This is a genomic window from Serratia sp. (in: enterobacteria) (assembly GCF_051654945.1).
Classification (GTDB): Bacteria; Pseudomonadota; Gammaproteobacteria; order Enterobacterales; family Enterobacteriaceae; genus Chania.
Genome location: NZ_JBOFZA010000024.1, coordinates 1 through 57671, shown reverse-complemented (window position 1 = coordinate 57671; position 57671 = coordinate 1). Strand labels below are relative to the sequence as shown.

The 57671-nt window shown below is 54.9% G+C and carries 49 protein-coding genes (1 of these 49 running past the window's edge); 33 read left to right on the top strand and 16 right to left on the bottom strand.

Annotation, left to right across the window (positions count from 1 at the left end; all coding sequences use genetic code 11):
• Together ACRDCA_RS01735 and pbpC are read left to right on the top strand one after the other, a co-directional pair.
• On the top strand, nucleotides 1-2454 hold the final stretch of the coding sequence (locus tag ACRDCA_RS01735) for an MG2 domain-containing protein (RefSeq protein WP_438688040.1). 3540 nt of this gene lie to the left of the window's left edge; only the last 2454 of its 5994 coding nucleotides appear in the window; its start codon lies off the left edge, out of view; its stop codon occupies nucleotides 2452-2454.
• 55 nt (nucleotides 2455-2509) lie between these two features.
• Nucleotides 2510-4873, top strand: a complete 2364-nt coding sequence (gene pbpC, locus ACRDCA_RS01730; protein WP_438688039.1) for a penicillin-binding protein 1C — start codon at nucleotides 2510-2512, stop codon at nucleotides 4871-4873.
• Between the two features lie 184 nt (nucleotides 4874-5057).
• Here pbpC and ACRDCA_RS01725 read toward each other — a convergent pair whose 3' ends face one another.
• Together ACRDCA_RS01725 and ACRDCA_RS01720 are read right to left on the bottom strand one after the other, a co-directional pair.
• Entirely contained in the window at nucleotides 5058-6344 is a 1287-nt protein-coding gene (locus tag ACRDCA_RS01725) for an alpha/beta fold hydrolase (protein ID WP_438688038.1), read from the bottom strand.
• A gap of 279 nt (nucleotides 6345-6623) precedes the next feature.
• A complete protein-coding gene (locus ACRDCA_RS01720; protein WP_438688037.1) occupies nucleotides 6624-7703 on the bottom strand; it encodes a linear amide C-N hydrolase in 1080 nt (359 codons plus the stop codon).
• A 209-nt stretch (nucleotides 7704-7912) separates the two neighbouring features.
• Here ACRDCA_RS01720 and truC point away from each other — a divergent pair, with 209 nt between their 5' ends.
• Both truC and ACRDCA_RS01710 read left to right on the top strand, forming a co-directional pair.
• The gene (gene truC, locus ACRDCA_RS01715; RefSeq protein ID WP_438688036.1) at nucleotides 7913-8671 is read left to right on the top strand and encodes a tRNA pseudouridine(65) synthase TruC; all 759 of its coding nucleotides are present in this window, start codon (nucleotides 7913-7915) and stop codon (nucleotides 8669-8671) included.
• Nucleotides 8672-8703: 32 nt separating this feature from the next.
• Nucleotides 8704-9153, top strand: coding sequence for a flavodoxin (locus tag ACRDCA_RS01710; protein WP_438688035.1), 450 nt, complete (start codon nucleotides 8704-8706; stop codon nucleotides 9151-9153).
• Nucleotides 9154-9193: 40 nt separating this feature from the next.
• Here the strand turns inward: ACRDCA_RS01710 and ACRDCA_RS01705 are convergent, their stop codons facing one another.
• From ACRDCA_RS01705 to map, 5 genes are all read right to left on the bottom strand, one after another.
• Nucleotides 9194-9922, bottom strand: a complete 729-nt coding sequence (locus tag ACRDCA_RS01705) for a 6-phosphogluconolactonase (RefSeq protein WP_438688034.1) — start codon at nucleotides 9920-9922, stop codon at nucleotides 9194-9196.
• A 361-nt stretch (nucleotides 9923-10283) separates the two neighbouring features.
• The gene (locus ACRDCA_RS01700; protein WP_021179904.1) at nucleotides 10284-10673 is read right to left on the bottom strand and encodes a DUF3461 family protein; all 390 of its coding nucleotides are present in this window, start codon (nucleotides 10671-10673) and stop codon (nucleotides 10284-10286) included.
• A gap of 313 nt (nucleotides 10674-10986) precedes the next feature.
• Nucleotides 10987-11811, bottom strand: a complete 825-nt coding sequence (dapD, locus tag ACRDCA_RS01695) for a 2,3,4,5-tetrahydropyridine-2,6-dicarboxylate N-succinyltransferase (protein WP_422526682.1) — start codon at nucleotides 11809-11811, stop codon at nucleotides 10987-10989.
• A gap of 42 nt (nucleotides 11812-11853) precedes the next feature.
• The gene (gene glnD, locus ACRDCA_RS01690) at nucleotides 11854-14532 is read right to left on the bottom strand and encodes a bifunctional uridylyltransferase/uridylyl-removing protein GlnD (RefSeq protein ID WP_438688033.1); all 2679 of its coding nucleotides are present in this window, start codon (nucleotides 14530-14532) and stop codon (nucleotides 11854-11856) included.
• Nucleotides 14533-14592: 60 nt separating this feature from the next.
• Complete coding sequence (gene map, locus ACRDCA_RS01685) at nucleotides 14593-15387, bottom strand: type I methionyl aminopeptidase (RefSeq protein WP_438688032.1); 795 nt, start codon at nucleotides 15385-15387, stop codon at nucleotides 14593-14595.
• A gap of 361 nt (nucleotides 15388-15748) precedes the next feature.
• Between map and rpsB the strand changes: the two genes are divergently transcribed.
• The 25 genes from rpsB (at nucleotide 15749) to ACRDCA_RS01560 (ending at nucleotide 47370) form a co-directional block, all read left to right on the top strand.
• Nucleotides 15749-16474, top strand: coding sequence for a 30S ribosomal protein S2 (rpsB, locus tag ACRDCA_RS01680; protein WP_021179908.1), 726 nt, complete (start codon nucleotides 15749-15751; stop codon nucleotides 16472-16474).
• Between the two features lie 117 nt (nucleotides 16475-16591).
• Complete coding sequence (tsf, locus tag ACRDCA_RS01675; protein WP_438688031.1) at nucleotides 16592-17443, top strand: translation elongation factor Ts; 852 nt, start codon at nucleotides 16592-16594, stop codon at nucleotides 17441-17443.
• Between the two features lie 132 nt (nucleotides 17444-17575).
• Complete coding sequence (gene pyrH, locus ACRDCA_RS01670; protein WP_021179910.1) at nucleotides 17576-18301, top strand: UMP kinase; 726 nt, start codon at nucleotides 17576-17578, stop codon at nucleotides 18299-18301.
• A gap of 126 nt (nucleotides 18302-18427) precedes the next feature.
• Nucleotides 18428-18985, top strand: a complete 558-nt coding sequence (gene frr, locus ACRDCA_RS01665) for a ribosome recycling factor (protein WP_025120880.1) — start codon at nucleotides 18428-18430, stop codon at nucleotides 18983-18985.
• 156 nt (nucleotides 18986-19141) lie between these two features.
• Complete coding sequence (gene ispC / locus ACRDCA_RS01660) at nucleotides 19142-20338, top strand: 1-deoxy-D-xylulose-5-phosphate reductoisomerase (protein WP_438688030.1); 1197 nt, start codon at nucleotides 19142-19144, stop codon at nucleotides 20336-20338.
• A gap of 370 nt (nucleotides 20339-20708) precedes the next feature.
• Complete coding sequence (ispU, locus tag ACRDCA_RS01655; RefSeq protein ID WP_438688029.1) at nucleotides 20709-21467, top strand: (2E,6E)-farnesyl-diphosphate-specific ditrans,polycis-undecaprenyl-diphosphate synthase; 759 nt, start codon at nucleotides 20709-20711, stop codon at nucleotides 21465-21467.
• Nucleotides 21468-21476: 9 nt separating this feature from the next.
• Nucleotides 21477-22325, top strand: a complete 849-nt coding sequence (cdsA, locus tag ACRDCA_RS01650; protein WP_438688028.1) for a phosphatidate cytidylyltransferase — start codon at nucleotides 21477-21479, stop codon at nucleotides 22323-22325.
• A gap of 32 nt (nucleotides 22326-22357) precedes the next feature.
• Nucleotides 22358-23713 carry a sigma E protease regulator RseP gene (rseP, locus tag ACRDCA_RS01645; protein ID WP_438688027.1) on the top strand — a complete coding sequence of 452 codons (1356 nt, stop codon included), beginning with the start codon at nucleotides 22358-22360 and terminating at the stop codon, nucleotides 23711-23713.
• Nucleotides 23714-23748: 35 nt separating this feature from the next.
• Nucleotides 23749-26172, top strand: a complete 2424-nt coding sequence (bamA, locus tag ACRDCA_RS01640) for an outer membrane protein assembly factor BamA (RefSeq protein WP_438688026.1) — start codon at nucleotides 23749-23751, stop codon at nucleotides 26170-26172.
• Between the two features lie 163 nt (nucleotides 26173-26335).
• Nucleotides 26336-26833 carry a molecular chaperone Skp gene (gene skp, locus ACRDCA_RS01635; protein WP_021179917.1) on the top strand — a complete coding sequence of 166 codons (498 nt, stop codon included), beginning with the start codon at nucleotides 26336-26338 and terminating at the stop codon, nucleotides 26831-26833.
• A gap of 4 nt (nucleotides 26834-26837) precedes the next feature.
• A complete protein-coding gene (gene lpxD, locus ACRDCA_RS01630) occupies nucleotides 26838-27860 on the top strand; it encodes a UDP-3-O-(3-hydroxymyristoyl)glucosamine N-acyltransferase (RefSeq protein WP_438688025.1) in 1023 nt (340 codons plus the stop codon).
• Nucleotides 27861-28021: 161 nt separating this feature from the next.
• The gene (gene fabZ, locus ACRDCA_RS01625) at nucleotides 28022-28477 is read left to right on the top strand and encodes a 3-hydroxyacyl-ACP dehydratase FabZ (RefSeq protein WP_021179919.1); all 456 of its coding nucleotides are present in this window, start codon (nucleotides 28022-28024) and stop codon (nucleotides 28475-28477) included.
• A gap of 3 nt (nucleotides 28478-28480) precedes the next feature.
• Complete coding sequence (gene lpxA, locus ACRDCA_RS01620) at nucleotides 28481-29269, top strand: acyl-ACP--UDP-N-acetylglucosamine O-acyltransferase (protein WP_438688024.1); 789 nt, start codon at nucleotides 28481-28483, stop codon at nucleotides 29267-29269.
• Between the two features lie 3 nt (nucleotides 29270-29272).
• Nucleotides 29273-30421, top strand: coding sequence for a lipid-A-disaccharide synthase (gene lpxB / locus ACRDCA_RS01615; RefSeq protein WP_438688023.1), 1149 nt, complete (start codon nucleotides 29273-29275; stop codon nucleotides 30419-30421).
• The gene (gene rnhB, locus ACRDCA_RS01610) at nucleotides 30418-31011 is read left to right on the top strand and encodes a ribonuclease HII (protein ID WP_438688022.1); all 594 of its coding nucleotides are present in this window, start codon (nucleotides 30418-30420) and stop codon (nucleotides 31009-31011) included. The genes lpxB and rnhB overlap by 4 nt, the downstream gene beginning before the upstream one ends.
• 160 nt (nucleotides 31012-31171) lie before the next feature.
• Nucleotides 31172-34660: a DNA polymerase III subunit alpha gene (gene dnaE / locus ACRDCA_RS01605; protein WP_438688021.1), complete on the top strand. Its 3489-nt coding sequence runs from the start codon at nucleotides 31172-31174 to the stop codon at nucleotides 34658-34660.
• Between the two features lie 12 nt (nucleotides 34661-34672).
• Nucleotides 34673-35632, top strand: coding sequence for an acetyl-CoA carboxylase carboxyl transferase subunit alpha (accA, locus tag ACRDCA_RS01600; protein ID WP_248947109.1), 960 nt, complete (start codon nucleotides 34673-34675; stop codon nucleotides 35630-35632).
• 146 nt (nucleotides 35633-35778) lie between these two features.
• Nucleotides 35779-37917 carry a lysine decarboxylase LdcC gene (locus tag ACRDCA_RS01595; protein ID WP_438688020.1) on the top strand — a complete coding sequence of 713 codons (2139 nt, stop codon included), beginning with the start codon at nucleotides 35779-35781 and terminating at the stop codon, nucleotides 37915-37917.
• A gap of 193 nt (nucleotides 37918-38110) precedes the next feature.
• Nucleotides 38111-38500, top strand: coding sequence for a VOC family protein (locus ACRDCA_RS01590; RefSeq protein WP_438688019.1), 390 nt, complete (start codon nucleotides 38111-38113; stop codon nucleotides 38498-38500).
• An 89-nt stretch (nucleotides 38501-38589) separates the two neighbouring features.
• Nucleotides 38590-40140, top strand: coding sequence for a lysine decarboxylation/transport transcriptional activator CadC (gene cadC, locus ACRDCA_RS01585; RefSeq protein WP_438688018.1), 1551 nt, complete (start codon nucleotides 38590-38592; stop codon nucleotides 40138-40140).
• Nucleotides 40141-40558: 418 nt separating this feature from the next.
• Nucleotides 40559-41905, top strand: a complete 1347-nt coding sequence (gene cadB, locus ACRDCA_RS01580) for a cadaverine/lysine antiporter (RefSeq protein ID WP_438688017.1) — start codon at nucleotides 40559-40561, stop codon at nucleotides 41903-41905.
• Between the two features lie 96 nt (nucleotides 41906-42001).
• Nucleotides 42002-44140 (top strand): lysine decarboxylase CadA, encoded by a 2139-nt coding sequence (gene cadA, locus ACRDCA_RS01575; RefSeq protein WP_438688016.1) that lies wholly within the window; start codon nucleotides 42002-42004, stop codon nucleotides 44138-44140.
• A gap of 59 nt (nucleotides 44141-44199) precedes the next feature.
• The gene (dtpD, locus tag ACRDCA_RS01570; protein ID WP_438688015.1) at nucleotides 44200-45660 is read left to right on the top strand and encodes a dipeptide permease DtpD; all 1461 of its coding nucleotides are present in this window, start codon (nucleotides 44200-44202) and stop codon (nucleotides 45658-45660) included.
• A gap of 56 nt (nucleotides 45661-45716) precedes the next feature.
• A complete protein-coding gene (gene tilS, locus ACRDCA_RS01565; RefSeq protein ID WP_438688014.1) occupies nucleotides 45717-47045 on the top strand; it encodes a tRNA lysidine(34) synthetase TilS in 1329 nt (442 codons plus the stop codon).
• Nucleotides 47046-47055: 10 nt separating this feature from the next.
• A complete protein-coding gene (locus ACRDCA_RS01560; RefSeq protein ID WP_438688013.1) occupies nucleotides 47056-47370 on the top strand; it encodes a c-type cytochrome in 315 nt (104 codons plus the stop codon).
• A gap of 51 nt (nucleotides 47371-47421) precedes the next feature.
• Here the strand turns inward: ACRDCA_RS01560 and rof are convergent, their stop codons facing one another.
• Nucleotides 47422-47679: a Rho-binding antiterminator gene (rof, locus tag ACRDCA_RS01555; RefSeq protein WP_232785364.1), complete on the bottom strand. Its 258-nt coding sequence runs from the start codon at nucleotides 47677-47679 to the stop codon at nucleotides 47422-47424.
• On the bottom strand, nucleotides 47672-47872 hold the full coding sequence (locus ACRDCA_RS01550; RefSeq protein ID WP_071998240.1) for a YaeP family protein: 201 nt from the start codon (nucleotides 47870-47872) through the stop codon (nucleotides 47672-47674). The genes rof and ACRDCA_RS01550 overlap by 8 nt, the downstream gene beginning before the upstream one ends.
• A gap of 214 nt (nucleotides 47873-48086) precedes the next feature.
• Here ACRDCA_RS01550 and ACRDCA_RS01545 point away from each other — a divergent pair, with 214 nt between their 5' ends.
• From ACRDCA_RS01545 to nlpE, 3 genes are read left to right on the top strand one after another with little or no spacing between them, the layout of a single operon-like run.
• Entirely contained in the window at nucleotides 48087-48635 is a 549-nt protein-coding gene (locus ACRDCA_RS01545; RefSeq protein ID WP_025120901.1) for a YaeQ family protein, read from the top strand.
• Nucleotides 48636-48638: 3 nt separating this feature from the next.
• On the top strand, nucleotides 48639-49052 hold the full coding sequence (gene arfB / locus ACRDCA_RS01540) for an alternative ribosome rescue aminoacyl-tRNA hydrolase ArfB (RefSeq protein ID WP_438688012.1): 414 nt from the start codon (nucleotides 48639-48641) through the stop codon (nucleotides 49050-49052).
• Nucleotides 49053-49092: 40 nt separating this feature from the next.
• Complete coding sequence (nlpE, locus tag ACRDCA_RS01535) at nucleotides 49093-49779, top strand: envelope stress response activation lipoprotein NlpE (protein ID WP_438688011.1); 687 nt, start codon at nucleotides 49093-49095, stop codon at nucleotides 49777-49779.
• Nucleotides 49780-49973: 194 nt separating this feature from the next.
• On the opposite strand, the gene ACRDCA_RS01530 is transcribed toward nlpE, so the two are convergent.
• From ACRDCA_RS01530 to metN, 7 genes are all read right to left on the bottom strand, one after another.
• Nucleotides 49974-50834, bottom strand: coding sequence for a YaeF family permuted papain-like enzyme (locus ACRDCA_RS01530; RefSeq protein ID WP_438688010.1), 861 nt, complete (start codon nucleotides 50832-50834; stop codon nucleotides 49974-49976).
• Between the two features lie 65 nt (nucleotides 50835-50899).
• Nucleotides 50900-52618 carry a proline--tRNA ligase gene (gene proS / locus ACRDCA_RS01525; RefSeq protein ID WP_438688009.1) on the bottom strand — a complete coding sequence of 573 codons (1719 nt, stop codon included), beginning with the start codon at nucleotides 52616-52618 and terminating at the stop codon, nucleotides 50900-50902.
• Between the two features lie 120 nt (nucleotides 52619-52738).
• The gene (gene tsaA, locus ACRDCA_RS01520) at nucleotides 52739-53446 is read right to left on the bottom strand and encodes a tRNA (N6-threonylcarbamoyladenosine(37)-N6)-methyltransferase TrmO (RefSeq protein ID WP_438688008.1); all 708 of its coding nucleotides are present in this window, start codon (nucleotides 53444-53446) and stop codon (nucleotides 52739-52741) included.
• Nucleotides 53443-53847, bottom strand: a complete 405-nt coding sequence (gene rcsF / locus ACRDCA_RS01515; protein ID WP_438688007.1) for an Rcs stress response system protein RcsF — start codon at nucleotides 53845-53847, stop codon at nucleotides 53443-53445. The genes tsaA and rcsF overlap by 4 nt, the downstream gene beginning before the upstream one ends.
• A gap of 117 nt (nucleotides 53848-53964) precedes the next feature.
• The gene (locus tag ACRDCA_RS01510) at nucleotides 53965-54780 is read right to left on the bottom strand and encodes a MetQ/NlpA family lipoprotein (protein ID WP_438688006.1); all 816 of its coding nucleotides are present in this window, start codon (nucleotides 54778-54780) and stop codon (nucleotides 53965-53967) included.
• Between the two features lie 98 nt (nucleotides 54781-54878).
• Nucleotides 54879-55532 (bottom strand): methionine ABC transporter permease MetI, encoded by a 654-nt coding sequence (locus tag ACRDCA_RS01505; RefSeq protein WP_021179942.1) that lies wholly within the window; start codon nucleotides 55530-55532, stop codon nucleotides 54879-54881.
• On the bottom strand, nucleotides 55525-56556 hold the full coding sequence (metN, locus tag ACRDCA_RS01500) for a methionine ABC transporter ATP-binding protein MetN (RefSeq protein WP_438688005.1): 1032 nt from the start codon (nucleotides 56554-56556) through the stop codon (nucleotides 55525-55527). The genes ACRDCA_RS01505 and metN overlap by 8 nt, the downstream gene beginning before the upstream one ends.
• 186 nt (nucleotides 56557-56742) lie before the next feature.
• Between metN and gmhB the strand changes: the two genes are divergently transcribed.
• The gene (gene gmhB / locus ACRDCA_RS01495; protein WP_438688004.1) at nucleotides 56743-57306 is read left to right on the top strand and encodes a D-glycero-beta-D-manno-heptose 1,7-bisphosphate 7-phosphatase; all 564 of its coding nucleotides are present in this window, start codon (nucleotides 56743-56745) and stop codon (nucleotides 57304-57306) included.
• Nucleotides 57307-57671 lie beyond the last annotated feature (365 nt).

Below are 57671 nucleotides of genomic sequence, written 5' to 3'. Positions count from 1 at the left end.
GGTGTCATGCCGTTTAAAATCAGCACCAAGGCCCGCCAAAACGGTCTGGAAATCGTGACCCCCGAAGTGATCAAGCCGGGTGAAAACCTGACGATGACGGTGAAAACCGATGGTCCACAGCAGGTGGCGCTGTTTGCCGTTGACGAGGGGATTTTGCAGGTTGCGCGTTATCGCCTGAAAGATCCGTTGGAGTACTTCTTCCGTAAGCGTGAGCTGAGCGTGGAGAGCTCGCAGATCCTCGATCTGATCCTGCCGGAATTCAGCAAGCTGATGGCGCTGTCTGCGGCACCGGGCGGGGATGCGGGTGAAGGGCTGGATCTCAACCTGAATCCATTTAAACGCAAGCGTGACAAGCCAGTCGCCTATTGGTCTGGCATTACCGAAGTGAACGGCGAGAAGCAGTTCACCTATCCGGTACCGGATTACTTCAACGGCAAGATCCGCGTGATGGCGATTTCGGTTACGCCAAGCAAAATCGGTAAGGCCCAAACTTCCGCCACGGTGCGAGACAATTTCATCATGACGCCGAACGTGCCTGCCATGGTCGCGCCGGGAGATGAGTTTGATGTCAGCGTCGGGGTGAGCAATAACCTCGAAGGGTTGAACGGCAAGCCTGTGGCAATCGCCGTGCAATTGACGCCGCCGCCGCAGCTGGAAGTGGTGGGCAAGGCTGAACAAAGTCTGTCACTGGCCGAGAAGCGTGAAGGCGTGATCAACTTCCGCCTGCGTGCCAAGGCGGCACTGGGTGACGCTCCGCTGGTGTTTGAAGCGCGCTACGGTGATAACACCAGCCGTCGTACTATCAGCACCTCGGTACGCCCGGCCATGCCTTACCGCACGCAGTCAGTGATGGGGCGGATGAGCGGTAGCAGCCAGAATGTTGATAACCTGCGGCAGATGTTTGATGCCTATGCGCAGCGTAGCGCGGCGGTATCTCATTCACCGTTGGTGCTGACCAGCGGTCTGGCACAGTATCTGGCGGATTATCCGTATTACTGTTCCGAGCAGATCGTCAGCCGTTCTATTCCGCTGATCATGCAAAGCCAGCATCCGGAAATGAAGAGCAGCCTGAGCCAGGCCGAAGTCAGTAAACAGCTGAAAGACCTGCTTGGCGTACTGCGATCGCGTCAGAACGATAGCGGTGCCATTGGTGCCTGGCGTTCCTCGCCGGAAACCGATCCTTTCGTCACGCCATATGTGGTGCAATATCTGCTGGCGGCCAAAGCGGCGGGTTATGCCTTGCCGGTAGGGATGCTGGAAGAGGCTAACGGTGCGCTGCGTGAGCTGGCAGCCAGCCGTTATGACGATATGTATCATCTGCGCCTGCGTACCTGGGCGGTCTACCTGCTGACCTTGCAGGGTGAAATTACCACCAACTCGCTGGCCTCGGTGCAGGATACGTTGCAGAAACTGTATCCAGACAGCTGGAAAACCGATCTGAGTGCCTTGTATCTGGCATCGTCTTACCGTCTGCTGAAGATGGACGATGAGGCCAATGCCCTGCTGCAACCGAGCTGGAAGCAACTGAGCAAAGCCTATGACAAGACCTGGTGGACGCAGAATTACTTCGATCCGCTGGTGCAGGATGCGACCCGCTTGTACCTGATCACGCGCCACTTCCCGGAGAAAGTTTCCTCCATTCCTCCACAGGTGTTGGAGAACATGGTCAAGGCGCTGAAAGAAGAGCGCTATACCACGTACTCTTCGGCGATGAGCATCCTGGCGCTGGAAAGCTATTCGGCACAGGTGGCGGCGCAGGCTAATACCACCGGCTCGCTGACGATTGCGCAGCTTGGCAAGCAGGGTAACGCCGAACCGCAGGTGATTTCAGAGATGATGGGGCTGTTTGCCAAAGGCCAGTTTACCGCCGATGCCAAAGCCATCCGCTTTACCAACAGCGCCGATGCTCCGGCCTGGTATGTGGTCACTCAGGCGGGTTACGATCTGGCTGCGCCACAGAAAGCGATTGCTCGTGGTTTGGAAGTGACCCGTGATTACACGGATGAAAAAGGCAAGCCGGTCACTCAGGTGACGCTGGGGCAGAAGATCAACGTCCATCTGAAAATCCGCGCCAATTCAAAAGAAGGGCAGAGTAATCTGGCGATAGTAGACCTGTTACCTGGCGGATTTGAAGTGGTGCAGCAAACGCCACCAGAACCAGAATCGACAGGCGAAGACGGTGAAGCCAGCGAGACTGATGGGGGTTGGCAGTCACCGCTAGCCGCTTCGGGATCCACCTGGGCACCTGATTACAGCGATATCCGCGAAGACCGGGTGATTATCTATGGTAGCGCCAGTACCGATGTGCAGGAGTTCGTCTACCAGATTAAAGCGACCAATACCGGTAGCTTTGTGATCCCACCGGCTTACGGCGAAGCCATGTACGATCGTGAAGTGCAGGCCATGTCGGCCAGCAGCGGTAAACTGGTGGTGGTACCGGCGGAAAGTAAATAAGCCATCTCGATGCCCCGCGGCGCTGCGCTGCGGGGTTCGTGGTTACTGAGACACAATGAAAATCCTTCCTGCATCTGCTGTGGCAAAGCGCTGGCTGCAAAATATCTTGATGGCGGTATTTCTGCTGGCGCTGGGCCTGGTGGGGGCGCGGCTGTGGCCGCATCCTCCTCTTTCGCAGGGCGTACCTTTCTCCACGGTTTACTATGATCGCCACGGGGCGCTGATGCGCCTCACGTTGGCCAATGACGACCGCTATCGCCTGTGGACACCATTGGAAAAGATTTCGCCGCTGGCGGTGCAGGGTATTTTGTTGCATGAAGATCGCTGGTTCTATTACAACCCCGGTTTTAACCCCGTCAGCCTGCTGCGTGGTTTTTGGCGCAGCTACGTAGCCAGTGGCAAAATGCAGGGCGGTTCGACCATCACCATGCAACTGGCACGGATGCATTGGCATCTGAACACCCGCACGCCGGGCGGTAAGCTGATGCAGGTGCTGCGGGCCGTTCAGTTGGAGCTCAGTTACTCCAAGCACGACATTCTGGAAGCCTATCTCAATTACGCCCCTTATGGCCGCAATATTGAAAGCATCGGTGCCGCCAGCCTGATCTATTTTGCCAAGGCACCACAGGATCTGACCTTGCCAGAGGCGCTGACGCTCTCGGTATTACCGCAGTCCCCAAGTTACCGTATTGACCCTAAAACCGGCGTGTTGGGACAAGCCCTGACGCAGGCCCGCAACCGCCTGTTCCAGCGTTGGCAAGGCGTGCATGCCACCGACAGCAGCCAGCGGGCCTTGTTCCAGCTACCTTTGGCTCTGCGCCAGCCGGAGCGGATGCCGTACATTGCTCCACACTTTATTGAACAGTTGCGCCAACAGACCCAACAGCTGGTGCAGTTGGATACCCGTGTGGATACCGAATTGGACGCCGGGCTACAGCGATTGGTCGAAAGGCAGGTTAACGCGTTTATCGTCCGCAACCAGAGCCGGGGGATCCATAATGCGGCGGTGCTACTGGTGGATAGCCGTGATATGGGGATACGGGCGCTGGTCGGCTCTGCCGACTATTACAACCGCGAGATCCAGGGGCAGGTAAACGGAACCAATGCCAAGCGTTCTCCTGGCTCGACCCTCAAGCCCTTTATTTATGCCTTGGGGATGGAGCAGGGCGTACTGCATCCAATGACCATCTTGAAGGATGTGCCTTCGTCATTTGGTGCCTATGCGCCAGAGAACTTTGACCGACGTTTCCTGGGGCCGGTCACGGCGACGGATGCGCTGAATTTCAGCCGTAATATTCCGGCAGTGTACGTGGCTTCCCAGCTACGACAGCCCACGTTTTATCAGTTTTTAAGCCTGTCCGGCATCGCCAACATGGCCAGTGAAAATCATTATGGCTTGTCGCTGGTGTTGGGCGGCGGTGAGATTACCGCCCAGGAGCTGGCGAAGCTGTACGCGCTGTTGGCCAACCGGGGCGTATTGCGCCCATTGCGGATGCAGAAGAGTGATGCCTATCCGCCACCGATCCGTCTGCTCAGTGCGCAAGCCAGTTACACGACGCTGGATATGCTGCGCCAGCATCGTCGGCCTGGTGACACTCTGGCGCAGCGCTCGTCAGCGTTGCCGGTCTATTGGAAAACCGGCACGTCCTGGGGATTCCGTGATGCCTGGAGCGTGGGGATCTTCGGGCCTTACGTGCTGGTGGTGTGGGAAGGCAATTTCGACAGCAGAGGCAATAACGTATTTGTGGGGGCCGAAGCGGCTGCCCCGTTATTTTTCAATATTATCGACAGCATTAACGCCAGCTATCCGGCCTTGCAGGAGCCGAAGCACCCGTTCCCGAAACAGTTGAGGCGGGTGGATATCTGCCTGGCTAGCGGCAATCTGCCGACCCAATGGTGCCAGCAGAAAGGCAAAACCTGGTTTATCCCCGGCAAGTCACCGATCAAGGTCGATACGGTTTATCGTCCGGTAGTGCTGGATATTCACAGCGGTGAGGTGGCCTGCCCGCCGTATGACGCAACGCAAACCCGTACCGAGGTGTTTGAGTTTTGGCCTTCCGATCTGGCCAACGTGTTTGCGCAGGCTGGATTGCCCAAGCGGGCTCCTCCGGTAAACCGTTGCAAGGATAATGCGGTAGTGGTGAGTGGTAGCCCGCCGCGCATCACCTCGCCACTGAAAAATACCACCTACACCTTGCGGCAATCGCAGCAGGGGCGTGACAAAATCGCCTTCAATGCGGTAACGGATGCGGACAGTAAAACGGTGTATTGGTTTGTTGATGATATTTATCTTGGCAGCAGCGCCAGTAAAACCGCCATCGACTGGCGGCCGATCAATAATGGCCAGTATCGCATCAGGGCCGTGGACGATCATGGCCGTGCCGATAGTCGCCTGATCACCATTGAGCTGGTGAACTAGGCCCCTCACCCTAGCCCTCTCCCACAGGGAGAGGGGACCGATCGAGTGTGTTTGAAATGGCAGTGATCACCTTGGATTAGGAGGCCATTGGGTTCGTTAAGATGATCTCTTTACATCCAAAAGAGCAGGGGCTGTCAGCTCCCTCGCCCTGTGGGAGAGGGTTGGGGTGAGGGAGAAATAGCGCTTATCTAGGGTAAATCCCCGCTTCCTGCGCCATGGTTTGCAGATGGCCAAACACATTACCGACACGCAGGCCGTTATGCTCATACTCGTTGGTGATCCACGGCGTCAGATTACCGACCTGCTGCGCCGTCGCCAGTGAGAGCTGCAAATCAACATACATATCGCTGAAATAAATGGCGGCAAATACCGGCACCTGGTTGTCGAGCAGGCGATCGCTGTTATACAGCGGTGACCATACCCGGCGCTCGGCCAGCAGTTTCACCGGCTCATTGAAGGGGCGTAGGGCGGCGATATCGGTGAACATCCAGGGGTAAATCATCTCCCCGGTCAGGTAAAGCGGGCGGCGATCTCCGGCGAAAGCCTCAAAGCTGCCCCTTTGCCGCTCGGCAGCCCAGTTGGTGGCCTTATCCTGCGCGTAAATGCTTTCATGCAGCGCGGCAAACAGCGGATTCTCCGCGTAGCTGGTCAGCGTCATCACCTGTGACAGGAAGGTGTCGCTGAATTCGCCATCCGGGTTAAAGGCTTCATCAAACAGCCACAGCAGCCGCTCGTAGCCCTCACTCATGCCAAGATCGATCCCCAGGCTTTGCAGGCGGCGTACGGTCAGCCGATCGCCATCGGGCAGCAATACCTCTTCCTGCTCCAGTTTGTCGGCGATCTGGCCGATCAGCGGCTCCAGATGTGGGTAGCGCTGATAGAAGATGCGGTTTTTGGCGACTACCTGTGGATAGGTATGAGCATAGACCTCATCGGCATCGGGTTGCAGGCTGGACAGGCCGCCTGTCATAAAGCAGCAGTGCAGACCCTCTGGTGCCTGGGACAGATAGGTCAGCGTGATAAAGCCGCCGTAGCTTTGCCCCAGCGTGCTCCACGGGCGATCGCCAAAGCAGTTTTTACGCAGATATTCGGCATCGCTGACGATCGAGTCGGCGCGGAAGCAGGCCAGGTAGTCTGCCGCCTGGTGAGCGGTTAACCCGGCCAGACTTTTACCTTCAATGCGGGTGCTGCGCCCGGTGCCACGCTGATCGAGCAGGATCACCCGGTAACTTTTCAGGGCTTCGGCGATCCAGCTGCTACGCGCCGTAGGGCGTGGGCTTTTCCCTCCTGGGCCTCCTTGCAAAAACAGCAGGCAGGGCAGTTGTTCATCGCGGCGTAACGGGTCAACCAATTCACGGGCAAAGATTTCTATCGTGCGGGTATCCTGGTCATCGAACCAATTCAGCGGGACTTGAACCACATGTTCACGCACCCAGATGGCTGGCAACAAATATTCTCGTTCAACACTCATGTTTTTCTCTTCCTTTACAAGTGCGCTCTTTTTTCTAGCGGTTATTTTAATGTCAAAGAGGCTTTTATCGGGATCGTTTAAAGCGGCGCCGTTTTAGCGACAAGCAACCATGATCCTGAGTTTAGAGCGAGCATCAGCGTAACAGGAGAAAGGGACTTGGCAAATGCGTTGACGGCTAAAATTTAAGCCATGCAGATAAGAATATTTTTGGATAAGTAGGGTGAGCTGGTGAAAACAAAGCGCTGGTGGCAGGGAGCCACCAGCTTGCATCGATCGGGGTCAGCCGTTATCTGCTATGTCTGCGGCAAGGAACTGAAAGGGAGGGCTGATTTTAAACTCTGCGGAAACCTCGCCGTTAAAATCTGCCATTTCATCTTTACCCAAGGTCAGTTTTTTTACCGGTGCGCCAGCAGCAAAGTCCACCTGTTTCAGGTCAACCCAAAAAGTACTGCTGCCCAGTGCCGATTCAAAATAGTACAGCTTGTTTTTTTGATCGGCCAATGTACGCCAACGGGTGGACGAAATATTGGGTTCTTCAGGGGTGGTGATACCAAAGGGTACCGAAACGTTGCGCATAACGCTCAGCACGCTAGAGGCTGCCAGCCTGGCCTGATGATATTTCGGGATCGCGTTGATATAAAACTGGGCACGTACAAAACGGTCGGCAGCACGATTGGTGCCAGGCAGCATGACGTTACCCCCAATCCCTTGCCAGTACTTATTGATGGCCAATTGCTGATCGAAGGAAGGGGAATTGGTCAACACCTGATAATCGCGGCTGTGGTGAATCATCAACTTACCGTCAATGTATTCGAACATGGCGCTGTCCCCACTAGCATCGGACAGCGACAGATGCAGGGCGGCCATACGTTGCTGGCCAGGTACGTCACCGGTCACGACGATAAAGGGCTCACTTTCCAGCGCGTTAACCGCTTCTTGCACCGTAGCGAAATTATCCAGCACATACTGCGCCCATGCCGCCAACGATAAGGTTGGTTTCTGACCGCCGAATGCCGGGTATTGGGATTCAACCAACCATAACATGTTGGCTACCAGGCCTTTTTCGTTCATGCCATCGGTAGTGGCAATACCATAGGCGGAGGTCACGACGCTGCCGTATTTAGCTGTCCATTTTATCGAGTTGCTGCCAGCATTACCGTTACGCTGCATCCCTTGTGGGAAAAGCCACAGGTCAGAATGCAGATCTTCTTTCCAGTCCATCGTGCGGCCCGTGATCACCAGATTGTCTTCGCCGTGGTAGACCGCGCGGGTGCAGGCCATCGCCAACTGCGGTGAAAACACAGTGCCGAACATGGACAGTAAAAGAGGAACTATCGGGGTCGTTATCTTCCAATTCATTTTTATCTCACCTTGCTACTTTTTGTACAGTGTAGGCACTGCTGGCCTGTGGGGCAAAAGCGAGAGTGCCAAACAGGATTTTCGTTTCGTTATTATTTATGTTTGACGATAGAATCAATCAATTACCTATTTCCCAGGCCCTGGCAGGCAACAGTCTGCAGGGCGAATGAGATAAAATGCATAATTAATCAATGGAAAAAAATCACTCTATGAAGGTGCTGTATCAGGACGAACATCTGATCGCCATTAACAAGCCCTCTGGTTGGCTGGTGCATCGCAGTTGGCTGGATCGTCACGAGACCAGGTTTGTGATGCAAACCGTGCGTGACCAGATCGGCCAGCACGTATTTACCGTGCACCGCCTGGATCGACCAACTTCTGGCGTATTGCTGATGGCCCTGTCGAGCGAGGTGGCTCGTTTACTGTCGCAACAGTTCGAACTGCATCAGGTGCAGAAAACGTATCACGCGGTGGTGCGTGGCTATGTTTTAGAGGGCGGCACCGTTGATTATGCGCTGACGGAAGAGCTGGATAAGCTGGCGGACAAGCATGCCAATCCGGATAAAGCACCCAAACCGGCGGTGAGCCATTACCAGCCGCTGGCTACGGTAGAAATGCCGGTGGCGATTGGCCGTTATGACAGCTCACGTTATAGCCTGGTTGAGCTAAAGCCAGAAACCGGGCGTAAGCATCAGTTACGCCGCCATATGGTGCATCTGCGCCATCCGATTATTGGTGATACCGCGCATGGCGATCTGAAGCAAAATCGTGGGATGGCCGAACATTTTGGCTGTTCACGCTTGATGCTGCACGCCAGCCATCTACAGTTGAACCATCCCGTAAGCGGCGAGCCTCTGCGTATTTCTGCGCCTTGGGAAGCGGATTGGCAGGGCGTTATCTCACAATTTGGCTGGCAAGACGTATTGCCGGAACTTGAGTTTGTGCCAACTAACGGTCAGGATAGCTGATCATTTTTAAAGGTAATAAGGGAGCAGTCACGATGGCTCAGGTCGGCATTTTCGTAGGAACGGTCTACGGTAATTCTTTGTTGGTGGCGGAAGAAGCGGAAAATATCCTGCAAGAACAGGGTCATGAGGTCAAACTGTTTGAGGAGGGGACGCTGGCAGAGTGGCAGTTTTATCGCCAGCATTACGCGCTGGTTGTCACTTCCACCACCGGGCAAGGGGATTTGCCAGACAGCATTGCGCCGCTGTTCCAGGCGATCCGCGACCAGGTAGGCTATCAGCCGGAACTGCGCTATGGCCTGATTGCACTGGGCGATAGCAGCTATGACAACTTCTGCGGAGCCGGGCGCAGCTTTGATGCCTTGCTGCAAGAGCAGGGGGCGACACGCATCGGCGAAGTGTTAGAGATCGATGCGATTGAACAGCCCGAGCCTGAAGTGGTTTCCTGCCCGTGGGTAGAGCAGTGGGGCGCACTGCTGAAATAGTCTTTTGGTGCCCGAAGGCTATTTCAGGCACCCTTTTGCCTCAATCAACCGCCGTTAACCGGGATGCTGCCGCGAAGTCAGCCAGCAGGGTACATGCCGGGTGAAAACGCAGCAGGGAAGCCGGGACGTTTTCGGTTAGCGGCCCTTCCAGCGCCTGTTGCAGTATTCCGGCTTTGCTTTCCCCGCCGACTATCAGCAGAATATTTTTGGCCTGCATGATGCTCTTCAGCCCCAAAGAGAAGTACGCGTCGGGGATGAGTTCCGCACCGCCCACTTCATTGGCCAATACCGCCATCAACTCGGGGTTGGCTCGATCGACGGCGATCCGGCGTGCCTCGCTGTCAAATGCGCTACCCGGCAGGTTGGCGGCAAGATGCCCGTCACTGCCCAGCCCCAGGATCAGCAAATCAATCCCACCCTCTGCGGCGATCTGACGATCGGCCTGGCGATAGCTGTTGCCGTTCAGTGGATGAATACGTTCAGCGGGGACGCCTGCCGGTTGGAACAGGTGGCGTTGCAGATGGCGATAAATGGCCCCGGTCTCATTTTCATGAGGATGGAAAGGCACCTCATCCTGAGTGTAGTAATGCACATGTTGGTAGCTTGGGTTATCGCGCAACTGTGGGGTTAGCAACTGATATAAAGCTAACGGCGTTGAACCACCGGTGGGGGCAAAGTTGAAGCGCGTTTGCTGCTGCATGGCCTGCAAGACAAGCGTTGCGGCCTGCTGATTAAGCTGTGCCATATCGGGGAATAACTCTATCTTCATCAAAAGCTTCCTGAAGGTGATGTGGTGAACGCAAAGCAAAAAAAAACCTAATCCCTTAAGCACTCAAGGCCAAAGCCATCAAGCGTTAAAGAATTAGGTTTTGCCTGCCAGAGCAGTAACAATCCTAACGATTACCCGTTTACCCTATCACACGGAAAATCGGCAAAATGTGACCCCACTCACCGACAGGGAGAGGGGACCGAGCGTGCCACAATTTACCCCTGTACCTGCCTGCGACTCCGGACTCGCTCCCTCTCCCAATCTCTGTGTTTATGAGATCCCTGGACTCTACAGCGGGAGAGGGCAGGGGTGAGGGGGACCGAACGTCCTAAACTGACAAATATTAGGCCAATAGTGGCGGTTATTTACCGCGCGTCAGCTTCTCCAGATCGGATTCGATCTCGGCAATCTTGTTGGTGACCACGTTTTGCAGATGCTGCAGGTCATCAAGGATCTTGCGCTTCAAATCCACTTCCACCTGATCGCGCTGGCAGAGTTGATCCAGTTCGTCGATCACGTAGCGCAGGTTCGGGTTGATCTCATGGATCTCTTTGTAACCCTGGCCAGCATTGTCTGCCACGACGGTTTTGCGCTGGCGCGGATACTTGAATTTCACGCTCTTGGCAAAGAATTCGCCCTTGTCTTTACGGAAGTAAATCTTGAGGATGTCGTTATTGGCCTCCTGACGCAGGCTATAGCGATCGATATCTTCCGGTTGATTGATTCCCAAGCTTTTCAGGTTATCGTACATAATAAGCGCCACCTTTTAATCAACTAAGCCCGTCGTCTTTCAAGCTGCAGCGTTGTTACCTGCGCTTGGCCACCCCAGTCACTTACAATAGTAAGCTCCTGGAGATGGTCAAGCTTGTCGCCTAGCTGCAACTTGAAATCCATAGGGCTATATATTCCCCTGAGCGCGCAATTTGCAGCGTTGTACGCTGTAAACTGAAACGCATCAGGAATATTCCACTGCCAGAGAGTATGGCGAAAACGCCCGTCAGAGACTGTGACGGCCCGCGTATTGAAGGCAAAAAAATGGCGGGTGCAATACCCGCCGTTTAAGCTTAGTCGATGGTGCGCAATAACTCATTAATCCCGACTTTTCCGCGGGTTTTGGCGTCCACTTTTTTGACGATCACTGCGCAATACAGGCTGTAGGAACCGTCTTTGGAAGGCAGGTTGCCGGAAACCACCACGGAACCCGCAGGAACGCGGCCATAGTGCACTTCTCCGGTTTCACGATCGTAGATACGGGTGCTTTGGCCCAGATATACGCCCATGGAGATCACCGAGCCTTCTTCCACGATCACGCCTTCAACCACTTCGGAACGTGCGCCGATAAAGCAGTTGTCTTCGATGATGGTTGGGTTGGCCTGCAACGGTTCCAGCACGCCGCCGATGCCTACGCCGCCGGACAGGTGAACGTTTTTACCGATCTGCGCACAAGAGCCTACGGTGGCCCAGGTGTCGACCATGGTGCCTTCGTCTACATAGGCACCGATGTTGACGTAAGAAGGCATCAGCACGGTGTTACGTGCGATAAAGGCACCCTGGCGCACGGAAGCCGGTGGCACCACGCGGAAGCCTTCCTTCTGGAAGCGTGCTTCATCGTAGTCGGCGAATTTCATTGGTACTTTGTCGTAATAGCGGGTTTCTGCACCGTCCATTACCTTGTTGTCGTTGATACGGAAAGACAGCAGGACGGCCTTTTTCAGCCACTGATGGGTAACCCATTGTCCTTCGATCTTCTCGGCAACGCGCAGGGCGCCGCTGTCCAGCAGGGCGATCACCTGGTTTACCGCTTCACGCGTTACGGTGTCTACGTTGGCCGGAGTAATATCTGCACGGCGTTCGAAGGCGCTTTCAATAACGTTCTGTAGTTGCTGCATGCTGTTCTCTGTCCTGATTTTATTTACGAAAGGTTACTTTTATCACATTTTATCGGTTGGATTGAGTGCCTCTGTCAACCGTTGTTCTAATTTTCTGCGCGTTTCCGGCTCCAGAGCCCGGCGATCGGCGTCGGCCAAAATAAACAAATCCTCGACCCGTTCGCCGATGGTGGTGATGCGTGCGCCGTGTAGCGACAACCCCAAATCGGCGAAAACTTCGGCCACCCGGGCCAGCAGGCCGGGCTGATCGAGGGCAATCAGTTCCAGATAGCTGCGGCGATCGGTATGGGTTGGCAGGAAGTTGACCTCGGTCGGCACGCTGAAATGGCGCAGCTTGGACGACGGACGACGTACCCGTGGCGGTTGATAATCTCGTTGGGTTATCGCCTGTTCCAGCGCATGACGGATCGTCTCATGCCGATCTTGGGCCAGCGGGCTGCCATCCGGCTCCAGGACGATAAAGGTGTCCATCGCCATGCCGTCACGGTTGGTGAAGATCTGGGCGTCATGCACGCTGAGATTGCGCCGATCCATTTCACCGGCGACGGCGGCGAACAGGTAAGGGCGATCCGGGCTCCAGATAAAGATCTCGGTGCCGCCGCGCGTGGCCTGGTGGCTGACCAGTACCAGCGGCTTGGTCGAATCGTGGGCCAGCAGATGACGGGCATGCCAGGCCAGTTGATTCGGCGAGTGGCGCAGGAAATAGTCGGCGCGGCAGCGGCTCCAGATATGGTGCAGCGCCTCTTCATCGATATTATCCATGCGTAACAGCGCCAACGCCTGCAGGCGATGATGGCGTACCCGCTCGCGCAGATCAGGGCTGTTCTGCATGCCACGGCGCAGCTGCTTTTCGGTGGCGAAGTACAGCTCACGCAACAGGCTCTGTTTCCAGCTGTTCCACAAGGTTTCGTTAGTGGCACAGATATCGGCGACTGTCAGGCAAACCAGGTAGCGCAACCGGGTTTCGCTCTGTACTTCACTACTGAATTGCTGAATAACCGTCGGGTCCTGAATATCACGCCGCTGCGCGGTGACCGACATCAGCAGATGGCAGCGTACCAGCCAGGCAACCAGTTGAGCCTCACGCGAGTTCAGGCCATGCAATGCGGCAAACTCCAGCGCGTCTTGTGCGCCAAGGATGGAGTGATCGCCGCCACGCCCTTTGGCGATATCGTGGAACAGCGCCGCCAGCAGCAACAATTCGGGATGGGGCAGACGAGGATACAGCTCCACGCACAGTGGATGGCGTGGGCGGGTTTCCTCATCGGCGAAGCTTTCCAGCTTTTGCAGCACGCGCACGGTGTGCTCGTCGACGGTATAGGCGTGGAACAGGTCGAACTGCATCTGGCCGACGATGCTGCCCCACTGCGGCATATAGGCCCACAGCACGCTGTGGCGATGCATGGGTACCAACGCCCGTGCAACCGCGCCAGGATGTCGCAGAATGGCCATAAACAGCTCCCTGGCCTCCGGAATGGTGCAAAGCGGCTGTTTCAGATGGCGGCGCGCATGGCGCAGCTGACGCACGGTGGTGGAGTAGATGCCCTTGATATCCCGGTTGCGTACCATCAAGTAAAACATACGCATGATGGCTTCGGGCTGGCGGATAAACAGCGTTTCGTCGCGCAGATCGATCAGATCGCCACGTAGCTGGAAATCATCGTTCAGCGGGCGAGGTTTTTCAGTGGCGTCCAATGCCAGGATCGCCTCATCAAACAGCTGTAGCAGCATGTGGTTCAGTTCGCCGACGCGGCGCGTCATGCGGTAGAAATCCTTCATCATGCGTTCTACCGGCTCATTACCTTCGCCCTCATAACGTAGCAACTGGGCTACGCTGAGTTGGCGATCGAACAGCAGGCGGTTGTCATAGCGTGGCAGCGACAGGTGCAGAGCAAAACGAATGCGCCACAGGAAGCTTTGACACTCGTTTAATTCGTTGCGTTCGGCCTGGGTCAGGAAGCCAAAACCGACCATCTCATCAAGCGAGGTAGCGCCAAAATGGCGGCGGGCTACCCACAGTAACGTATGGATATCGCGCAGGCCGCCAGGGCTGCTTTTGATATCCGGTTCCAGATTGTAGCTGGTGCCGTGATAGCGCAGGTGGCGCTGCTGTTGCTCAATCAGCTTGGCGTCAAAGAACTTGGGCGAAGGCCAGAAACCGTCGCTGAAAATGTGTTTCTGCATTTGCAGGAACAGGGCGACGTCGCCGCAGATCATGCGGGACTCGATCAGGTTGGTAGCTATGGTCAAATCCGCCAGGCCTTCGAGCAGGCACTCTTCCAGCGTACGTACGCTGTGGCCGACTTCCAGCTTGAGATCCCACAGCAGGGTAATGAATTCGCCGACGCGAGCGGCCTGGGCATCGTCCAGGCGGGTCTGGCTGAGGACCAGCACGTCGATATCAGACAGCGGATGCAGTTCACCACGGCCATAGCCGCCAACGGCCAGCAGCGCCGTTGCGGGAATGGTTTCAAAGCCGTAAAACAGCCACAGCCGGCGCAATAGCCGATCGATAAATTTGCTGCGTGCCGCCACCAGGCTTTCGGCACTGGCACCGGCATTGAAGGCGGCGGCCAGCCACAGCTGAAACTGCTCGAGCCGCTGTTTAAGGGCTACACAGTTGATCTCTTCATCGGCATAGGTGCTGGGAGCCTCTGGCCGCTTGGGCACGGCCTGTGGCGGGATGACCGGGATCTCTAGCTCACGATAATTTTCAGACATGATTCGCAGCCCATAAAAAAAGCCGGCACAGGCCGGCTTGTCACAAGAACCCTGCGGTTCTTACATCTCGTGCGTAATGATGTTGGGGATGGTGTCATCCTTGCGCAACGTCATTATCTCGCAGCCGTTATCAGTCACCACAATAGTATGCTCATACTGTGCCGACAAGCTGCGATCTTTGGTTTTCACCGTCCAGCCGTCTTTCATGGTGCGGATGCGGAAATCACCGGCGTTAACCATAGGTTCAATGGTAAAGGCCATACCGGCTTGCAGCACCACGCCGCCGTCATCGGCATCGTAATGCAGCACCTGCGGCTCTTCGTGGAAGCCTTCGCCGATGCCGTGGCCGCAATACTCGCGCACTACGGAGAATTTCTCTGCTTCAACAAACTGTTGGATCGCTTTGCCCAAGGTGCGCAGGCGGATACCCGGCTTGACCATCTTCAGGGCCAGGTACAGGCTTTCCTGGGTGATGCGGCACAGGCGCTCGCCCAGAATGGTCGGTTTGCCGGCGATGAACATCTTGGAGGTATCGCCGTGGAAGCCGTCTTTGATGACCGTCACGTCGATATTGACGATATCGCCATCTTTCAGCACCTTGTCGTCACTTGGAATGCCGTGGCACACCACTTCATTTACCGAAATACAGACCGACTTCGGGAAGCCGTGATAGCCCAGGCAGGCCGAAATCGCCTGCTGTGCATTGGTGATGTGGTCGTGACAGATCCTGTCCAGCTCGCCGGTGGTGACGCCGGGTTTAACGTGGGGCTCGATGATTTCCAGCACTTCTGCGGCCAGGCGGCCCGCAACGCGCATCTTTTGAATGTCATCAGGTGTTTTAATTGAAATTGCCATGAAAGTTAGTCCGCAGGTGTCGTTATGGTCGACAAGGTAGAAAGATAAGGCATTGAGTTATGGTATCAGCCCGGCTGGAGGCTGCCAAATTTCATTTCGGAAGGGCGGGCGAAATGCAACAAAAGTTGGTGTCTGGGGCGGGTTTATGGTATAAAGCGCGCCGGCAGATCCGCACATTGAGTCACACAGTGGCCGTGAAGAACTGACCGAAGTAGTTTAACTGCACTCACATTGTGTAAATAACACACACGTATCGACACATCCGCCGGGGTGCCTTGAGATGACTCGCGTCATTGTCCGGGTCGGCGTTATGGGATACGTGGAGGCATAACCCCAATCAACTCTAATAGAGGTTTTAATCATGGCAACTGTTTCCATGCGCGACATGCTCCAGGCTGGTGTACACTTTGGTCACCAGACCCGTTACTGGAACCCGAAAATGAAGCCTTTCATCTTCGGCGCTCGTAACAAGGTTCACATCATCAACCTGGAAAAAACCGTACCAATGGCCAACCTGGCTTTGGCTGAACTGACCAAGATCTCTTCCCGTAAAGGTAAGATCCTGTTCGTTGGTACCAAGCGTGCTGCAAGCGAAGCGGTAAAAGAATATGCTAACGGCTGCGATCAGTTCTTCGTGAACCATCGCTGGTTGGGCGGCATGCTGACTAACTGGAAAACCGTTCGTCAGTCAATCAAACGTTTGAAAGATCTGGAAATCCAGTCCCAAGACGGCACCTTCGACAAGCTGACCAAGAAAGAAGCGCTGATGCGCACTCGTGAACTGGCCAAGCTGGAAAACTCCCTGGGTGGTATCAAGGACATGGGTGGTCTGCCAGACGCTCTGTTTGTTATCGATGCCGATCACGAACACATCGCGATCAAAGAAGCCAACAACCTGGGTATCCCGGTATTCTCTATCGTTGATACCAACTCCGATCCAGACGGCGTTGACTTCATCATCCCTGGTAACGACGACGCAATCCGTGCAATCAAATTGTACCTGACCGCCGTTTCTGCCGCCATCCGTGAAGGTCGTTCTCAAGATCTGGCCGTTCAGGCGGAAGAAAGCTTCGTAGAAGCTGAATAATAAGGTCAAGCCCTTATTAACCAGGTATTGAATATGTTGGTTAGGGGGGCCTTAAAGGGCCCCCTTTGCTTATCTGAATGAGAACTATCTCCGAGCGAGATAACCGAGGAAAAACAAATGGCTGATATTACCGCTGCCCTGGTAAAAGAACTGCGTGAGCGTACCAGCGCAGGTATGATGGATTGCAAAAAAGCACTGATCGAATCTAACGGTGACATCGAGCTGGCAATCGAAAACATGCGTAAATCTGGCGCGATCAAAGCGGCGAAAAAAGCAGGCAACGTAGCTGCTGACGGCGTGATCAAAACCAAGATCGTAGGCAACTACGGCATGATCCTGGAAGTTAACTGCCAGACCGACTTCGTCGCCAAAGACGGCGGTTTCCAAGCGTTTGCTGACAAAGTGCTGGATGCCGCTTTTGCTGGCAAAATCACTGACGTTGACGTGTTGAAAGCGCAGTTCGAAGAAGAGCGTGTTGCTCTGGTGGCAAAAATCGGTGAGAACATCAACATTCGCCGCATTGCTTCCCTGGAAGGCGACGTGTTGGGTAGCTACCTGCACGGTGCTCGCATCGGTGTTCTGGTTGCAGCTAAAGGCGCGGATGAAGAGCTGGTTAAGCAGCTGGCAATGCACGTTGCCGCTAGCAAGCCTGAGTTCGTCAAGCCTGAAGACGTGTCTGCTGAAGTGGTAGAAAAAGAGTACCAGGTTCAGTTGGACATCGCCATGCAGTCTGGCAAGCCGAAAGAAATCGCAGAGAAGATGGTTGAAGGCCGCATGAAGAAATTCACCGGCGAAGTCTCTCTGACCGGTCAGCCTTTCGTGATCGAACCAAGCAAGAGCGTGGCTCAGGTGCTGAAAGAGCACAACGCCGACGTGACCAATTTCATCCGCTTTGAAGTGGGTGAAGGCATCGAGAAAGTTGAAGCTGACTTTGCTGCTGAAGTTGCAGCAATGAGCAAACAGTCTTAATGCCTGTTAATGGAGCCGCCGCGAGGCGGCTCCATTTTATCCAGCCAGAGAAACGCCGATGGCGGGCCCCCAGTGCTCAATCTAATCGGTTGAAAACCCCAATACTATTACTGCTTCTTAGGACAGAACACCATGGCAACCAATGCAAAACCCGTTTATCAGCGTATCCTGCTCAAACTGAGTGGCGAGGCTCTGCAAGGTGCAGAAGGCTTCGGGATCGACGCTAGCGTTTTGGATCGCATGGCTCAGGAAGTGAAAGAGCTGGTCGAGCTGGGCATCCAGGTCGGTGTAGTTATTGGCGGTGGCAATCTTTTCCGTGGTGCAGGTCTGGCGCAAGCCGGCATGAACCGCGTAGTGGGCGACCACATGGGAATGCTGGCTACCGTGATGAACGGTCTGGCTATGCGTGATGCACTGCACCGTGCCTATGTGAACGCCCGCCTGATGTCAGCCATTCCGTTGAATGGCGTGTGTGATAACTACAGCTGGGCAGAGGCGATCAGCCTGCTGCGTAACAACCGCGTGGTGATCTTCTCCGCCGGTACGGGTAACCCGTTCTTTACCACCGATTCTGCGGCCTGCCTGCGCGGGATTGAAATTGAAGCCGATGTGGTATTGAAAGCGACTAAAGTGGATGGTGTATACTCCGCTGACCCGGTGAAAAACCCGGATGCTACGCTGTACGAACAGATCACCTATCAGGACGTGTTGGAACGTGAGTTAAAAGTGATGGATCTGGCGGCGTTTACGCTGGCCCGCGACCATGGCTTGCCGATCCGCGTATTCAACATGAACAAACCAGGCGCACTGCGTCGCGTGGTGATGGGTGAGAACGAAGGTACGCTGATCACCAAATAACGGCTGTTTGGCCAAATTTCGAAGGAGCGGGTAACGCCAGGCGTTGTGTGCTCCTGTTGAGTAAAATTCACGGGCTATACTTATCAGTACTGCCTGCCAAGTAACCAGCTTCCAAGGGTTCGCAACGTGATTAATGAAATTAGAAAAGATGCTGATTCACGCATGGAAAAAAGCGTCGAAGCATTCAAAACCCAAATCAGCAAGATCCGTACTGGCCGTGCTTCTCCAAGCATCCTGGACGGCATCATGGTGGAATACTACGGTTCAGCCACGCCGCTGCGCCAGTTGGCCAACGTCACGGTAGAAGATTCCCGTACGCTGGCGATCAACCTGTTTGACCGTTCTCTGGGTCAGGCAGTAGAAAAAGCCATCATGTCTTCCGATCTGGGCTTGAACCCAAGCTCGGCTGGCACCGTGATCCGTGTTCCGCTGCCTCCGTTGACGGAAGAGCGCCGTAAGGATCTGATCAAAGTGGTACGTGGCGAAGCCGAGCAGGGCCGTGTGGCCGTGCGTAACGTGCGCCGCGATGCCAACGATAAAGTGAAGGCGCTGCTGAAAGACAAAGAAATCAGCGAAGATGAAGATCGCCGTTCACAGGACGACATCCAGAAAATGACCGATGCCTACATCAAACTGCTTGATGCCGCATTGGCCGATAAAGAAAAAGAACTGATGGATTTCTAATCTCCATCGCTTTGAAATAGAGCGTCGCCTTGGCGGCGCTTTATTTTTTGTGGTGCAGATCCCGTTTTATCGTACGTACAGCGCGTAAACCAGCCGTGATGCAAGTTACACTGTGGTGTATCTCCGATCTCATCACGCAGTGATTCAGAGCAAATCATGAAGCAACTGACAATTCTGGGGTCCACCGGTTCTGTGGGCACCAGCACCCTGGCCGTGGTCAGGGAAAATCCCGACCTATTCGCCATCAAGGCACTGGTAGCCGGCCGCAATGTGGCGGTTATGGCGCAGCAGTGTATCGAGTTCCGCCCAAGCTATGCAGCAATGGCGGATGAGCAGGCTGCCAACGAGTTACGTGCCATGCTGGCAGAAAACGGTGTGAAAACCGAGGTGCTGGCGGGTGAAAAGGCGGCCTGTGAGCTGGCCGCACTAGACGACGTCGATCAGGTGACTGCCGCTATTGTCGGAGCCGCCGGGCTGTTGCCCACCTTGGCCGCCATTCGTGCTGGCAAGCAGGTGCTGCTGGCGAACAAAGAGTCGCTGGTGACCTGTGGTCGCCTGTTTATGGACGCGGTGCAAAAGAGCCAGGCGCAGCTGCTACCGCTGGATAGTGAGCACAACGCCATCTTCCAAAGCCTGCCTGAGAGCATCCAGCGTCAGCTGGGATACAGCTCGCTGGAGGCCCACGGCGTTTCGCGCATCGTGCTGACCGGTTCCGGTGGTCCGTTCCGTACCACGCCAATGGAACAGTTTGCCAGCATGACGCCGGATCAGGCCTGTGCACATCCCAACTGGTCGATGGGGCGCAAGATCTCGGTGGATTCCGCCACCATGATGAACAAGGGGCTGGAGTATATCGAGGCTCGCTGGTTGTTCAACGCCTCGGCCGAGCAGATGGAAGTCATCCTTCATCCGCAGTCGGTGATCCACTCCATGGTGCGCTATGCCGATGGCAGCGTACTGGCTCAACTGGGTACGCCGGATATGCGTACGCCTATCGCCCATGCCATGGCTTATCCACAGCGTGTCAATTCCGGGGTGGCGGCGCTCGATTTCTGCCGCATCGGCGCGTTGACCTTCTCTGAGCCGGAGCGTGAGCGCTATCCTTGCCTGTATTTGGCGATTGATGCCTTCGATGCCGGGCAGGCGGCGACCACCGCGCTCAACGCGGCTAATGAAATTGCCGTCGCGGCATTCTTGCAGCAACAAATTCGTTTCACTGATATTTCTACCGTGAACCAAAAGGTTGTTGAATGTATGGTGCTGCCAGAGCCAACCAGTATTGAGATGGTGCTGGAGATTGATCGCCAGGCGCGAGAAGTGGCTAGCGGTTTGGTTCGTAACCTCCGGGTCTAATCCCTTGAACGGGCCAGTTAGCGGGCAAATTCGCCTTTGCTACATTGTCTGAATTTGCTTGTAAACTAGCCAGGCCGCCGCTGGGCCGTTTGTTCAGGTTGCACGGAGGTGTTATAGTCTGTGCCATAATTACCGGTTATACCGTTGAATAATGGCCGGATTGGCAACCCTGTTTCACTGACCAACGCGGCCAATAGGGCTGTGCCAAGCCAGATGAAGAGGGGAATTGACGTCAATCTTTCCCGGGAGCCCCTAGGGGCACAAGGCGGGCAGACTGCAAAGCTGTGTCAGGCACACGGCTTTTTTTGCGCGTAAGGCCCGATATTCCGGCAAGGCTAGGGTGTTTCTACCGAGGAAATAAGTACGAGTTATGTCGTCCGCAAATCAACAAGAAGCCAGTCTTTCTGCCCATGGGCCACGCCATGTCGCGATTATTATGGACGGCAATGGGCGCTGGGCTAAACGCCAGGGCAAGTTACGTGTCTTCGGTCATAAAGCAGGGGTGAAATCGGTTCGCCGTGCGGTCAGTTTTGCCGCCAGTAACCATTTAGATGCACTCACGCTTTATGCCTTCAGCAGCGAAAACTGGAACCGCCCGGCGCAGGAAGTCTCGGCGCTGATGGAGCTTTTTGTCCGCGCACTGGACAGCGAAGTAAAAAGTCTGCATAAACATAATGTCAGGTTGCGCGTGATCGGCGATATCAGCCGTTTCAGCGCACGTTTGCAAGAGCGTATCCGTCGCTCGGAACAACTGACAGAAAATAACGATGGCCTGACGCTTAACGTTGCCGCCAACTACGGTGGTCGTTGGGATATTATTCAGGGAGTGAGGGAACTGGCCGAGCAAGTGCAGCAAGGTACGCTGCGCGTGGATCAGATCAGCGAAGAGTTATTGGGCGAGCGCGTCTGCATGAGCGATCTGTCTCCGGTGGATCTGGTGATCCGTACCGGCGGCGAACATCGCATCAGTAACTTTTTGTTGTGGCAAATTGCTTATGCCGAGCTTTACTTTACTGATGTACTCTGGCCAGATTTTGATGAACTTGTCTTTGAAGGTGCGCTGAATGCATTTGCACAACGCGAGCGTCGCTTCGGGGGAACAACACCTATCGATGCCAATGCGTCCTAGGGGGAACTTTTGCTGAAGTCTCGCATCATAACGGCTCTGATTTTAATTCCGATAGTTATCGCCGCGCTGTTTTTGCTGCCGCCGATGGGCTTTGCCCTGGTAACTCTCGCTGTGTGCATGTTAGCCGCCTGGGAATGGGGGCAATTGGCTGGCTTTGCTGCCCGCCCCCAACGTATCTGGCTGGCGATATTATGCGGCTTCCTGTTGGCGCTGATGATGCTCAGCCTGCCTGCCTACCATCAGTCTGTGCACCAATTGCAGATCGCGGGCCCGTTGTGGCTTTCGCTTGGCTGGTGGCTGGTAGCCCTGTTGCTGGTGCTGTTCTATCCAGGTTCGGCGGCGCTGTGGCGTAATTCGCGCACTTTACGGCTGGTCTTTGGCCTGTTGACCATCGTGCCGTTTTTCTGGGGCATGCTGGCACTGCGTCAGTTTGGCTACGAAGAGAATCATTTTACCGGTGCCTGGTGGTTGCTGTACGTTATGCTGCTGGTCTGGGGCGCAGATTCCGGCGCCTACATGTTCGGCAAGCTGTTTGGCAAACACAAGCTGGCCCCGAAGGTCTCCCCGGGCAAAACCTGGGAAGGGCTGATCGGCGGGTTGGTGACGTCTGCCGTGATTTCATGGCTATTTGGCCGCTATGCACCGCTGAACGTGGTGCCTATGACCCTGTTGGTCTGTTCGGTGATTGCGGCGTTGGCTTCGGTATTAGGCGATCTGACGGAAAGCATGTTCAAACGTGAAGCCGGTATCAAGGACAGTGGTCATCTGATCCCGGGGCACGGTGGTATTCTGGATCGTATCGATAGCCTGACCGCAGCGGTACCGGTATTTGCCTGCTTGATGCTGTTAGTGTTTTAATCCGTCATCGGCGGGGGGAGTAAAGGGATTCTATGGTCAGCGTACTCTGGAACTTGGTCGCGTTTATTATCGCTCTGGGTATATTGATCACCGTGCATGAGTTCGGGCACTTTTGGGTGGCCCGCCGCTGTGGCGTCCGTGTGGAGCGTTTTTCTATCGGCTTTGGCCGGGCACTGTGGCGTCGCACCGATCGTCAGGGCACCGAATATGTCATCGCCATGATCCCCCTTGGCGGCTATGTCAAAATGCTCGATGAGCGCGTTGAAACGGTCGCTCCCGAGCTGCGTCATGAGGCGTTCAACAATAAAACCGTCTGCCAGCGCGCTGCAATTGTCAGTGCTGGCCCCATTGCCAATTTCCTGTTTGCCATTCTTGCCTATTGGATCGTTTTTATCATCGGCGTGCCGAGCTACCGCCCGGTTATCGGTGAAATTACTCCGCAATCCATTGCTGCCCATGCTGAAATTTCTCCAGGAATGGAACTTAAGTCCGTTGACGGTATCGAAACGCCTGATTGGGAATCCGTTCGTCTGGCGTTGGTGACCAAAATCGGTGATCCACAAACCGAGGTGGAAATTGCCCCGTTTGGTACGACACAAAAGGTGAGCAAGACCCTGGACTTGCGCCACTGGAGCTTTGAGCCGGACAAAGAAGATCCCGTACGTTCTTTAGGCATGATCCCGCGTGGTCCGCAGATTGAATCCGTGCTGGCTGAAGTCCAGGCCGGGTCGGCTGCGCAAAAGGCAGGTTTACAAGCGGGGGACAGGATCGTTAAAGTCGATGGTCAGCTACTTGGCCGTTGGGTTACGTTGGTAAAGCGGATCCATAATGCTCCCGGGCAACCGCTGGTTTTAGGGATCGAAAGAAACGGCGCCCCCTTGTCTTTAACGCTGATACCAGATACAAAGCCGGTGGGAAAAGACAAAGCGGTGGGGTTTGCCGGGATTATACCCAAAGTTATCCCTCTGCCGGATGAGTACAAGACCATCCGTCAATATGGGCCGTTCTCCGCGCTGTATCAGGCGGGGGACAAAACCTGGCAGCTGATGCACCTTACGGTCAGCATGGTAGGTAAATTAATTACCGGTGATGTGAAGCTGAACAACCTGAGTGGCCCGATTTCCATTGCACAGGGAGCAGGGGCATCAGCAGAGGTGGGTTTTGTGTATTATATGATGTTTCTGGCGTTGATTAGCGTCAACCTAGGGATCATCAACCTATTCCCATTACCGGTATTAGATGGTGGGCATCTTCTCTTCCTGGCGATAGAAAAGCTGAAGGGGGGGCCAGTTTCTGAGCGTGTACAGGACTACAGCTACCGCATTGGTTCGATCTTGCTGGTACTGCTGATGGGTCTTGCACTTTTCAATGATTTTTCTCGTCTTTAGGGGCGGGGACAGGTTAGGAAGAACGCATAACAACGATGGCGATGAAAAAGTTGCTCATAGCGTCGCTGCTGTTTGGCAGCGCCACCGTATACGGTGCAGACGGGTTCGTAGTGAAAGATATTCATTTCGAAGGCCTGCAACGAGTCGCCGTCGGTGCGGCGTTACTCAACATGCCGGTTCGCGTAGGCGATACCGTCTCTGATGATGATATCGGTAATACCATCCGTGCCTTGTTTGCCACTGGCAACTTCGAGGACGTTCGCGTGCTACGCGATGGTGATACGCTGATTGTTCAGGTTAAGGAACGCCCTACCATTGCCAGCATCACTTTCTCCGGTAACAAATCGGTGAAAGATGACATGCTCAAGCAAAACCTGGAAGCCTCTGGCGTCCGGGTTGGTGAAGCACTCGACCGCACCACCTTATCCAGCATTGAAAAAGGGTTGGAAGACTTCTACTACAGCGTCGGTAAATACAGCGCCTCGGTGAAAGCCGTGGTCACGCCGTTGCCGCGTAACCGTGTGGACCTGAAACTGGTGTTCACGGAAGGGGTTTCTGCCAAGATTCAACAAATCAACATTGTCGGCAACCATGCCTTCACCAACGATGAGCTGATCGCGCACTTCCAACTGCGTGACGATGTGCCGTGGTGGAACGTAGTGGCCGATCGCAAATACCAGAAGCAGAAACTGGCGGGTGACCTTGAAAGCCTGCGCAGCTTCTATCTGGATCGCGGTTATGCCCGTTTCAATATCGATTCGACGCAGGTCAGCCTGACGCCAGACAAAAAAGGCATCTATATCACCGTTAACATCACCGAAGGCGATCAGTACAAGCTTTCCGGCGTGGTGGTGAATGGCAGCCTGGCCGGTCATTCGGCTGAAGTGGCCCAGTTGACCAAAATCGAGCCGGGTGAGCTGTTTAACGGCACCAAAGTGACCAAAATGGAAGATAACATCAAGAAGATGTTTGGCCGTTATGGTTACGCCTATCCGCGCGTACAGACTCAACCTGAAATCAACGACACGGATAAAACCGTGAAGCTGCACGTCAACATCGACGCGGGTAACCGTTTCTATGTGCGTCGCATCAAGTTCGAAGGCAACGACACCAGTAAAGATTCCGTTCTGCGCCGCGAAATGCGCCAGATGGAAGGGGCGTGGCTGGGTAACGATCAGGTCGAGCAGGGGAAAGAGCGTCTGAACCGTCTGGGTTACTTCGAGACGGTCGATGTTGAAACCCAACGCGTACCAGGCTCCGCCGATCAGGTTGATATCACCTACAAGGTGAAAGAGCGTAACACCGGGACACTGAACTTTGGTGTCGGTTACGGTACCGAAAGTGGCGTCAGCTTCCAGGCGGGCGTGCAGCAGGATAACTGGCTGGGTACTGGCTACTCCGTCGGCATCAGCGGCACCAAAAACGACTACCAGACCTATACCGAGCTGTCGGTCACCAACCCGTACTTCACCGTTGACGGTGTGAGTCTGGGTGGCCGTATCTTCTACAATGACTTTAAAGCGGATAACGCCGATCTGTCAGACTATACCAACAGCAGTTACGGTGTAGACGGTACGCTGGGCTTCCCGATCAACGAGAACAACTCGCTGCGTGCCGGCCTGGGTTATGTGCATAACTCCCTGTCCGAAATGCAGCCGCAGATCGCCATGTGGCGCTATCTGAACTCGATGGGTGATTATCCTAATTATACCGATCGTGCGAGTTTCAAGGCCGATGACTTCACGCTGAACCTGGGCTGGACCTATAATAATCTGGACCGTGGCTACTTCCCTACCCAGGGTAACCGCACCACGTTCAATACCAAGATAGCCATACCGGGTTCTGACAACTCTTACTACAAGATGACGTTGGACACCGCACAGTATATGCCGATCAACGACGACAAGACCTGGGTGTTGCTGGGTCGTGGCCGTCTGGGCTATGCCGATGGGTTGGGCGGTAAAGAAATGCCGTTCTATGAGAACTTCTATGCGGGTGGTTCAAGTACCGTTCGCGGCTTCCAGTCCAATACCATTGGTCCAAAAGCCGTGTACTACAACTCCAACTCGTATTCTTGCCAGTATTCACCAGGCACCACGACCAATCAGCCGATTTGTAACTCGGATGATGCGGTAGGTGGTAATGCCATGGCGGTGGCAAGTATGGAACTGATCACACCAACGCCGTTCCTCAGCGAGAAATACGCCAACTCGGTGCGTACATCGCTGTTTATCGATGCCGGTACCGTGTGGGATACCCACTGGGAAAACACCGATCAGACGCTGATGTACGGGGTGCCAGACTACAGCAAGGCGAGCAACATTCGCGTGTCTGCCGGTCTTGCGCTGCAGTGGATGTCTCCACTGGGGCCGTTGGTCTTCTCCTATGCGGATCCGATCAAGAAATACGACGGCGACAAGTCGGAGCAGTTCCAGTTTAACATCGGTAAAACCTGGTAATAACCGGTTTCACTGCTGGGCATAACGGTTCAAGAATCGCAAATGCCAGGCTTAAATCAGTGCATAGCGAGAGAAATCTCATTGTGTAATGTGCCAAGTCTGGCAGATTGTGTACTTTCAAATGTGTCATGTGACACAAACGGGTGATGGTAAGGAGTTTATAGTGAAAAAGTGGTTATGTGCCGCAGGCCTCGGTTTAGCAATGGCTGCTTCAGCAGGCGTTCAGGCAGCTGACAAGATTGCTGTTGTAAACGTTTCTAGCATTTTCCAACAGCTGCCAGCTCGTGAAACCGTAGCCAAGCAATTGGAAAGCGAATTCAAAGGCCGCGCAAGCGAACTCCAGAACATGGAACGCGATCTGCAAACCAAAATGCAGAAACTGCAGCGTGATGGTTCTACCATGAAAGCCAGCGATCGCACCAAGATGGAAAAAGACGTGATGGCTCAGCGTGAGCAGTTCTCTCAGAAAGCGCAGGCTTTCGAGCAGGACAATCGTCGTCGCCAGATGGAAGAGCGTAACAAGATCCTGAGCCGTATTCAGGATGCTGTGAAAGCCGTTGCCAGCAAAGAAGGCTATGACGTCGTGATCGACGCCAACGCAGTGGCTTACGCAGGGACTTCTAAAGATATTACTGCAGACGTGCTGAAACAGGTTAAATAATCACATGCCTTCAATTCGACTGGCTGATTTAGCGCAGCAGTTGGATGCACAATTGCACGGTGATGGCGATCTCGTCATCACCGGCATTGCTTCTATGCATTCCGCACAGCCTGGCCAAATCACGTTTTTGTCAAACAGCCGCTATCAAGAGCAGCTGTCTTCCTGTCAGGCGAGTGCCGTAGTGCTCACCGAAGCAGATTTACCACACTGCCGTAGCGCAGCGCTGGTGGTTAAAAACCCTTACCTGACCTATGCGCGTATGGCGCAGTTGATGGACACCACGCCGGCACCGGCAGCAGATATCGCGCCAAGCGCGGTGATCTCTCCAGAAGCCAAGCTTGGGCAGAACGTTGCCGTTGGCGCGAATGCGGTTATCGAATCCGGCGTCGAGCTGGGCGATAACGTGATCATCGGCCCGGGTTGCTTTATCGGCAAACGGGCACGCATCGGCGCGGGTACGCGTCTGTGGGCCAACGTCACGATTTATCATGAAGTGGAAATCGGCCAGCACTGCCTGATCCAATCGGGAACGGTGATTGGTGCGGACGGCTTCGGCTACGCCAACGAGCGTGGCAACTGGATCAAGATCCCGCAGCTCGGTACGGTGATCATTGGCGATCGCGTGGAGATTGGTGCCTGTACCACCATCGATCGCGGCGCGTTGGATAACACCCAGATTGGGAATGGTGTTATCATAGATAACCAGTGTCAGATTGCACACAACGTCGTGATTGGCGAGAATACCGCCGTCGCGGGTGGTGTGATCATGGCCGGCAGCCTGAAAATCGGCCGCTATTGCCAAATTGGTGGCGCCAGCGTGATCAATGGTCACATGGAGATCGCCGACCAGGTAGTTGTCACCGGGATGGGAATGGTTATGCGACCAATCACCGAACCTGGGGTATACTCCTCTGGCATTCCGTTACAACCCAACAAAGTTTGGCGTAAAACTGCGGCGTTGGTGATGAATATCGATGAGATTAGCAAGCGCTTGAAAGCTGTCGAACGAAAAGTCGGCAAAGACTAATCACCACGACCCGTTATGCTGGGTATAAAACGAAACGCGTTGGCTATGATGCCAAAAGCGCAAAGAGTTGTTAATTTGCGGCCTGCCTGATGATCCCCTTTTTGGGTTCACCGCAGGCCGTGTTGTTGATGCCATCAGTTTTTAGAGACAGGAAGAGTATTTTGACTACTGACACTCATACTCTAGATATTGCAGAAATTCTGGAACTGCTCCCTCACCGTTATCCATTCTTGCTGGTTGACCGTGTACTGGATTTCGAAGAGCATAAATATCTGCGTGCAGTGAAGAACGTATCCGTTAATGAGCCGTTTTTCCAGGGGCATTTCCCTGGTAAACCGATTTTTCCAGGCGTGCTGATTTTGGAAGCCATGGCTCAAGCCACGGGTATTCTGGCATTCAAGAGCGTGGGTAAACTGGAACCGGGCGAACTGTATTATTTCGCCGGTATTGACGAAGCTCGCTTCAAGCGCCCTGTGGTGCCTGGCGATCAGATGATTATGGAAGTCACTTTCGAAAAAACCCGTCGTGGTCTGACCCGCTTTAAAGGCGTGGCGACCGTTGATGGAAAAATTGTCTGCGAAGCAACCATGATGTGTGCCCGCAGCCGGGAGGCATAATCCGTGATTGATAAAACCGCCTTTATCCATCCTAGTGCGATCGTTGAAGAAGGCGCCGTCATCGGCGCTGGTGCGCATGTAGGTCCCTTCTGCTACGTCGGCTCCCAGGTGGAAATCGGCGCGGGCACGGTGCTGAAATCGCATGTGGTGGTGAACGGTATCACCAAGATTGGCCGTGATAACGAGATCTATCAGTTTGCCTCTATCGGCGAAGTGAATCAGGATCTGAAATACGCTGGCGAACCGACCCGGGTTGAGGTCGGTGATCGCAACCGCATTCGTGAGAGCGTCACCATTCATCGCGGTACCGCACAGGGCACGGGCCTGACCAAAGTGGGTAATGACAACCTGCTGATGGTTAACGTACACGTTGCTCATGACTGTGTGGTGGGGAATTCCTGCGTACTGGCCAACAATGCTACGTTGGCTGGCCACGTGGAGATCGACGATTTTGCCATCATTGGTGGCATGACCGCGATCCACCAGTTCTGCGTGATTGGTGCCCATGTGATGGTCGGTGGCTGCTCCGGCGTGGCTCAGGACGTACCGCCTTTTGTCATCGCGCAGGGTAACCACGCGACGCCATTCGGTGTGAACGCCGTAGGCCTGAAACGCCGTGGTTTTGATAAGGATGAGATGCAGGCGATCCGTAATGCCTACAAAATCCTCTATCGCAGCGAGAAGACCTTCGACGAGGCTAAAACCGAGATCGAGGCCCTGGCGCAACAACAGCCAGTGGTGCAGCAGTTTCTCGATTTCTTTGCCCGTTCCACCCGCGGGATCATTCGCTGAGTTATGCCAAATCGTCCATTGACTATCGGATTGGTCGCCGGGGAAACCTCCGGTGATATTCTGGGTGCCGGATTGATTCGTGCGCTGAAGACGCACTACCCAAGCGCCCGCTTTGTCGGTGTCGCTGGCCCGTTGATGCAGGCCGAAGGGTGTGAAACCTGGTACGAAATGGAAGAGCTGGCGGTGATGGGCGTGGTAGAGGTGCTTGAGCGTCTGCCACGCCTGTTGAAGATCCGTAAGGATCTGACCCGCCGCTTCAGTGAGCTGAAGCCAGACGTCTTTGTCGGTATCGATGCGCCAGACTTCAATCTCACGCTGGAAGGCCGCCTGAAACAGCGCGGTATCCGCACTATTCACTATGTCAGCCCGTCCGTGTGGGCCTGGCGTCAAAAGCGTGTTTTCAAAATTGGTAAAGCGACCGACCTGGTGTTGGCCTTCCTCCCTTTCGAAAAAGCGTTTTACGATCGTTTCAACGTTCCTTGCCGCTTTATCGGTCACACCATGGCCGATGCGATGCCATTACAAGCCGATAAGCTGGCGGCACGCGCTACGCTGGGCATTGCCCCCGATGCGCGTTGCCTGGCATTACTCCCCGGCAGCCGCAATGCCGAAGTGGAAATGCTCAGTGGGGATTTCCTCAGGACGGCCCAGCTGTTACGCGAGCATTATCCCGATCTGGAAGTGGTCGTGCCGTTGGTCAACGCCAGGCGCCGTGAGCAGTTTGAGCGCATCAAGGCCGAAGTCGCGCCGGAGCTCAAGGTGCACTTGCTGGATGGCAAAGGGCGTGAAGCGATGGTGGCCAGCGATGCAGCACTACTGGCTTCCGGCACGGCGGCGTTGGAGTGTATGTTGGCCAAATGCCCGATGGTGGTCGGCTACCGCATGAAGCCGTTTACCTTCTGGCTGGCGGAGCGGTTGGTGAAAACCCCGTATGTCTCCTTGCCTAACCTGCTGGCGGGGCGCGAAATTGTCACCGAGCTGCTGCAACACGATTGTGTGCCGGATAAGCTGGCCGCCGCGTTATTGCCGCTGCTGGAAGACAGCCCGCAAGCGGAGTTGCTGAAACAGACTTTCCTTGAACTGCATCAGAGCATTCGCTGTGGTGCCGATGAACAGGCCGCTCAGGCTGTGTTGGAGCTGGCAAAAGCATGATGGAACCCTTTGTTTACCCTGCCGCCCGGCTGTTTGCCGGTGTGGATGAAGTGGGGCGTGGGCCTTTGGTGGGGGCTGTAGTGACCGCTGCGGTGATCCTCGATCCTGCTCGGCCGATTGTTGGCCTGGCGGACTCCAAAAAGCTCAGCGAAAAACGCCGCCTGGCGTTATACGACGAAATCGTTGAAAAAGCGCTGTCCTGGAGCCTGGGGCGGGCTGAGCCGGTCGAAATTGACCAACTGAATATCCTGCATGCCACCATGTTGGCAATGCAGCGTGCGGTCGCTGGTTTGCATATTGCGCCAGACATGGTGTTGATTGATGGTAACCGCTGTCCAAAACTGCCGATGCGTTCGTTAGCGGTGGTGAAAGGGGATAGCCGGGTTGCAGAAATCAGTGCCGCATCGATTCTGGCGAAGGTGACCCGCGATCGCGAAATGACCGAGCTGGATGCGATCTTCCCGGAATACGGTTTTGCTCAACACAAGGGCTACCCAACAGCGTTCCATCTGGAAAAGCTGACCGCATTAGGTGCCACCGAGCATCATCGCCGCAGCTTTGCACCGGTAAGACGGGTGCTGGAGTCTTAGTCTGCCAGTAAGTCGCTTAGTCTAGTACGATGCTTAATATTACGCCCCCTCTTCTTATGGGAGAGGGCCGGGGTAAGGGGCAATGGCTACGGTGATCTTCCCCTCACCCTAATGTAACCCAGGTCCAGCTTGCTGGACCCCAACACCTTGGTATCTGGATATGGCCGAACCTCGTTTTATTCATCTGCGCGTCCACAGTGACTACTCCATGATTGATGGATTAGCCAAGATCGGCCCGTTGGTGAAAAGAGCTGCCGCGCTAGCCATGCCAGCCTTGGCCATCACCGACTTCACCAATATGTGTGGGCTGGTGAAGTTTTATGGCAGCGCGCACGGTGCCGGCGTCAAACCGATCATTGGCGCAGATTTCCATGTGCAAAGTGAAGAACTGGGTGATGAGCTGGCGCAGCTTACCGTGCTGGCAACCAACAACGAAGGCTATCAAAACCTCACTCTCTTGATTTCACGGGCCTATCAGCGCGGCTATGGCGCGGCAGGGCCGGTGATCGATCGTGATTGGTTGATTGAACATCGCAACGGTTTGATCCTGCTTTCCGGTGCGCGCATGGGTGACGTCGGCAAGTTTCTGATCCGTGGCAATCAGGCCGTGGTCGATCAATGCCTGGACTTCTACCAACAGTATTTCCCGGATTGCTATTATCTCGAACTGATCCGCACCGGTCGCGCCGATGAAGAAAACTACCTGCATGCCGCAGTAGCCTTGGCAACCGAGCGTGGGTTACCGGTCGTCGCTACCAACGACGTCCGTTTTCTGGTGGAAGATGACTTTGATGCCCATGAGATCCGCGTAGCGATCCACGACGGCTTCACGCTCGACGATCCTAAACGCCCGAAAAACTACAGCCCGCAACAGTACATGCGCAGCGAAGAGGAGATGTGCGAGCTGTTTGCCGACATCCCGGAAGCGCTGCTCAACAGCGTGGAAATCGCCAAGCGCTGCAACGTCACCATCCGCCTGGGCGAATATTTCCTGCCGCAGTTCCCCACCGGCGATATGTCTACCGAAGATTTCCTGGTGGTCAAATCCAAAGAGGGGTTGGAAGAGCGTCTGGAATTCCTGTTCCCGGATCCGCAAGTCCGTGCCGAGCGCCGTCCAGAGTACGACGCGCGCCTGGATCTGGAGCTGGGCGTGATCAACCAGATGGGCTTCCCGGGCTACTTCCTGATCGTAATGGAGTTCATTCAGTGGTCGAAGGATAACGACGTGCCGGTTGGCCCTGGACGTGGTTCCGGTGCCGGTTCACTGGTGGCCTACGCGCTGAAGATCACCGACCTCGACCCGCTGGAATTTGACCTGCTGTTCGAACGTTTCCTGAACCCGGAACGTGTCTCGATGCCTGACTTCGACGTCGACTTCTGCATGGAGAAGCGCGATCTGGTGATTGAACACGTGGCAGAGATGTATGGCCGCGAGGCGGTATCGCAGATCATCACCTTCGGTACCATGGCGGCGAAAGCGGTGATCCGCGACGTGGGCCGGGTACTGGGTCACCCGTATGGCTTTGTCGATCGTATCTCCAAGCTGGTGCCGCCCGATCCGGGCATGACGCTGGAAAAAGCCTTTGCCGCAGAACCGCAGCTGCCGGAAATTTATGAGGCAGACGAAGAGGTCAAAGCGCTGATCGACATGGCGCGCAAGCTGGAAGGCGTGACGCGTAACGCCGGTAAGCACGCCGGGGGCGTGGTGATTGCGCCTACCAAGATCACCGACTTTGCGCCGCTCTATTGCGATGCGGAAGGGAATCACCCGGTTACCCAGTTTGACAAGAACGACGTGGAATACGCCGGGCTGGTGAAGTTCGACTTCCTCGGTCTGCGTACGCTGACCATCATCGACTGGGCGTTGGAGATGATCAACGCCCGCCGCGCCAAGACCGGGTTGGAGCCGATCGATATCGCGGCCATTCCGCTCGAGGATAAGAAAAGCTTCGACATGCTGCAACGCTCGGAAACCACTGCGGTATTCCAGCTTGAATCGCGCGGCATGAAGGATTTGATCAAACGCCTGAAGCCCGACTGCTTCGAAGACATGATCGCTCTGGTGGCGCTGTTCCGCCCAGGGCCATTGCAGTCCGGCATGGTAGATAACTTTATCGACCGTAAGCACGGGCGTGAAGAGATCTCTTACCCGGATATCCAGTGGCAGCATGAGTCGCTGAAGCCGGTGCTGGAACCGACCTATGGCATCATCCTGTACCAGGAACAGGTGATGCAGATCGCCCAGGTACTGGCTGGCTATACGCTGGGCGGGGCGGACATGCTGCGTCGTGCCATGGGTAAAAAGAACCCGGTCGAGATGGCCAAACAGCGCGGCGGTTTTGAAGATGGTGCCAAATCACGCGGCATCGACGGCGAACTGTCGGTAAAAATCTTCGATCTGGTAGAAAAGTTCGCAGGTTACGGCTTTAACAAATCGCACTCCGCTGCTTATGCGTTGGTGTCCTACCAGACGCTCTGGTTGAAGGCTCACTATCCGGCCGAGTTTATGGCAGCGGTAATGACCGCCGATATGGACAACACCGATAAGGTGGTGGGGCTGGTGGATGAGTGCTGGCGCATGGGCCTGAAAATCCTGCCGCCGGATATCAACAGCGGGCAGTACCACTTCCACGTTAACGATGACGGCGAGATCGTTTACGGTATCGGGGCTATCAAGGGCGTGGGGGAAGGGCCAATCGAGGCGATTATCGAGGCCCGTAACAGCGGTGAGCAGGGGTATTTCAAAGACCTGTTTGACCTGTGCGCCCGCTCCGATATTAAAAAGCTCAACCGCCGTATTCTGGAAAAGCTGATCATGTCCGGGGCGTTCGATCGCCTGGGGCCACACCGTGCCGCCTTGATGCACTCGCTGGGGGATGCGCTTAAAGCGGCCGATCAGCACGCCAAAGCCGAAGCCATCGGCCAGGCGGATATGTTTGGCGTGCTGGCGGAAGCGCCGGAGCAGGTGGAGCAGTCTTACGCCAACGTGCCTCCGTGGCAGGAACAGGTGGTGCTGGACGGCGAGCGGGAAACGCTGGGGCTGTATCTTACCGGCCACCCGATCACCCAGTATCTCAAAGAGATCGAGCGCTATGCCGGTGGCCAGCGCCTGAAAGATATGCATCCGACGGATCGTGGTAAGATGACCACCGCCGTCGGGCTGGTGATCGCCTCCAAGATCATGATGACCAAACGCGGTAACCGCATCGGCATTTGTACGCTGGATGACCGCTCGGGCCGTCTGGACATCATGTTATTCACCGATGCCTTGGAAAAATACCAGCATTTATTGGAAAAAGACCGTATCCTGATCGCCACTGGACAGGTCAGCTTTGATGACTTTAACGGCGGGCTTAAAATGACCGCCCGTGAACTCATGGACATCAGCGAAGCTCGTGAAAAATACGCTCGCGGGCTTGCTATCTCGCTGACGGACAGGCAAATTGATGACCAGCTTTTGAACCGTCTCCGTCAGTCTTTGGAACCCCATCGCTCGGGGACGATTCCAGTGCATCTCTACTATCAACGGGAAGATGCACGGGCAAGATTGCGCTTTGGCGCAGCTTGGCGCGTGACGCCGACCGACCGCTTATTGATTGATTTGCGGACCTTGGTAGGTAATGAGCAGGTGGAACTGGAATTTGACTAAAATAGGAATGCTATGAGTCTGAATTTTCTTGATTTTGAACAGCCGATTGCAGAGCTGGAAGCGAAAATTGACTCGCTGACCGCAGTCAGCCGTCAAGACGAAAAATTAGATATTAATCTGGACGAAGAGGTTCAGCGCCTGCGTGAGAAGAGCGTTGAGCTGACGCGCAAGATTTTTTCCGATCTTGGGGCCTGGCAGATTGCCCAATTGGCACGCCACCCGCGCCGTCCTTATACCCTGGATTATATCGAACACATCTTTACCGACTTTGAAGAGCTGGCAGGCGATCGCGCCTATGCCGATGACAAAGCCATTGTCGGTGGTATTGCGCGCCTCGATGGCCGCCCGGTGATGATCATTGGTCATCAGAAAGGGCGTGAAACCAAAGAGAAAATCCGCCGCAACTTCGGCATGCCGGCACCGGAAGGCTATCGCAAAGCGCTGCGCCTGATGGAAATGGCTTCCCGCTTCAAGCTGCCGCTGATCACCTTCATCGACACCCCAGGGGCTTATCCTGGCGTGGGTGCGGAAGAGCGTGGGCAGTCTGAGGCGATCGCCCGCAACCTGCGTGAAATGTCTCGCCTGAATATCCCGGTGATCTGCACCGTGATCGGCGAAGGCGGTTCCGGCGGGGCACTGGCGATCGGCGTGGGCGACAAAGTGAACATGCTGCAATACAGCACCTATTCGGTGATCTCACCGGAAGGCTGCGCCTCGATCCTGTGGAAAAGTGCCGATAAGGCACCGATCGCCGCAGAAGCGATGGGCATCACGGCACCGCGTCTGAAAGAGCTGAAGCTGATCGACTCGGTGATCCCTGAACCTTTGGGTTCCGCTCACCGCGACGTACCGGCCATGGCGGCTTCGCTGAAAGCCCAACTGTTGGCGGACCTGGCAGATCTGGATGGCCTGAACAACGAAGAGTTGCTCAACCGTCGCTATCAACGGCTGATGAACTACGGCTATTGCTAAGCGGGTGCAGCATGCGGCGCCCCTACGGACGAGCATGTTGGTCAGCAATCTGAAACCGCCTCCGGGCGGTTTTTTTATGCGCGTAAGACAGCCTCGGCTTTTTATGTTGTTATAAGCTATTGGTAGTTAACTAAAGGATAGCTGCGATGAATATCATTGCGATCATGAGCCCGATGGGCGTGTATTACAAAGACGAGCCTATCCGCGAACTGCACGTGGCGCTGGCCTCAATGGGCTTTCAACTGGTGTTCCCGAAAAACAGCGGCGATTTGCTCAAGCTGATCGAGCACAATGCGCGTATCTGCGGAGTGGTGTTCGACTGGGACGAATACAGCCTTGAACTGTGCAGCGAAATCAATGAGCTGAATGAATACCTGCCGCTGTATGCGTTTATCAATACCCACTCCACTTTCGACGTCCACCTGCACGAAATGCGCATGGTGCTGTATTTCTTCGAGTATGGTCTGAACGCCGCCGACGATATCGCCCAGCGTATCCGCCAGTATACCGATGAGTATATGGACACCATCACTCCGCCGCTGACCAAAGCGCTGTTCACCTATGTGAAAGAGGGGAAATACACCTTCTGTACGCCGGGCCATATGGCGGGCACCGCGTTCCAGAAAAGCCCGGTGGGTTGCCTGTTCTATGATTTCTTTGGTGCCAATACCTTGAAGGCGGATATTTCCATTTCGGTGACGGAACTCGGCTCGCTGCTGGATCACACCGGCCCGCATCTGGAGGCCGAAGAGTACATTGCCCGCACGTTCAACGCGGAGCAGAGCTATCTGGTGACCAACGGCACCTCTACCGCCAACAAGATTGTCGGCATGTATTCGGCGCCTGCGGGCAGCACGGTACTGATCGACCGCAACTGCCATAAGTCGCTGTGTCATTTGCTGATGATGTGCGACATCGTGCCGATTTACCTGCGCCCGTTGCGTAACGCGTATGGGATATTAGGCGGCATTCCCCAGCGCGAATTTACCCGCGACAGCATTGCCAAGCGGGTGGCAGACACCGCCAACGCCAGTTGGCCGGTACATGCGGTGATCACCAATTCCACCTATGATGGCCTGCTGTATAACACCGACTACATCAAGCAGACGCTGGACGTGGCCTCGATCCACTTCGATTCCGCCTGGGTGCCTTACACCAATTTCCACCCGATTTACGACGGTAAGAGCGGTATGAGTGGCGATCGTATTGCTGGCAAGGTGATCTACGAGACCCAATCGACCCACAAGCTGCTGGCGGCGTTCTCTCAGGCCTCGATGATCCACATCAAAGGGGATTACGACGAAAGCACCTTTAACGAAGCCTACATGATGCACACCACCACCTCGCCGCATTATGGCATCGTTGCCTCGATGGAAACCGCTGCAGCGATGCTGCGTGGTAATCCAGGGAAACGCATGATTAACCGCTCCGTGGAGCGTGCCCTGCATTTTCGCCGTGAAGTGCAGCGCCTGCGTGCCGAGAGTGACACTTGGTTCTTCGATATCTGGCAGCCGGAAGAGATTGATGAGGCCCAGTGCTGGCCGCTGAACCCGGACGATAACTGGCATGGTTTTGGCCAGACCGACAGCGATCATATGTACCTGGATCCGATCAAGGTCACCATTTTAACGCCGGGGATGAACGAGCTGGGTGAAATGGAGGACACCGGGATCCCGGCTGCGCTGGTGGCGAAGTATCTGGATGAACGCGGGATCGTGGTGGAGAAAACGGGCCCGTACAACCTGCTGTTCCTGTTCAGCATTGGTATCGACAAGACCAAAGCGATGAGCCTGCTGCGCAGCCTGACGGATTTCAAACGGGCTTACGATCTCAACCTGCGGGTGAAAAACATGCTGCCGGATCTGTATGCTGAAGATCCGGACTTCTATCGCCATATGCGCATTCAGGATCTGGCCGCCGGGATCCACCAGCTTATCCGTAAGCACGATTTGCCGGGCCTGATGCTGCGGGCCTTTGACGTGTTGCCGGAAATGAAGCTGACGCCTCATGAGATGTTCCAGCAGCAGGTGCGTGGCAATGTGGAAACCTGCGAGATTGACCAATTGGTCGGTAAGGTGGCGGCGAACATGATCCTGCCTTATCCGCCGGGGGTACCGGTAGTGATGCCGGGGGAAATGATCACCGAAGAGAGCCGCGCGGTACTCGATTTTCTGCTGATGCTGTGCTCGATTGGTGAGCACTATCCAGGCTTTGAAACCGATATCCACGGGGCTAAACTGACCGAGGATGGGCGCTACCTGGTGAAGGTGCTGAAAGCCAGTTAGGTTAACCATGGCCCCTCACCCCCACAGGGAGAGGGGACCGATCGAGTTCGTTTATTCATTACCCAAATCTACCTGATCACCGCACTGAATGACCGATCACGGAACGTGACAACGGCACCGTACCAGCTCCCTCTCCCTGTGGGAGAGGGTTGGGGTGAGGGGAAAATTTAATCAATAAACTAAAGGAGCAGCCATGTTGGCATTACGGCAGGTTCACCATATTGCGGTAATTGGTTCTGATTACGCCGTCAGTAAACACTTTTATTGCGATATCCTGGGGTTCACTCTGCAAGCCGAGGTTTACCGTGCGGAGCGTGACTCCTGGAAAGCCGATCTGGCGCTGAATGGCCAATACGTCATTGAACTGTTCTCCTTCCCGTCCCCCCCTGCCAGACCCAGCCGCCCGGAATCCTGTGGCCTGCGCCACTTGGCATTTAGCGTCGAGGATATCGAGGCATCGATAGCACACTTGCAGGCGGCAGGGGTCGCTTGCGAGCCGATAAGGGTCGATCCCTACACCCAATCCCGTTTTACCTTTTTCAGCGATCCTGACGGATTACCGCTCGAATTATATGAACTATGAATGCTTAATCTTCTGAGAACGGCCCAAGTTATGGGTCGTTATGCTATCATTCCGCCCTTGCCCTCAGTGTCCACAGAGTTATTTCCGCCATGCAAGATCCTGTATTCCGCGTCGGGGAGTGGCTGATCACCCCGGCTGACAATCGCATAAGCCGCAATGGACAACAACGTACGCTGGAACCGCGCCTGATTGATATGTTGCAGTATTTTGCGCGGCATCCTGACGTCGTGCTCAGCCGCGATGAGCTGATTGATAACATCTGGAAGCGCAATATCGTCACCAACCATGTGGTGACCCAGTGCATCTCCGAACTGCGCAAATATCTGAAGAACGGGGATAAAGACGGCCCGGAATACATCATTACCGTCCCCAAGCGCGGTTATAAACTGACGGCACCGGTCATGTGGTGCGAAGAGGGGGAAAGTCTGCCGCCGTTAGCACCACAGGTGGCCGTCGTAATGCATGAGCCGGAAGATGGCAGTGAAGACGATGCTCCCGCCTATGTACCGCCGCGCCCGGCCTCCAGGCCGAAGGCATTGTTACCCGCGGCGGCTGGCCGCTTTTATCAACGTTCTCCCTTCTGGGTGTGGTTGGCTTTTCTGGCGGCCTTGTCTGCCTGCGTGGCCTTTGTCGGCATCGCGACCCTGTCCCAGCGTATTCCCGTTTCCACCATGCCGGTGTTGCTCAACCCACGCGATATCGATATTCGTATCCAGGGCGGCAACAGCTGTAGCAACTGGACGCCGCAGTTGTCTTACGTGGTTGGCCTGAGTGAACTGGTCACCGACGCGCTGAATACCTACTCCACGTTCCTGGTGCACGATCAGACCAACTATAACTTCACCGGGCCGAGTAGCTCCGGCAAGTCGCTGTATATCGAATTCGTCAACCAACGTCATTACCGCGCTCAGCAATGCTTCCTGTCGGTGCGGCTGGTAGATAATGCCGACAGCTCCATCATGCTGGATAAACGCTACTTTATTACCGCCGATAACCAACTGAAAATTCAGCAGGATTTCCTCACCAGCCTGTCGGCGGCGTTGAAACAGCCTTGGCCGCAACAGCTGGCGCAACGTTTGCAACTGTTGCTGCCGCAAAATGGCCCGGCTTTACAGCGTTTCTATCAGGCACATCAATTGCTGGTACAAGGAGATGCGGACTCGCTGACCCGTGCCAGCAGTCAGTTGGCGGCGATAATCAAAGCCTCACCGGACTTCGAGTATGCCGTTGCCGAAAAAGTGCTGGTGGATTTGCTGCGTAACTCCTACCAACCCCTGGATGCGGCCGAACTAACCCAGCTGCGAGCGGAAATGAACCGTCTGGAGACGTTGCCAGCCTTGGTTGATTCACCGATCTTGCAGCAAATAGTAACCGTCGATGCCCTGTCACAGGGAAAAACGGACGAGGCTTACCGCGCCATTAATAAAGCTATCGATCTGCAAATGTCATGGCTGAACTATGTGTTATTAGGCAAAGTCTACGAAATGCAGGGCCAAAACCACTTGGCTGCGGATTCTTATATCACCGCCTTTAACCTGCGGCCCGGCGAAAATACGCTGCACTGGATCCGCAATGGCGTATTTCAGACCTCAGTCACCGCAGTTGTTCCTTATTTAGACAATTACGACACGCAAAAATAACTCCATTGCCAACTGCTGGCACAAATACAGCGACACTAAAGGTTAAGGCAGGGGGGAGTCATGCAGGTTAGCCGACCGTTGAGCGCAAGGATGCGCGATTGCGAGCCCCCAAGGACGGGTTTACGGCGTGTCGGCGTTCTGCATGACTCCCTCCGGTTACATCATTAATTACAGCTATTTAATAAAGTTATATTATTGTTTTTAGGCGATATTTATCTTTTCTTTAGCTCATCCTGCCATCTTGATGTTTTCACCAAAAACCTCCGGTTATCATTTGTCACGCCCTGAGCGTAATTTCACCTTATCTTTAGGACTTTATTTTGGCCTATCGTTAGCATCCTGATTATCAAGTCGGTTCATTAATATGGCTTCTTATTGAATCGTACTTATAAGCATCGATAATCAGGAGAAACTGACCATGGCTGCATCCAAGAAAATAGGGCTTATTGCCTGCACCGGCGTCGTCGCCGGTAATATGATGGGGAGCGGGATCGCGTTATTACCGGCAAACCTGGCAAGTCTGGGATCTATCGCTATTTGGGGGTGGGTGATTTCTATCGTTGGCGCCATGTCTCTGGCTTATGTTTACGCCCGCCTGGCAACCAAAAATCCACAGCAAGGTGGGCCCATTGCCTATGCGGGGGAAATCTCCCCGGCGTTTGGTTTCCAGACCGGTGTCCTTTATTACCACGCCAACTGGATCGGTAACCTGGCCATCGGTATTACCGCCGTTTCTTATCTGTCTACTTTCTTCCCCGCACTCAATAACCCGGTACCGGCCGGGATTGCCTGTATCGCCATCGTTTGGGTATTCACCTTTGTGAACCTGCTGGGGGGCTCCTGGGTCAGCCGCTTGACCACGTTGGGTTTGGTACTGGTCTTGATCCCGATAGTGATCACTGCCGTGGCTGGTTGGCACTGGTTTGATGTTGCAACCTATCAAGCCAACTGGAATACCTCGGGGACTACCGACATCCATGCGGTGGTGAAAAGTATCCTGCTGTGCCTGTGGGCGTTTATCGGTGTTGAATCTGCGGCCGTCAGTACCGGGATGGTGAAAAACCCCAAACGTACCGTACCGCTGGCGACCATGCTCGGGACCGGTCTGGCAGGGATTATCTATATTGCCGCGACTCAGGTGATGAGCGGGATGTACCCAGCGGCGCAAATGGCGGCCAGCGGCGCCCCCTTCGCCATCAGTGCTTCCACCATTATGGGTAACTGGGCGGCCCCGATGGTATCTGCCTTCACCGCCTTTGCCTGTCTGACGTCATTGGGTTCCTGGATGATGCTGGTAGGGCAGGCCGGGGTACGTGCGGCTAACGACGGCAACTTCCCGCAAGTGTACGGCGAACTGGATAAAAACGGCATTCCGAAGAAGGGCCTGCTGTTGGCCAGCTGCAAAATGACCGCGCTGATGGTGTTGATCACCGTGATGAACTCCAGCGGTGGCAAGGCTTCCGACCTGTTCGGTGAACTGACCGGTATCGCGGTACTGCTGACCATGCTGCCTTACTTCTACTCCTGTGTGGATCTGATCCGCTTCGAAGGCGTCAACGTTCGCAACCTGCTGAGCCTGGTGGCATCGGTACTGGGCTGTGGGTTCTGCTTTATCGCCCTGATGGGCGCCAACTCCTTCGAACTGTCCGGCACCTTTATCGTCAGCCTGATCATCCTGATGTTCTACGCCCGCAAAATGAATACCCGCCAGGTTGCTAAAGCAGCAGCGGTGGTCAACGACAACGCCACGGCCAAAGCGCACTGAGATCGCGTGCTCTGACCCACTGAATTTACCCAGCCTCTTTCTTTCCGACCTGTCAGCCGCGACGGGAAGGGGCCCGCTTTGCCTGGAGAAATGATTATGAACGTTATTGCCATCATGAATCACATGGGTGTCTACTTCAAAGAAGAGCCGATCCGTGAACTGCATCAGGCGCTGGAAAGCCTCGATTTCCGTATCGTCTATCCTAATGACCGTGAAGACTTGTTAAAGCTGATCGAAAACAATGCCCGCCTGTGCGGCGTGATTTTCGACTGGGACAAATATAACCTTGAGCTGTGCGAAGAGATCAGCCAGCTCAATGAATATATGCCGCTGTATGCTTTCGCCAACACCTACTCGACGCTCGATGTCAGCCTCAACGATCTGCGCATGCAGGTGCGCTTCTTCGAATACGCGCTGGGTGCGGCAAAAGATATCGCCGCCAAGATCAAACAAAACACCGACGAATATATCGATGCCATCCTGCCGCCGCTGACCAAGGCGCTGTTCAAGTACGTGCGTGAAGGCAAATATACCTTCTGTACCCCAGGCCATATGGGCGGCACCGCCTTCCAGAAAAGCCCGGTTGGCAGCCTGTTTTACGACTTCTTCGGCCCTAATACCATGAAGTCTGATATCTCCATTTCGGTGTCTGAGTTGGGCTCGCTGCTTGATCACTCCGGCCCGCACAAAGAGGCCGAAGAGTATATCTCCCGCGTGTTCAATGCCGAACGTAGCTACATGGTGACCAACGGCACTTCCACCGCCAACAAGATTGTCGGGATGTATGCCGCTCCGGCAGGCAGCACCGTGCTGATCGACCGTAACTGCCACAAGTCATTGACCCATCTGATGATGATGAGTGACATTACGCCGATCTACTTCCGGCCAACCCGTAACGCCTACGGTATCCTCGGCGGTATCCCGCAGAGTGAGTTCAGCCGTGCCACCATCGCCAAACGCGTAAAAGAGACGCCGAATGCGAGCTGGCCAGCCCACGCGGTGATCACCAACTCCACCTACGACGGCCTGCTGTACAACACCGATTTCATTAAAGAGACCCTGGACGTCAAATCGATCCACTTCGATTCCGCCTGGGTGCCTTACACCAACTTCCATCCGATTTACCAAGGCAAGTGCGGCATGAGCGGTGGCCGGGTTGAAGGCAAGGTGATTTATGAAACCCAGTCGACCCACAAACTGCTGGCGGCGTTCTCCCAGGCCTCGATGATCCACGTCAAGGGTGACATTAACGAAGAGACCTTTAACGAAGCCTACATGATGCACACTACCACCTCGCCGCATTACGGCATTGTGGCGTCCACCGAAACCGCTGCGGCGATGATGAAGGGCAACGCCGGTAAGCGCATGATTAACGGCTCTATTGAGCGTGCTATCAAGTTCCGCAAGGAAATCAAACGGCTGAAAGTGGAGTCCGAAGGCTGGTTCTTTGACGTTTGGCAGCCGGAGCATATTGATGAGCCTGAATGCTGGCCGCTGCGCTCTGACAGCGCCTGGCACGGTTTCAAAAATATCGATAACGAACACATGTACCTCGATCCGATCAAGGTGACCATTCTCACTCCGGGGATGAGCAAGGAAGGCGAGATGCAGCCGTTCGGCATCCCGGCCAGTCTGGTCGCCAAATACCTGGACGAGCATGGCATCATCGTGGAGAAAACCGGCCCGTATAACCTGCTGTTCCTGTTCAGCATCGGGATCGATAAAACCAAAGCGCTGAGCCTGCTGCGTGCGCTGACCGATTTCAAACGTTCGTTCGACCTGAACCTGCGGGTGAAAAACATGCTGCCATCGCTGTATCAGGAAGCTCCTGAGTTCTATGAAAACATGCGTATTCAGGAACTGGCGCAGAACATCCATCGCCTGGTCGAGCACCACAACCTGCCGGATCTGATGTACCGCGCCTTTGAAGTGCTGCCAACCATGGTGATGAACCCTTACCATGCTTTCCAGAAAGAGCTGCACGGTGAGGTTGAGGAAGTCTATCTGGAGGAGATGGTCGGTAAGGTCAATGCCAATATGATCCTGCCTTATCCTCCAGGCGTGCCGCTGGTGATGCCGGGTGAAATGCTGACCGAAGAAAGCCGCCCTGTGTTGGAGTTCCTGCAAATGCTGTGCGAAATCGGCGCGCATTATCCGGGCTTTGAAACCGATATTCACGGGGCCTACCGCCAACCGGATGGCCGCTACACGGTGAAAGTATTAAAAGCTGAATAATGGCATCACAGGGGAAGGCATCAACGCTTTCCCCTTTGTTATTCTGATGGGAGAACACCATGCAAACACCCTCACAACTGCGCGCGATCTACTATGTCGTCGCGATCCAGATCTGGGAGTACTTTAGTTTTTACGGCATGCGCGCGTTACTGATCCTCTATTTAACCCACCAGTTAGGCTACTCCGATAGCCACGCCATCACTCTGTTCAGCGCTTACGCATCCCTGGTTTATGTCACCCCGATACTCGGCGGCTTGCTGGCCGATCGCCTGTTGGGCAATCGTGTCGCGGTGATTGCCGGCGCGGCGTTGATGACCCTGGGCCATATCGTGCTGGGTTTGGGGGCCGTGTCCGCCAACTCTCTCTATCTGGCCCTGGGGATTATCATCTGCGGCTATGGCCTGTTTAAATCCAATATCAGCTGCTTGCTGGGGGAGTTGTATCAGCCGCAGGATCCCCGCCGTGAAGGCGGATTCTCCCTACTGTATGCCGCAGGGAATGTGGGTTCCATCCTGGCCCCGATTGCCTGTGGGTTGGCTGCTGAACGGTTTGGCTGGCACGTTGGTTTTGCGTTGGCGGGGATCGGCATGTTTGCCGGGCTGATGATTTTCCTGTCAGGGAGCAAGCATTTTCGCCATACGCGCGGGGTCAATATCCCGCTGTTCCAGGCCAAAACCTTACGCCTGCCGCATTGGTTCTGGCTGGTGGCCGGGATCCTGTGCGCACCGCTGTTTTTCGCGCTGCTGTTTATTCACGATTGGGCCGGGTATTTGCTTGGCGTGGTATGCGCCGCCGCGGTAGCGATCGTGATGGGGATCCTTTGGCGGGTGAGTGGCGAACAACGGCGTGGGCTGTGGCAAATCATCATTTTGATGCTGTTGGGCACGCTGTTTTGGGCCTTTGCCCAGCAGGGGGGCAGTTCGATCAGCCTGTTTATCGATCACTTTGTCGATCGGCAATGGTTCTCCTGGTCGGTACCAACGGCGCTGTTCCAGTCGGTTAACGCCTTTGCGGTGATGTTGGGCGGCGTGATGCTGGCCTGGTTAGTCCGTGGCAGCCGGGGAGGTGCCCAGACCGTGCGTATCTGGTGCAAGTTCGCCTTTGGCCTGTTCCTGATTGCCGTGGGCTTTATGCTGATGGCATTAAACGCGCGCTGGGGGCAACTGCATGGTCAGGCATCGATGGGGATGATGGTGGCCGGGCTGGCGGTAATGGGCTTTGCCGAGCTGTTTATCGATCCGGTGGCGATGGCCCAAATTACCCGCCTGGACATCCCTGGTGCGACCGGCGTGTTAACCGGCATTTATATGCTGGCGACCGGGTCGGTGGCCAACTACCTTGCGGGGTTGATTGCCAACCAGACGACAGAAAGCCAGCTCGGCGGGGCGATGATCGAGGCTTACGGCAAGGTTTTCACCCAGATTGGCTGGGGGGCAGCAGGTTGCGCTGCCTTGGTTCTGGTGGCTCTGGCGCTATGGTGGGGCATGACCCGGCGCAATGATAGCGCGGTTAATGCTTGATTGATGGCGGTGGGCTGGTTAACGTGCAGCTATGTAGATGTCATTAAGCCCAATAGATGAAGATCCATCACCTCCTGACAACGATTGCCGACCATCTCGGGGCTGAGCGCCAACTGTTGCTGGCATTCAGCGGCGGCCTGGACTCCAGCGTACTGCTGCATCTGTTGGTTCAGTTACGCCAACAACAGCCGGATATCGCCCTGCGAGCGGTGCATGTTCACCATGGCCTGAGCCGTTTTGCCGATAGCTGGGTAGCACACTGCCAGCGGCAATGTGCACGTTGGCAGGTGCCGCTGGTGGTGCAACATGTGCAGCTAGAAGGGCGGCCTGGGGGGATCGAGGCGGCGGCACGTTCGGCGCGTTATGCCGCCTTCGCTGAAACCTTGGCCGCCGGTGAAGCCTTGTTAACGGCACAACATCTTGACGATCAATGTGAAACCTTCCTGCTGGCCCTAAAACGTGGCAGCGGCCCTGCGGGGCTTTCCGCCATGGCTGCGCAAACCCGGTTGGGCGACAACCCGTTGCTACGCCCGCTGTTGTCGATCTCGCGCCAGCAACTGGAAGCCTACGCACAACAGCACCAACTGCAATGGATCGATGACGACAGCAATCAAGACTCGCGCTTCGATCGTAATTTCCTGCGCCTGAACGTCCTGCCGCTACTGAATCAACGTTGGCCGCATTTCGCGCCAGCCACTGCGCGTAGCGCTGAATTATGTGCTGAGCAGGAGCAACTGCTGGATGAGCTGCTGGCCGAGCAGTTGGCCCAGCTGTTGGATCGGCAGAATTCACTCGCTATCGCCGAATTGGCTACCTGTTCCGCGGCCAGGCGCTATGCTTTGCTGCGGCGTTGGATTGCGCTGTTTGGCGTCACCATGCCTGCGCGCGATGGCCTGCACCGGCTTTGGCAGGAGGTTGCGCTCAGCCGGGAAGACGCCGAACCGCAGCTGCAACTCGGTGATTACCAGATCCGCCGTTTTCGCCAGCGCTTATACCTGCTACCGTTGATGGCCGATCTGAGCGGCAAGCAATTGCCTTGGTCTGATGAGGCTTCACTGGCGTTACCCGACGAGCTAGGTACGCTGTATGTAGGGGACGAAGGTGGGTTTCTGGTGCGGGCACCGCTGGCGCATGAGTCGGTCAGCATACGCTTTACCGCCAAGGGCAGGGTGCGGATTGTTGGTCGTGCCGGTTCACGCCCGATCAAGAAACTGTGGCAAGAGTTGGCTATTCCACCGTGGCAGCGTGAACGTACCCCGCTGCTCTACTATGATGAGCAGTTAATCGCCGCCGTTGGCGTATTTATTACCGAAGAAGGGCAGGCGTCTGCGGGGCAACCGGTTTGGCGGCTTGGCTGGAAAAAAAACAATAACAATCTGCTGTGAGGAACAGGCAATGAAATTGGTGAGCGTAATGGTGGTGATGGCCGGTGTGCTGAGCTTTTCCGCAGTGGCGGCGGGCGATGCGGCGGCAGGCAAGGATAAATCGGCTAGCTGTATGGCCTGTCACGGGACGGCAGGTAAGGTTTCGGTGCCGATGTACCCGAACCTGGCCGGGCAGAATGAAATGTATCTGGAGCACTCTTTGCAGGCTTACAAGAAAGGGGAGCGCTCCGGCGGGCAGGCCGAAGTGATGAAGGCCTATGTCTCGGGCCTGTCGGATGCGGATATTGCCGATCTGGCGGCGTATTACGCCAGCCTGAAACCTTAAATGACGAGGGCAGCCCTTGGGCTGCCCTGTGGAGATGGCGTTACCGCGAAATCAGTCCGACAGACTGACGACCACGGTACCGATTTCCGGATGACTGAAACTGAGGATGTGATCCAGACGCAAGCTGAGAAGGTTACCGGCCTGTTCGACAAGCAGATACTCGACGCCCTTGGTAAATTTCAGTTCGGTGGCCTTGCCTTCGAATTTTTCTCCGTCGCGTAACTCTAGCTTCAGTATATAGTTATGCTGACAGGCGAGTTCCAGGCTTTCATAGTCATCGCAATTGATGGATTGGTACTCATCATTCATCAACATGGTCGCTCACCAATAAGTTAGCGGCGGCAAAGGCCGCCTGTTCCCTAACGGAGGACGGAAGATCGCTATTCGCGGCAACTTCGTCCAATGCCTTCAAGACACATGCTAGTGCATCAGGCACGTAGCCTAGATCTCCACTGCCGATCTGAGCGTAAAAACGTCGTACTAACTCACAGTATTGTTGCACAATGGCCTCCCTTTAGGATCTCTGCATTATCGCCACGCAGGCTGCAATAAGGCACAGACACTCGGGGTTAAATCCTATCTAAAGGACTATAGCACAGGTGTCAGGGAGTTATTAGCTCCTCTTTATGGGCATTAGTCCACTCCTGATGCTCCCCGCGCTGGCTGCGGACTGCCCTGATCAAGTACAATGCGGCCTGTTAATAATGAGGTTACCCATGGCGCTGAAAGCTACAATATATAAAGCCACGCTCAATATCGCTGATATGGATCGTCACTTTTACTTTGATACCACACTCACTCTGGCCCAGCATCCTTCAGAAACCGAACAGCGCATGATGCTGCGCCTGCTGGCCTGGATCTGCCATGCCGATGAACGCCTGGTGTTTACCAAAGGCCTGAGTGCGGAAGACGAGCCGGAAATCTGGCGGCGTAACGACCATAACGGGCTGGAGATGTGGATTGAGCTGGGGTTGCCGGATGAGAAGCGGATCAAGAAAGCCTGCAATCAGTCGCCTCGGGTGGTGCTTTACGCCTATGGCGATCGCGCCGGGCATGTCTGGTGGCAGTCTATGCAGAGCAAGGTCGCCAACCACAAGAATCTGAGCATTCGTTTTCTCGATGATGAGCAACTGTCCCGTGTGACCGCGTTAGCCAGCCGCAATATGACGCTCCAGGCCACGTTGCAGGAAGGCACTATTTGGCTATCAGACCTTCAGAATAGTCTGGAAATTCAATTTGCCGAATGGCAGCAGGCGCAGGTGTAACCGGTGCTGGAACTGTCAAGAAACGTAGCCATACCGGACAACGAAATAGAATTAACGGCTATCCGCGCCCAGGGGGCGGGTGGGCAGCACGTGAATAAAACCTCAACGGCGATCCATTTGCGCTTTGACATCCGGGCGTCCAGCCTGCCAGAGTATTATAAAGAGCGGATACTGGGGCTGAATCATCACTTAATCACGGCCGATGGGGTGGTGATTATCAAAGCGCAGGAATATCGCAGTCAGGAATTGAATCGTGAAGCGGCACTGGCCCGGCTGGTGGCGCTGATCCAACAGGCGATGGTGGTCGAAAAGACGCGCAGGGCCACCAAACCGAGTAAAGGCGCCAAATTACGCCGTCTTGAAGGCAAGGTGCGTAAAGGTGCCACCAAGGCGCTGCGCGGCAAGGTTTTACCTTAAGCGGCGTCGTGGTATCAACGGATGACGACAGGAGAATAACTTGAAGCAAATAACCATTGCCCTGTTTTTAGCGGCAGGAGCCTTATCATTGCTGGGATGTAACAACCAATACCAGCCAAAAGAACAACCGCTTCAGCCGATGCAACAGAGCTATCAGGGATTATTGCCTTGTGCCGATTGCAGCGGGCTGGACACTACACTGTTCCTCGATCAAGACGGCACCTTTATCTTGCAGGAAACCTATCGCGGCTCAAGAGAGGGTGACAGCACCTTTGCCAGCTACGGTAAATGGGCGCGCACGGCGGACAAGCTGGTGCTGACCGAAAGCAACGGTGAAAAACGCTATTTCCACCCGGAAGGCAAGCAATTGAGAATGCTGGATCGCAGCGGAGCACCGATCGTGTCCAAGCTGAATTATGTGCTTTCGCCGGTGACGAAATCATTGCCGACAACGCCGATGCCGTTGACCGGGCTGTATACCTATATGGCTGATGCGGCGGTATTCCAGGATTGTGCCACCGGCAAAACCTTCCCGGTCGCGAATAATATTGCGCTGGAGCAGGGCTATCTGAAGGCGCAACGTGCGCCAGGTGAACCGGTATTCCTGATGCTGAACGGGCATTTCAGCGTGCAACCTTCGATGGAAGAAGGGCAGATGGAAAAAGCGCTGATCCCGGAGCCGGGTGGCAAGATTGCTTTTGACAATAACAAGAGCTGCGCTGACTGATCAATCTTCCCCTCACCCCAACCCTCTCCCACAGGGAGAGGGAGCTGTCCGGAGCCGCATTCAGGTGCGGAGTTAATCTGTGACAGGGTAGTTGTTGAAGGCGAACCGTCACCTAACCCCCACAGGGTGAGGGAGCGGTTGTGTTGCGCCAGTGGGGGGCAGGAAGAAGAAAGGCAGGATATTACGCAAAGAAATCAGCGAACTCGATCGGTCCCCTCTCCCTTTGGGAGAGGGCTAGGGTGAGGGGCCTGATTCTTGGCTAACGCCCGCGAACGCAAATAAATCCCCGGCTTGATATGGCCAACGTAGACCAGCGCCCGGCTTGGTGCCATCGTGGCAAGATCTCCTTCCCGCATATGCAGCAGATCGCCTGGGCTAACCCAGCCTGGGGCGGCCATTGTCAGCGGATGCCCGGCGTTTTCAAACGCGGCAATCACAAACTCCGAACAGAAATAGGACGACTCAGCGCCGGTTGGCGTTCTGAGCTGGGCGGCGGCCAAACCTTGGACACATTGCTGGCGAAAATCGGCAGAGAAGGGGTTCAGCGAACACAGCTGTTTGGTCATCATAAAGGGCACCATCTCGGCAATGCCCATGTAGTTATAGCGGCTGCCGGCCTTTTGGCTGGCAAATTGGCGGATCTGGCTCGCTTGCTCCGGCGTCAGATCGGGAATGCGCAAAGCAAACATCTTGTCGCTATGGGTCAGCGCTTCTTTCAGGCTGATAATCTGCACGCCTTCTCCCACCGCTTCGGCAACCTGGCCCTCGCCAATATATACGGCCACGTGGCTGACCGACGAAGTGCTCAAGATACGGATCCCGAGTGATTTCAAACCGAGGGTAGAGGAGAACAGCAGATCGCCGGGTTGCAGGTCGGCTTGATTGATATCGCGCAGGGTTTTACCGGGGGCTGAGCTTAGTGATTGAAACTGCACGTTGACGGGATTAATCGGGTTTTTTTCACGATCTGACAAGCCTACGTCCATGGTGCAACCGGTCAACAACACCGAAAACAGGGCAAGCAGGCGGGTAGCCGAGGGGCTGCACAGTGGCATAAGTTAATCCTTTAACAACAACGTCCATGAACAAAGCCCCCCGTCTGGGGGGCCTTGGCTATCTATCAGCGTTTGATCTGAGCCAGCAGGAAATCAATGATTTCGCCGGTTTTGATCATCTGCTTGTCGCCGCTACGGCGGTTTTTGTACTCAATCTCTTCGCTGTCGAGGTTACGATCGCCGATCACGACGGAGTGAGGTACGCCAATCAGTTCCATATCGGCAAACATCACGCCTGGGCGCTCTTTACGATCGTCCAGGATCACATCGATGCCGTGTGAACGCAGCGTATCGTACAGTTCCTCAGCCAGTGCCTGCACGCGGAATGACTTGTGCATGTTCATTGGCAGAATGGCAACCTGGAACGGGGCAATCGCATCTGGCCAGATAATGCCACGGTCATCGTGATTCTGTTCGATGGCAGCTGCCACCACACGCGTCACGCCGATACCGTAGCAACCCATGGTCAGCACCTGGTTACGGCCATCTTCACCCTGTACGGTCGCTTTCATCGCTTCCGAGTATTTGGTACCCAGTTGGAAGATGTGGCCGACTTCGATACCGCGTTTGATCAGCAGCGTGCCTTTACCGTCTGGGCTAGCATCGCCTTCCACCACGTTACGGATATCGGCGCTCTGCGGCAGCGGCAGATCGCGCTCCCAGTTGATACCAAAGTAGTGTTTACCATCGATGTTGGCACCGGCGCCGAAGTCGCTCATGGCGGCCACGCTGCGATCGACAACCACTGGAATTGGCAGGTTGACCGGGCCCAGAGAGCCTGGGCCTGCGCCGACGATGGCACGGATTTCTTCTTCCGTGGCGAAAGTCAGTGGAGCCGCGACCTGTGGCAGTTTCTCGGCCTTGATTTCATTCAGTTCGTGATCGCCACGCACCAGCAGGGCAACCAGCTTGTGGCCACTCTCTTCACGGGCGTGAACCATCAGGGTTTTCACCGTTTTCTCTACCGGCAGCTGGAATTGCTCAACCAGCTCGGCGATGGTTTTGGCGTTAGGCGTGTCGATGATGCGCAGTTCTTCCGTTGCCGCAGCGCGTGGCTGAGCAGGGGCAACCGCTTCGGCCAGCTCGATATTGGCGGCATAGTCGGAACCGGTTGAGAACACGATATCGTCTTCCCCGCTTTGCGCCAGCACCTGGAACTCATGTGAAGCACTGCCACCGATGGAACCGGTATCGGCCAGCACCGGACGGAAATCCAGCCCCATACGGTTGAAGATCTTGCTGTAGGCTTCGTACATGGCGTCGTAGGTTGCTTGCAAAGATTCCTGGGTAGTATGGAAGGAATAGGCATCCTTCATCAGGAATTCACGCGAACGCATCACGCCAAAACGTGGGCGAACCTCGTCACGGAACTTGGTCTGGATCTGGAAGAAATTCAGCGGCAGCTGCTTGTAGGAGCTGATTTCATTGCGGATCAGATCGGTGATCACTTCTTCATGCGTTGGGCCCAGTACAAACGGGCGATCGCCGCGATCGACAAAGCGCAGCAATTCCGGGCCGTACTGCTCCCAACGGCCACTTTCCAGCCAGAGGTCTGCGGGTTGGACAACCGGCATGGAAACTTCGATCGCGTTAGCATTGTTCATTTCTTCGCGAACGATGTTTTCAACCTTCTTCAGAACGCGCAGGCCGGTTGGCAACCAGGTATAAAGACCGGAGGCCAGCTTGCGGATCATCCCGGCGCGCAGCATCAGCTGGTGGCTGATCACTTCGGCATCGGCAGGTGTCTCCTTCAGTGTGGAGAGCAGATATTGGCTAGTACGCATGGTGTTTGGTTCCGTTAGAACTGCAAATTGCATCGGGCTGCCAGGAGCGGCAGCCAAAATTTTCAAAAGTGGCTTAGTTTACCAGCGCAGGCCGGTTGTCAAAAGAGAGCGGGCGGAATTTTAACGGGCGTCGAGCGACAACACTTCGGTTTGACTATCAACGATCCGCCAGCGCACGTTGAACTCCAACAACCATACCGCATATTCGCGCCCGTTGGCTTCTTCTTTTCGATAAGCGGGGCGAGGATCTTGCGCCAGCACCTGAGTGATAAAACGGCGTAAATTGGGGTAGTGCCGCAAATGTTGCTGCAGCTGTTGTTCCGCCTGGGGCGAGAAATACACGGGCATATCACCGGCCGGTGCCGCCTGAGCAAATCCGGCTCGTGCTTCAGGATGGCTTTCCGCAAACGGCAGATAGGGCTTGATATCGACGACGGGTGTCCCATCTACCAAATCCAGGCTGCCCAATTCCAGCACCACTTCCCCGCCATGGGTACGTATGCCTTTCAGTTCGATCAGCGACATACCCAAGGGATTAGGGCGAAAAGTCGAGCGGGTAGCGAACACACCCATACGCGCATTGCCCCCCAGACGAGGAGGCCGCACCGTAGGACGCCAGCCGCCTTCCATGGTTTGATGAAAGATAAACATCACCCACAGATGGCTGAACTCGCAGAGGCCACGTACCGCTTCGGCCTGATTGTAAGGCGGCAACAGCAGCAGTTCTCCGCCGCCGTCTTCCACTAGCCCAGGCTGACGGGGAACCGCGAACTTCTCTTTATAAGGAGAGCGGATGGTGCCGATCTGCTCGAAAACAAATTCGGTCATTTGGCAGAAACGTTAAGCGCAGAGCCCTGGCAGATGGCCTGCTGATAACAACCGGCGACGCCGCTGACAATCTGGCAGTCATGCAGCAGCACCGCATTGGCCTTCATGTAGGAAGCTCGGGTCTGCATACGCTTACGGGCCGTAGCCAGATTAGGTGGTGAGTCCTGTACCGTGGTCTGGCAGGATTCACCAGAAACCTCACCTAAGTCGCGGAAAGGTTTACCGACTAACTCTTCGGCACTCTTGTACAGTTTTACCGGGGCCGGACGGGCTGCCGGAGTGGTTTTGACCGGTGCGGGAGCGGCCTTGGTCGTAGTACTGTTTGTGGTGGATGGGGCTGTGTGCAGCGTAGAGCATCCAGTCAGCGCAAGTGCTAACAAACAGAGAGGTAAAACACGCATTGAGATCCCCTGCCTTTTTATAATAAAAGTGGCGCTATTGAAGCAATCTCTGGCACAAATAACAAGACGGGCCGTAGCCCGTCTTGCAATTATCGGAATAAAAAGACTTAACAACGATTACCAGCCTTTGACTGCGCCACCGTTAAAGATCTTGTTGGCCGCTTCGTTAACTTCGTCAGACTGATAAGCCTGCACGAATTTCTTCACGTTTTCCGCGTCTTTGTTATCTTCACGGGCAACCATGATGTTGACGTAAGGTGAGTCTTTGTCTTCAACAAACAGACCGTCTTTGGCCGGAGTCAAGTTAATCTGGCTGGCATAGGTGGTGTTGATGATGGCCAGCGCGATTTGCTGATCGTCCAGAGAACGTGGCAGCTGTGGCGCTTCCAGCTCAACCAGCTTCAGGTTTTTCGGGTTCTCGGTCACGTCCAGCACGGTCGGCAGCAGGCCAACACCGTCTTTCAGTTTGATCAGACCCTGTTTTTCCAGCAGCAACAGTGAACGGCCCAGGTTGGTTGGATCGTTAGGCAGTGCTACCTGTGAACCTTCTTGCAGCTCATCAATGGATTTGATCTTTTTGGAGTAACCGGCGATCGGATACACGAAGGTGTTACCGACTGAAACCAGTTTATAACCACGATCCTTGATCTGCTGATCCAGATAAGGCTTGTGCTGGAAGGCGTTGACATCGATATCGCCCTTGCTCAAGGCTTCGTTTGGCAACACGTAGTCGTTGAAGGTGACCAGCTCAACGTCCAGGCCATACTTATCTTTGGCCACTTTTTGTGCTACTTCAGCTACTTGCTGTTCAGCACCGACAATAACGCCCACTTTGATATGGTTTGGATCTTTTTCATCCTGGCCGCAACCGGCCAGAGCCAGAGTACCGATCAGTGCGCCGATGGTTGCGATGGATTTAAATTTTAACGACATATCCCTTCCTCAATTAGACTCGCATAAGAAATACGCTTTACTCTTTATCCCGCCAGGTACAGCCAAGCTATCGAGTAGATATCAGCGCGTTGGTACAACTATTTGTGGGTAACGGCCTTCACGATACGGTCGCCACCAAACTGGATCAGATACACCAGCACCACCAGTAATATTAATACCGTATTCATCACGGTCGCGTTATAACCAATATAACCATACTGATAACCAATTTGACCTAAGCCACCGGCACCGACGGCACCCCCCATGGCAGAATAGCCCACCAGGGTGATCAGCGTGATGGTGGCGGCATTCACCAAACCAGGCAGTGCTTCAGGCAACAGCACTTTGGTGATGATTTGCATTGGGGTCGCGCCCATGGCACGCGCGGCTTCAACCAAACCAGATGGGATCTCCAGCAGGGCGTTTTCTACCATGCGAGCGATAAACGGGGCGGCACCTACGGTGAGTGGCACGATGGCCGCCTGCAAACCGATGGAGGTGCCCACGATCATCCGGGTGAACGGGATCATCCACACCAGCAAGATAATGAAGGGAATGGAACGGAAAATATTCACCAACCCAGACAACACCTTATAGACGGTATTGTTGGCAATGATTTGCCCTGGGCGGGTCACATATAACAGCACGCCAACCGGTAAGCCGAGGACAAAGCCAAAGAAGCCGGAGACAAAGGTCATCGTAACGGTTTCCCACACGCCACGCGCCATTAACCACATCATTGCCTCAGACATAACCCAGAACCTCTACTTTTACCTGATTTTCTTGTAGGAACTTAATCGTTGCCTGTGCGTCTTCATCGGTGCCGTGCAGCTCAGCCAGCATCACGCCAAACTTCACACCACCGGCGTAATCCATCTGAGCGCTGATAATATTGTTGTTCACGTTAAAGCGGCGAGCCGCTTCTGACAGTAAAGGTGCATCGACCGAGCGGCCGGTGAATTCCAGGCGCAACAGCGGTTGGCGACCACCGGTACGATCAGGCACCAGACGCGCGGCATAGTCATCCGGGATATCCAGATGCAGCGTGGCCTGGATAAACTGCTGTGCCAGCGGCGTCTTGGGATGTGAGAACACTTCACTGACGCTGTCTTTCTCAATCAACTGGCCTTGGCTGATCACCGCAACCTGATCGCAGATACGCTTCACCACGTCCATTTCATGGGTGATCAACAGAATGGTCAGCCCCAGACGGCGGTTGATGTCTTTCAGCAGTTCGAGAATAGAACGGGTAGTGGCTGGGTCCAGCGCACTGGTCGCTTCGTCACACAGCAGAACCTTAGGATTGCTGGCCAATGCACGTGCGATAGCGACACGCTGCTTTTGGCCGCCAGACAAGTTGGCCGGATAGGCATCGTGCTTGTCCGACAGACCAACCAGCTCCAGCAGCTCAACGACGCGTTTTTTGATTTCCGCCCGTGGGGTGCTGTCTAGTTCCAACGGCAGGGCAACGTTGCCGAAGACCGTGCGTGAAGAAAGCAGGTTGAAGTGTTGGAAGATCATGCCAATCTGACGGCGTGCGCGCGTCAGCTCACCTTCAGACAGTGAGGTCAGATCCTGGCCATCAACCAGAACGGTACCTGACGTTGGGCGCTCCAGCATATTGGCGCAGCGGATCAGCGTACTCTTACCGGCGCCTGAGGCCCCGATAACGCCATAAATCTGTCCGGCAGGAACGTGAAGAGTCACGTCAGAAAGTGCGCTGATGGATCGCGACCCCTGCTGGAACACTTTGGTGATGTTGGAAAGTTTAATCATATTCTTCTTATTTTTAGCTTGGTTGCCGTGGCGTAATAAACAGAAACCTTGGCTGCAGCCAAGGTCAGGATCAGATGTTAAGGCGTCTAGACGTCTAAGTCAACGTTAACGCTGTTCTTCGTCATTCTCAGTCTCGGCGAAAACATGCGATACTGTGGCGGTTTTCAGGCTTTCAGGAGCATACCGGTGACACAACGCGTTCCAGCAATTTTCTTAGATCGTGACGGCACGATTAATATCGATCATGGCTACGTCCATGAAATAGATGATTTCCAGTTTATCGATGGCGTGATTGACGCCTGCCGTGAACTGAAAAAAATGGGCTTCGCGCTGGTGCTGGTCACCAACCAGTCCGGTATCGCCCGTGGTAAGTTTAGCGAAGACCAGTTTATGCGTCTGACCGAATGGATGGACTGGTCGATGGCCGACCGTGAGGTCGATCTGGACGGCATCTATTTCTGCCCACATCATCCTGAGGCAGTAATAGAAGAGTATCGTCAGGTTTGTGATTGCCGCAAACCGCAGCCGGGCATGTTGTTGCAGGCGCAGAAAGAACTGAATATCGATTTGGCGGCTTCTTATATGGTTGGCGACAAAATTGAGGATATGCAGGCAGCTGCGGCGGCAGGCGTTGGCACTAAAGTCTTGGTGCGCACCGGCAAGCCAGTCACTGAAGAAGGTGAGAAAGCGGCGGATTGGGTGCTAAACAGCCTGCAGGAGCTGCCAGCAGCGATTAAAAAGCGGGTTTAAGCAGCATTGTGCATGAATAGTGAGCTGTCAGAAGAAAAGTGCATATTAACCCTTGTCATTCTGAACCAGCTCCCTATAATGCGCCTCCATCGACACGGAACATGTGAACAACTTCACAGAGTCTCCGGGGTCGCAGAGAAAAAAACCTGAAATTAAGGTTGACTCTGAAACAGGAAAGCGTAGTATACGCCTCCTCGAGTTAGCAAGCGAAAGCACGCAACTCACTGCTCTTTAACAATTTATCAGACAATCTGTGTGGGCACTCACAAGACGATATCCAGCTACTTCGGTAGCAAAAAAATATCAAGTCTTGAAGAGTGACCAAGCAGTAATTCATGCGAATGAATTATTATGAAAGTTAATTT

Coding starts and splice junctions, on each gene's coding strand:
- pbpC (WP_438688039.1), top strand. CDS start 2,510: ATGAAAATCCTTCCTGCATCTGCTGTGGCAAAGCGCTGGCTGCAAAAT.
- ACRDCA_RS01725 (WP_438688038.1), bottom strand. CDS start 6,344: ATGAGTGTTGAACGAGAATATTTGTTGCCAGCCATCTGGGTGCGTGAA.
- ACRDCA_RS01720 (WP_438688037.1), bottom strand. CDS start 7,703: ATGAATTGGAAGATAACGACCCCGATAGTTCCTCTTTTACTGTCCATG.
- truC (WP_438688036.1), top strand. CDS start 7,913: ATGAAGGTGCTGTATCAGGACGAACATCTGATCGCCATTAACAAGCCC.
- ACRDCA_RS01710 (WP_438688035.1), top strand. CDS start 8,704: ATGGCTCAGGTCGGCATTTTCGTAGGAACGGTCTACGGTAATTCTTTG.
- ACRDCA_RS01705 (WP_438688034.1), bottom strand. CDS start 9,922: ATGAAGATAGAGTTATTCCCCGATATGGCACAGCTTAATCAGCAGGCC.
- ACRDCA_RS01700 (WP_021179904.1), bottom strand. CDS start 10,673: ATGTACGATAACCTGAAAAGCTTGGGAATCAATCAACCGGAAGATATC.
- dapD (WP_422526682.1), bottom strand. CDS start 11,811: ATGCAGCAACTACAGAACGTTATTGAAAGCGCCTTCGAACGCCGTGCA.
- glnD (WP_438688033.1), bottom strand. CDS start 14,532: ATGTCTGAAAATTATCGTGAGCTAGAGATCCCGGTCATCCCGCCACAG.
- map (WP_438688032.1), bottom strand. CDS start 15,387: ATGGCAATTTCAATTAAAACACCTGATGACATTCAAAAGATGCGCGTT.
- rpsB (WP_021179908.1), top strand. CDS start 15,749: ATGGCAACTGTTTCCATGCGCGACATGCTCCAGGCTGGTGTACACTTT.
- tsf (WP_438688031.1), top strand. CDS start 16,592: ATGGCTGATATTACCGCTGCCCTGGTAAAAGAACTGCGTGAGCGTACC.
- pyrH (WP_021179910.1), top strand. CDS start 17,576: ATGGCAACCAATGCAAAACCCGTTTATCAGCGTATCCTGCTCAAACTG.
- ispC (WP_438688030.1), top strand. CDS start 19,142: ATGAAGCAACTGACAATTCTGGGGTCCACCGGTTCTGTGGGCACCAGC.
- ispU (WP_438688029.1), top strand. CDS start 20,709: ATGTCGTCCGCAAATCAACAAGAAGCCAGTCTTTCTGCCCATGGGCCA.
- rseP (WP_438688027.1), top strand. CDS start 22,358: ATGGTCAGCGTACTCTGGAACTTGGTCGCGTTTATTATCGCTCTGGGT.
- bamA (WP_438688026.1), top strand. CDS start 23,749: ATGGCGATGAAAAAGTTGCTCATAGCGTCGCTGCTGTTTGGCAGCGCC.
- lpxD (WP_438688025.1), top strand. CDS start 26,838: ATGCCTTCAATTCGACTGGCTGATTTAGCGCAGCAGTTGGATGCACAA.
- lpxB (WP_438688023.1), top strand. CDS start 29,273: ATGCCAAATCGTCCATTGACTATCGGATTGGTCGCCGGGGAAACCTCC.
- rnhB (WP_438688022.1), top strand. CDS start 30,418: ATGATGGAACCCTTTGTTTACCCTGCCGCCCGGCTGTTTGCCGGTGTG.
- dnaE (WP_438688021.1), top strand. CDS start 31,172: ATGGCCGAACCTCGTTTTATTCATCTGCGCGTCCACAGTGACTACTCC.
- accA (WP_248947109.1), top strand. CDS start 34,673: ATGAGTCTGAATTTTCTTGATTTTGAACAGCCGATTGCAGAGCTGGAA.
- ACRDCA_RS01595 (WP_438688020.1), top strand. CDS start 35,779: ATGAATATCATTGCGATCATGAGCCCGATGGGCGTGTATTACAAAGAC.
- ACRDCA_RS01590 (WP_438688019.1), top strand. CDS start 38,111: ATGTTGGCATTACGGCAGGTTCACCATATTGCGGTAATTGGTTCTGAT.
- cadC (WP_438688018.1), top strand. CDS start 38,590: ATGCAAGATCCTGTATTCCGCGTCGGGGAGTGGCTGATCACCCCGGCT.
- cadB (WP_438688017.1), top strand. CDS start 40,559: ATGGCTGCATCCAAGAAAATAGGGCTTATTGCCTGCACCGGCGTCGTC.
- cadA (WP_438688016.1), top strand. CDS start 42,002: ATGAACGTTATTGCCATCATGAATCACATGGGTGTCTACTTCAAAGAA.
- dtpD (WP_438688015.1), top strand. CDS start 44,200: ATGCAAACACCCTCACAACTGCGCGCGATCTACTATGTCGTCGCGATC.
- tilS (WP_438688014.1), top strand. CDS start 45,717: ATGAAGATCCATCACCTCCTGACAACGATTGCCGACCATCTCGGGGCT.
- ACRDCA_RS01560 (WP_438688013.1), top strand. CDS start 47,056: ATGAAATTGGTGAGCGTAATGGTGGTGATGGCCGGTGTGCTGAGCTTT.
- rof (WP_232785364.1), bottom strand. CDS start 47,679: ATGAATGATGAGTACCAATCCATCAATTGCGATGACTATGAAAGCCTG.
- ACRDCA_RS01545 (WP_025120901.1), top strand. CDS start 48,087: ATGGCGCTGAAAGCTACAATATATAAAGCCACGCTCAATATCGCTGAT.
- ACRDCA_RS01530 (WP_438688010.1), bottom strand. CDS start 50,834: ATGCCACTGTGCAGCCCCTCGGCTACCCGCCTGCTTGCCCTGTTTTCG.
- proS (WP_438688009.1), bottom strand. CDS start 52,618: ATGCGTACTAGCCAATATCTGCTCTCCACACTGAAGGAGACACCTGCC.
- tsaA (WP_438688008.1), bottom strand. CDS start 53,446: ATGACCGAATTTGTTTTCGAGCAGATCGGCACCATCCGCTCTCCTTAT.
- rcsF (WP_438688007.1), bottom strand. CDS start 53,847: ATGCGTGTTTTACCTCTCTGTTTGTTAGCACTTGCGCTGACTGGATGC.
- ACRDCA_RS01510 (WP_438688006.1), bottom strand. CDS start 54,780: ATGTCGTTAAAATTTAAATCCATCGCAACCATCGGCGCACTGATCGGT.
- ACRDCA_RS01505 (WP_021179942.1), bottom strand. CDS start 55,532: ATGTCTGAGGCAATGATGTGGTTAATGGCGCGTGGCGTGTGGGAAACC.
- metN (WP_438688005.1), bottom strand. CDS start 56,556: ATGATTAAACTTTCCAACATCACCAAAGTGTTCCAGCAGGGGTCGCGA.